Here is a 57,671-nt window from a genome sequence, read left to right as displayed (position 1 = left end):
ATGTGGGGGTGTGAGATGTGCAGATTGAAATTATAAATAAGAAGCCGCATAAAAAAAAGGCTTGGTTGCTTGGCGTACTGCCTTTGCTGCTGTTAGCAGGCATGATTTCAGTTATCGCTACATGGGGTACAGGTGTAGAAGAGCAGCAAGCAGCTCCAATAGAGGTGCTGAATATTGAACGAATTGTTCTCACGGATGATGGATTTGAAGTTCGTATTCTTAATTCTGGACCAAAGGAGCTAACCGTAGCTCAAGTCGTGGTAGATGGCGCTTTTTGGAATGCAACCTATTCTCCTAGTCCAACGCTTGAACGCTTTGACAGCTCGACGGTTTATATACCATATCCTTGGGTTGAGGGAGATCCCCATGAAATTAAGCTTATAACGACGAACGGATTGATTTTTACAGGGGAAGTCGCTGCTGCAATGAAGACACCGGCCGCTGATACGAATCGATTCCTGCAATATTCACTCATAGGCTTTTATGTTGGTGTTGTTCCAGTGGGACTTGGGCTGCTGTGGTATCCCTTTATGCGTCGATTTTCATCAAAAGGCATACAAGCGGTTATGGCGTTTACAGTTGGTCTTTTATTTTTCCTAGCGATCGATACGATCCAAGAGGGAATTGAGCTAGGGGCGGAAGCGCCTGGCGTATTCCAAGGGACAGGACTCGTTTGGTTCGGAGCGGCATTAAGCTTCCTATTCCTGCTTGCAATGGATCAGACTAAATCCAAAAAAACATTAAATACAGATGTCGCTGGAAAGCAGGTATCGTTCAAAATAGCCAGTGGCATCGGTCTTCATAATCTCGGCGAAGGTCTCGCAATTGGGGCTGCCTTCGCTGCGGGGGAAGCAGCGCTTGGATCATTCCTTATTATTGGTTTTACGCTGCATAACATTACGGAAGGGATTGGCATCGCTGCGCCGCTCTTGCAAGCAAAGCCGACACTAAAGACTTTTTTGGCACTAGCAGTATTAGGCGGGGGACCCGCTATTATAGGAACGTGGATCGGCGGTTTCGTCTTTAATCAAACATTAGCAGCATTGTTCTTTGGTATTGGAGCAGGTGCCATTGTTCAAGTGATTTTTGTCATTTCGAAAATGATTGTAAGAGATGCTAAAGTAGCTGCTGCCCCAACCGTTTCATGGCTTAATTTCACAAGCTTGGCTCTTGGTATTTTGGTGATGTATGTAACGGCTTTATTAGTTAACTTCTAGAACCTAATAGGAATGAGGAGATTGAAATGCCAATGAATATAGGTGTCGCAGGGGTTATCTTACTTGTCATTTTAGGATTATTGCTCTTTGGACCATCCAAGCTGCCGCAGCTTGGGCGAGCGATTGGAACGACATTGTCAGAGTTCAGAAGGGGAGCAAAGGGACTCATAGACCCCGATGAGAAACAGGATCAGACATCAAATAAATAAACAAGCGAAGAGCCGTTAGGATACACCTAACGGCTCTTTTTTACTAGTGCTACAATTTAAATTAACCAAGACGCTTCTTTCGTTCAATCAATATCGTAAGACTAACAAGTGTAACAAATATGGTGGCTCCCATATCGGAGAGAATAGCAATCCATAGGGTGAGCCATCCGGGGATGGTCAGCAAGAGCGCGATTACTTTCAATCCGAGCGAGACGATAATGTTGAAACGAATGACACGATTGACCTTTTTGGCTATGGAAACCGCTTCAGGAAGCTTGCCCAAATGATCCTGCATCAGAACGATATCTGCCGTCTCAATTGCACTATCAGTGCCTTTCCCCATCGCAATACCGAGCTGTGCTGATGCTAGAGCAGGGGCGTCATTAATTCCGTCACCAATCATAGCTACATGATGACTAGCAGACAGTTCTTTAATCCGCTTCACTTTATCCTCTGGAAGCAGATTTCCGTAAAATTCAGAAACGCCAACGGCTGAAGCTACTTTCTCAGCTGTCTTCTGATGGTCTCCAGTCAGCATGATCGTGCGTGTAATTCCAAGCTTGTGCAATGACGCAATAACATAGCGGCTTTCTTCGCGAATTTCGTCTGCAATGCCGAACATGCCTAGTACTTACTGCTCGTCTGCTGCTAATACGAGGGTCAGACCGTCATTTTTTAATTGGTCAATTCTGAATTGTATAGCCTCGGGAATCGTAATATGGGCGATGCTTTTTTCATTTCCAAGCCAGTAAGTTTGACCATTCACCTTCGCTTTAATGCCGCGGCCGGTTATCGTTTGAATTTCATCTGGTTCAGGTACAGCGATGTTTCTGTCCGTTATTTCTTTCATAACCGCTCTTGCCAGCGGGTGAGAGGATAACTTTTCGATGGCTCCAGCAATTTGGAAAAACCGTTCTTCGTCATATGCCTCAAGCTCAGCAACATGTGGTTCACCTTTGGTTAAAGTCCCCGTTTTGTCAAAAGCAAGCGTGTCGATCTTGCCAAGCTGCTCCAGAAACACGCCGCCTTTGACCAATACGCCGTTGCGTGCGTTTCTAGTAATTCCCGCAACAATTGCAATGGGAGAAGAAAGGATTAGCGCACAAGGACAACCTACAATTAATACAGATAACCCTTGATATAGCCAAGTCGTCCAATCTCCTTGAAATAGGAGCGGAGGGAGAAGTGTAACAAGAGCTGCAACAATCATAATGAGCGGCGTATAATATTTGGCGAATTTATTAATAAAAAGCTCAGTTGGTGTTTTCGTCTCCTGCGCTTCTTGAACGAGATGGAGTATTTTTGCCAAGGAAGAATCTTTGTATGCTTTATCAATTCGAACAAGCAGTAGTCCTTCATTATTAATGCTGCCGCCATAAACGGGCTCGCCGGACTCTTTCTCGACCGGAAGTGATTCACCTGTAATGGCCGCCTCATTCACCGAGCTTTTCCCCTCTGAGACGGTTCCGTCTGAAGGAATCTTATCGCCTGGCTTTATTTTCACTAAATCTCCTGCTTGAAGAGAAGCAATGGGAACAATGACCTCTTGGCCATTTTCCAGCTTTAAAGCTTCTTTTGGGGCAACTTGAAATAAGGCTTCCATAGAACGTCGTGCTTTTTCCATCCCGTAACCTTCGAGCAGCTCATTAAGTCCAAACAAGATAGCAACGAGAGTAGCTTCTCTCCATTCGCCAATGGACACAGCACCGACTAAAGCAATGGTCATTAACGTATCGATATTGAATTTAAGCTTAAATAGGTTTTTGAGTCCTCTAAAAAATGTGGTGTAACCGCTAATAATCGTTGCAACTAAATATAAAAGAATGACAGCTTGTTTATCGAGCACACCATCAAGCAGTAATGCGCCTGCATAGATTATTCCAGATGTGATTAGCATCTTAAGCATCCTCGAATTGCCTTCGGAATGACTATGATCATGTTCACCATGGTTGTGGTTACTGTGGTCATCCCCGGTATTGGTCTCCGCGCTTGTATCAATGTAGGCATTGTCTGATTTTAAAATTTTGTTAACTGCATTCATAGATATTTGTGGATCAACCGTTAATTTACCGGAGTTATAGCTAAGCTTTGCATCTGCTCCATGCTCCAATTGTTGAATTTCTTCCTCTATTCTGAGGGCGCACCCACCGCATGAAAGCCCCTTTATTCGATATTCGTTCATAAAGCCCCTTCTTTCATTTGAATATATGAGTAATTATTCATATGATATGCAATTCCAACATTTATGTCAAACGTATTTTCTCCATTCAGCCACATAAATTATGCAAATCCACCATTCAAATAAACAGAACATAAACGATGAGTCGTAAAAGTTTATCTACATGTAATAACACGTTTCGGTTCCCGTTAGATTCGATGTTTATACTCTAGTACGTGAAGAGCACGAGAAAAACGATGATGCCGCAAAAGGAGGAAGTTGTATTGATCGCTATTTGGAAAAAAGAGTTTGTCCAATCGTTTCGCAGTGTATTTTCACTGATTACGATTGCTATTTTTATTGCTGTATCTTATTATTTGTCGGATTTTGTATCAAGCAGCACTGCCATAACCGGACTACAGCTTTCTGAGGAAGGATACGTAAGCGGGCTTGTGTTCCTTATTTACATTATGGGGTTTTTGTTTATATTCTCCCTATCTCACGATATCGTTAATCGGGAGACGGAAAGCAGAACTATTCGTTTCTTGGTAACGAAAACATCCCGGTCATCTATTATTTTTGGAAAGCTGCTCGGCATATTCTCGTACTGGTTTGTCTGTTTAGCTGCCTCCTTCGTTATCATTACAATCTTTTCCCATCAATTTTATTACAAAACGTTTGGCAGTTTGTTCGTTATGCTTGCATACATGGTTGCCTTGTGCGTTCTGATGTCCTGCCTCATACCTAAAAGATCCATGTCGATGTTTGCAGGGTTAATTCTTAGTTTCGCTATTCCTATATTTGGTATTTGGGGCATGTTCTCGGAGAAGCTTTGGCTCAAGACGATTAAATACGTAACCCCTTACCACTATATGCTCAACGGCGAAACATGGGGATGGATTATCGTATTGCTGTTTGCCGCGGCTATGGTAGGGATGGCGATCATCTGTTTGAATAGGAGGGATTTATAATGGTTGTCATCGAAACGAATAACCTGAGGAAGTCTTATCAAAATCACGAAGTGGTTCGCGGAATTAATTTAAATATTAACGAAGGCGAAATTTTCGGTTTCCTTGGAAGAAATGGCGCAGGAAAAACGACTTTCATCAATATGCTTACAGGAATTGTCCTCCCTTCCAGTGGGCAATTTCGTATTCTCGGCATTCCGAACAAGCAGTTGGATCGGGTCAAGCATAAAGTGGGGGTACTTCCTGATTATACTGAATTTTACTCAAATGATACCGCTCTTGAACATCTACGTTTTTTTGCCAGTTTACAAAAACAGGAAGTTTCGAGACAGCAATGTCTTGATTTATTGGAGCAGGTTGGATTAAAAGAAGCGGTACATGTAAAAACCAAAAAATTCTCATTCGGAATGAAGAAAAAGCTAGGTGTAGCTCAAGCCGTCATTGGAAATCCGAAACTGATCTTTCTTGATGAGCCTACCTCTGGAATGGATCCGGAATCCGCTTTGGAGATACAGCAATTTATCCGGTTTTTGGCTAGTCAAAACCAAACGATATTCATGACGTCCCATAACCTGAATGAAGTAGAGAAACTGTGCAGTCGAGTTGCCATTATGAAGAAAGGTATCATTTCAGGACTTGGAACAGTGGAACAGCTGCAAAAGCAATTTCAGACCAGTATTGAAGTCACGATTAGGCTATTGCCTAAAAGCGACATTTCATACATCAAAGCGCGCGATGAGATTCAAGCCTCGAATAGTATAAAAAGCTGGAGTCAGCATCATCTTTCTGCTGAAGTCCGAGATGAATCTGATATCGCAGTAATATTACATCACTTATGCTCGAATGGTATCGATGTATTCGGAATTCAAACCAATAATCCTTCGTTAGAAGACATTTTCATGCACGATTAATATGGTCGACGTATAAACCGAAATCACCATAGAGAGGCTTCTCATGAGTTCACTGAACTTATGGGTAGCCTTTTTTTGCATAGACGAGAGGTTTTATATGTTTTTGAAGTAGATAGCATGACGTAAACGCAGATTGCTTAACATAATTAAATTATTTCCTAAGAAATAATGAAAACGCATACATGTCATTTTTGATTTTTTCACTTCCCCCTATATTAGGAGCTAATATTACAGCCTTAAAGTGATTGGTAAAACTTGCGCCTAGCGGTATTAGTGGGTTTTTTGGGACAAAAACGACACATATTTAACGTTATCAGAATAGTCGAGGTAATTTGATAATTGGTGTTTCCTCATTAGAGTATGCGCTTTCACGCGATACTGAAAATGACATATTTACGATCGTTCTAGTTATCGGCTATCGTTGGAAATGTAAGCGATAGCATTTCTTGAATCCGATGACGGAGCACGATGCTAAAGCAAAAATAAAGAAACCGGGAAGTGGTGATGCTATGCAGGAGGCAAAAGGCATTTTAACGGGCAGCGTACTTCCGAAACCGGATAAGTTGAAGAGTAGAGGCTGGAAAAGAGTACTTCAAAATTGGGAGCTTTATTTATTCATTGCACCCGCGTTTTTCTACTTTCTTATCTTCTCTTATGGTCCGATGTACGGCATTCAAATTGCGTTCAAGAACTTCGTACCTACAAAAGGAATATTTGACAGCCCTTGGGTCGGGTTCGATCATTTTGTCCGATTTTTTAATTCCTATTACTTTTGGGACTTGATTTGGAACACATTAAGTATTAGTTTGTATGAACTGGCTATCGGATTTCCGATACCGATTATACTTGCACTGGCGTTCAATGAATTGAAAGGCGGGTTCTTTAAAAAGGCAGCTCAAACTGTTACTTATGCACCGCATTTCATTTCAGTCGTCGTTATGGCGGGGATGATCATTACGTTCTTGTCACCATCTTCGGGGATTGTCACCCACTTTATCGAATGGCTGGGGTTTGACGCACCTGATTTTTTGACGGATCCGAAGTGGTTTAAAACGATGTATGTGTTCTCGGGTGTATGGCAAAGCGCAGGCTGGGGTACTATCATTTATTTGGCAGCGCTTTCGGGAGTGGATCCAGGCTTGCATGAGGCTGCGATTATTGATGGAGCTTCACGATTCAAACGAGTTCTCCATATCAACATTCCGACGATTGTTCCTACGATGACTATTTTGCTAATTCTAAATATGGGAAGTTTGCTTGGGGTTGGATTTGAGAAAATATTGTTGCTGCAAAACTCGCTGAATATGGAATCATCGGATGTCATCTCGACTTTCGTATACCGCGCGGGGCTTGTGGATGCCCAGTACAGCTTCTCGACAGCAATCGGTTTGTTCAATTCTGTTATTAATGCATTAATTTTAGTAGTTGTGAATCAGATTGTACGACGTACGAATGAAAATAGCTTGTGGTAAAAGAAAGGAGGATAACCGATGATTTCCGCTGTTAAAGAGTCTAAACGGGATAAACTATTTCTTATGTGCAACTATATCTTTGTATTATTGGCTTTCATTATTGTAGCCTACCCTGTCCTTTATATGATTAGCGCCTCGATAAGCGATCCTAAGCTAGTTGGTTCAGGTGAAATGTGGCTGCTGCCGAAAGGCATAACATTTGAAGGCTATCAAAGGGTATTCCAAAACTCAAGTATATGGACAGGATACGGTAATACGATCCTCTACACAGTAATAGGTACATCGATCAATTTATTGGTTACGCTTCCGGCGGCTTATGCTCTTAGCCGTAAAGACTTTATGGGTCGCAACTTTTTTATGGGAATGTTTATGGTGACTATGTTCTTTGGCGGGGGCCTCGTACCTACCTATTTGCTCATCAAAGAATTAGGAATGATCAATACGATTTGGGCAATTGTGATTCCTTCGGCTGCTTCGATCTGGAACATTATCGTAGCCCGTACGTTCTTCCAATCTTCGATTCCGAAAGAGCTGCAAGAGGCTGCACAGATCGACGGGTGTACAAACCTGCGGCTGTTTATGAAAATCATTTTACCATTGTCCATGCCGATTATTGCAGTTATGGCTTTATTCTACGGTGTTGGCAACTGGAACAGCTATTTCTCGGCACTCATCTATTTAAACGATGCAGCGAAATACCCTTTGCAGCTTGTGCTGCGCCAGATTCTTGTTCTGCAGGAGATGTCTGCTCAGGGCGGGGGCGTTATGGACGCTTCAACAGCGTCAGCTCTCAATAACAAGGCTGAAATCGCTGCACTGGTCAAATACGCTGTTATTATTGTAGCAACAGGACCGATTATCGCTGTTTATCCGTTTCTTCAGCGTTATTTTGTACAAGGTGTCATGATTGGTTCTGTTAAGGGCTGATTTTGCTCATAAATAATTGATAAATGGGAGAGGGATCTTAGATGAAAAAACTACAAAAAGCATCATCACTGTTGTTGAGCACGACACTCCTTATGTCACTATTAGCAGCTTGTGGTTCACCGAACAATGAGGGGAAAACGAATGGCAGCAATGCCGGTTCGGAAACGTCCGCATCCAAAACGGCTGATGGGGTTAATAAAGAAGGTTTTCCGGTTGTCAGTAAACCGGTTACATTGACGATGATGTCACAGGATGTTGGTGTAGCGGATTGGAATAAAATGTCTGTTTTGCAAGAGATGGAGAAATTGACGGGCATTAAGCTTGAATTCCAGAACGCTCCGGTTGATAGCTTTGCAACGAAGAAAAACCTTGTATTTGCGAGCGGCGATTTGCCAGATATGTTCTATGCAGCGGATCTAAAACCTGCAGAACAAGTGACTTATGGATCTCAAGGCGTCCTTATTCCTCTTGAAAAATATATTGATGAAGGTTATGCGCCTAACATCAAAAAGATTTTTGATGAGAATCCGGACATCCGCAAGTCGTTCACTACACCAGACGGTCATATTTATGCGCTGCCGAACGTCGATTTATCAGCAGTTTGGTACCGCGGTCCGATGTGGTATAACGGAAAGTTCTTGAAATCACTTGGAGCAACAGAGCCTAAGACGACCGAAGAACTGTATAGCTATTTGAAGCGTGTTAAGGATGAAGATGCGAATGGAAATGGGAAGAAGGATGAAATCCCGTTAACCTCCGTTAAACTAAACGATTTGCGGATGTATTTCCTCGGTTTCTGGGGCATTTATGATGAGGTCATTTATGCGGATAAGGATGGCAAAGTACACTACACGCCGCAGGAAGAAGGCTACAAAGGATATTTAACATTCCTCAACCGTCTGTGGTCTGAAGAGTTGCTGGATCATGAGACATTCTCGCAAACAGATGAGCAGAAGAAGGCGAAGGGGAAAAACAATCAAGTTGCTGTATTTAACGACTATTTCCCTTACTTCACGCTAGGCGGCGAACCAAGCGAGGACAATCCATTGATGACGCCGGTACAAAGTGAAATTGCAGGTTCTCCTGTTTATGGCAAGCATCCTGGTATTTCTGCGAACGGCACCTTTGCCATCACAAGCAGCAATCCGGCTCCAGAAGCAACGATGCGTTGGGTAGATTACCTATACAGCTATGAAGGCTCTACCTTGTTCAATCAAGGTCCTGAGAACCTTCTGTGGAAATACAGAAACAAGGAAACACATGAAAAGGAATGGCTTCCTGTTCCAGGCGGCATCGATCGTGAAGAATACCGCGGAACGATGACACCAAACTATGGTATTCTTACGCCGGGTGTGAACTCAAGTGATGTTTACGTAGGCCTTCGGAGCGAATTCGACCTATGGATCGATAAGCAAAATGCAGAAAAGCTAACGCCAATCGCGAAAGCTCCTTTTGGGAATGTTTACTTGACGAATGAAGAGCAAACCGAGGCTTCCGCATTGTTATCGGATCTGAACACATATGTTCAACAGATGGAAGCGAAGTTTGTAACAGGTCAGGAGCCTTTGGCGAATTGGGACAAGTATGAAGCTCAAATTAAAAAAATGGGCGGCGATCGTATCGTTGAGCTATATCAAAGCGCATACGACAGATAGAACAGAGTCTAATAAATGAGCCGAGAATGAAGCAAGAAGACAAGCAAAACCCGGTCATGCGAGAGTATGACCGGGTGTTTGTCTATCGTTTGTTATTCATCATCGAGTTCGGATAACGATTCGATCTGTCCATTCTCCCAGAATTGCTTCCGGTATTGACCGGGCGTAAATCCGGTTTCCTTCTTAAATTTGCGAATAAAGTTAGGTGTATCCAAATAACCAACTTGAATAATGATGTCTTTGAGCGGTGCGTTCGTCGTTTTTAAATGATGCTGCACCTCTTCCATTCTTTTCTGCCATATATACTGGATGAAGCCGAGTCCCATCTTTTCCTTGAATGACCGGCTTACATGCGATGGCGAAATGGCAAACTCAAAGGCTATCGTCTCTAGACTGAGCGTATTGTCAGTAAAGTGGTCATCAATGAAGGCTACGATCTGATCAATTTGAGATTGTTCTTCTTTCTGATTGTTGCGCTCCACTTGATTGCAAATCCGCGAGGCGAGATTCAGGAAGCTGGTCTCCATTTCCTCCAGGGATTGCGTATAAATCATATTAGGAGCAATTTCTAGTAACAAATTATGAATGCCGAGCTCCGATGCTGTTTTCAACATCGTATTCAAAATGTCAAAGCATATGCAGCGCTTCAGTAAAGCGGACAGTTCGGACGATTGCAGGCTCCGAAGGGACGGACTGATCAGCTGCGCAGCCACGTCATAGCTCCCAAGCTTCAAACTTTGAGAGAGCTTCATCAATGAATTGTCCGGAATCCAGAATGTGTGATCCGGTGTATAGTGCAGCTTCTCGAAATAAGTGATCGTGTCCTGGCCGCTAGCTGCTCGCAGTTCGAAAGCGGAGCAGGCTTCTATAAAAGATTGATTTAGCTGGTTGGGGCTTGAATAGCATGTCCCAACACCAATCGTAGGAGTGGCATCAAACGTCTCTAACAGGTTGCAGCGTACCGCTTCGACAATGTGCCTGATAGACGTGAATTCCTCATCGGTTGTATTCATGTTGAAGCTGATAATGAGCGCATGCTGATCGAGCTGCGGGAGCTCTACGCCATAGGCATGAGCAGCCAGCTCCGGGAATTCAATCTGGGAAAGCAGATCGATCATTTCTTGCCGTTCGTGTCGCTCGTCCTGCGTATCCTCCATTTCGCCCCAGTCGATCACGATAACAAAGTGATGGGTTCGGTCGAAACGAAGATCGAAAGCTTCTTGAAGCTCAGGCGTAAGACTTTGAGCATTCCCGAATTTGAGCAGCATGGAAAGAAAGTGATTGCGGGCGTACGGCTCCTGAAGATCTACACGCGAGCTGTAATCCTGCAGCGCTGTTCGAATTCGATCAAGTTCATTGCCAGTTGCGGTAAAGTTGTCCTCAGCATGCTTTGGTTTGAATTTAGAATTTGCGAACTCTACTAGCGTAGAGATCGGCTGATATTGCATTCTTGCCAGCAAGAGAGCAATTGCTGCACCGACTATAACGACGATGATGAATAACATGATGATGAAGCTTTGGACATGTACAACGCTGCTGAAAAATTGTGAGCTTGGCATTACCGTCACATACGTCCAGCCGTTGTTCTCTGAGGTTACGGATACGATGGAATGCGGCTTACCATTTAATACTTTATCGTGAATGCCGGGCTTGAGGCCGAATAACGAAGCCGCATCCGCACTCGATAAGGCTTCACCTTGTCGATTGTCTACAAGAATTTGACCTTGGTTATCGAGAATATAAGTTAACCCTTGATATTTGCCCAAAACGGAATCGATTAAACTCGTAAGCTCGGATTCTTTAATCAGATACATCACCGTTCCGTGAGGATTAGGATTATTTGGTGTGATAGGAACAAGATAAGCGAGCATGGATTCTTGCAAATAAGTGTTGCGAACAACGGATTCGGCTGGACGCATTGTTGGAAATTTAACGTTATTTAAGTCTTGGAAAACGCTTTCCTTATTCCAATTGGAGAACTTGAAGCTATCATCAAATACGTCAAGACTGGATAGACCTTTCGCAGAGTAAATATTGTTATCCTTGTGGAAATATAAGAACATTTCGCTAATGATCGAGCTAGTCGCTTTATATTGATCCAATGCTTGAATAGCCTCTCCGCTATAGAAAGAATCGTGAACACGAAATGGCGTAAGCCTTGTATCATAGGAGATACGGGAAGCGATATCACTTAACTCCTTCATTCGGCCGTCAATAATGACTTTGGTTTGCGTTAATTGATTGAGACGGGATTGTTCGATTTCCGAACGTAGATTGCTGACCGCGTTTTGATAAATAAATAGAGTCATAAGAATTAATGGGATAAGTAAAATGAACAAGTACGACCAAATATATTTTAGAAAAAGTTTGGACTTGAAGTAGTTTCGTTTCATTTATTCTGCCCCCTAATTATTCACCATGCCATTTCATAGATTCTTATCATAACAACAAATTTAAAGTTTGGACATAGTGTGGAAAAAGTCGTCAAAGGTCCATATATCGATAGACCTATTATGTTGGAGGTATACCATGAGCGAATTAAATGGAACTGAAGAACAAGAACAAGTAGTGGAACAAGGGGTTCACAACTATAGCAGTGAGGAGCAGTGGGTCAAGCCCGAAGATCCTCTATTGCTGGAACGTTTGGAATGGTTCAAGGATCAGAAGTTGGGTCTTATGATGCACTGGGGACCTTATTCTCAGTTAGGCGTAGTTGAATCGTGGGCACTTAGTGACAAGGATGAGGAATGGTCGCGAGACGGTATTGATTGGGATATTGACGCGGAGGAATTGAAACGGCAGTACTTTGGACTAAACAAGACATTTAATCCGCTCCGGTTTCAGCCTGAGTTATGGGCAGACCTTGCTGCGGACAATGGATTTAAGTATCTAAACTTCACAACCAAGCATCATGACGGCTTCTGTATGTGGGACACTCACACGACTGACTACCGCATTACGGGTCCAGACTGTGCCTTCCATACTCATAAGAATGCTGATATTTGCAAGCAGCTGTTTGATGCGTTTCGCAAGAGAGGGTTAGCCATCTCTGCTTATTTCTCGAAAGCCGATTGGCACACGCCTTATTATTGGACACCGGGGATGGAGCGCGGGACGTTTACGTCGCGGGGACCATCTTATGATCCGAAGCAATATCCTCATCTATGGGAGCAATTCGTACAATTCACCCATACGCAAATTATGGAGTTGATGACGAAATATGGCCGTATCGATATGCTGTGGCTCGACGCAGGATGGGTTAACGATTACCGTGACCAAAACATTAGATTAGGCGAGGTCGTTGAGAAGGCGCGTGAAATCCAGCCTTGGCTGCTGTCAGCTGATCGTACCGTCGGCGGACCGTATGAAAATGTGATTACGCCTGAGCAGACATTGCCGGAACGTCCGCTTAACGTGCCATGGGAGAGCTGTATAACGATGGGAACTTCATTCTCCTTCCGTTATGAGGATAAATATAAGTCTGTTCGGCAACTGATTCACTTGCTCGTTGAAATTGTTGCGAAAGGCGGCAATTTAGCTCTGAATGTCGGCCCGCAGCCTGACGGCAGACTGTCGGAAACGGCCATAACACGTATTAAAGGGATGGGCGAATGGCTGAAGGTTTACGGCGAGGGAATTTATGGAACGCGGATTTGTGAGCCATTTTCCGAAGGGAATTTTCAGTTTACGAGAAAAGGCGATACGATCTATGCTTTCAACTTGTACAAGGACGAGCAAGAAATCGTGACAGAGGAACTGTATGTTCCTGTTCAGCATTCCTTCAGTCAAATAGATCTCATTGGCGTGCAGGACAACCTATGTTATCGTAAGGTTGAGGATGGAATTATTGTCCAAATACCAGAAAGTGAGCGTTCAGTTCAAGCGCCGATTGCACACGTATTCCGAGTAAAGTAATCAAAGAGGAGCTGTGAATAATGCAAGAGTGGTTCAAGGAAGCGAAGCTTGGTATTTTTATACATTATGGAATTTATGCGGTGGATGGAGTGGCCGAATCATGGTCCTTCTATAACGGGAGAATGTCCTATGACGCTTACATGAAACAATTGGATGGTTTTACGGCTTCCAAATTTGATGCGGACAAATGGGCAGATTTGATTCAGAAATCCGGGGCAAAGTACTCGGTCCTTACGACCAAGCACCATGACGGTGTAGCTTTGTGGGACACACAATACAGCGATTTAAACGTAGTGAAGAAGACTCCTGTGAAGCGGGATTTGATAAAAGAATATGCAGAAGCCATTACAAAAAGAGGGATTCGCCTTGGGATGTATTATTCCCTTATCGATTGGTCGCATCCTGATTATCCGAGCGTGTATGCAGACGGTAAGGTACCTGACGATTTGAGCAATGTGAACAAATATTCGAGCCCTGTTGACGGTGTACAGGATGAAGAGAAATGGAAGGCATTTCTGCAGTTTAACGATGATCAATTGAAGGAGATATTGACGAACTATGGGAAGGTTGATCTGCTCTGGTTCGATGGTGATTGGGAACGTAGCGCTGAGCAGTGGAATTTACCAGCGTTCAAGCAGTACCTTCAATCGTTCAACCCAGATATTATCATTAACTCGCGTCTGCAAGGTCATGGAGATTACAAAACGCCGGAGCAAGGCATACCGATTACTCGGCCGGAAGGACCTTGGGAATTCTGTACGACAATCAATAGCTCGTGGGGATATGTTGGTACGGATAACAAGTATAAATCATTAAACCAGATTATTAGAATGTTCTGTGACTGTATTACCTTGGGAGGCAATATGCTGCTTGATATCGGGCCTATGGAAGACGGGACGATTGATAAGAGACAAGAACATATTTTACTAGGACTGGGCGAATGGATTCGAGCGCATGAAGAAGCGGTGTTTGGAACAGAGGAAGGCATTATGACCCGTTATTATTTAGGGGGCAGCACCATCTCGAAGGATAAGAAGACGTTATACCTGTTTGTATACGACGATCCGAAAGAAAATGTGTGCCTGAAAGGCTTATGTAATCCTATTAAAAAAATTACGGTGCTTCACTCCGGCAAAGAGCTTTCGCATGAGATTCATGGCGGGGTGCCGTGGTTCAACATTCCAGGAACAACATGGATTCATATGACTGCGGAAGATACACATGCTGAGGTTACTGTACTTAAGCTTGAATTTGACGAAGAGCTGGATATGTACGGCGGTTCCGGTGCGGTCGTTACACACAACTAGCTTCACAGTATAATTCCGAAGGAGGAATAAACGATGAAAATTGGATTGAGCTCTTATAGCTTGCTAAACGCGCTTAAATCAGGAGAAATGAGCATTCTTGATGCTATTCGCTGGATTGCAGAAAACGGCGGAGAGCATATGGAAATTGTCCCATACGGATATACGCTGTTGGATAATCCAGAGCTTACGGATGCTGTCCGCGAGACTGCAAAGGAAGCTGGCATTGCGTTGTCCAACTACTCGATGCCGGCAAATTTCGTACAGGATACGGAGGAGCTGTTCGACGAGGAAGTTGCGCGAGTTAAGAAGCACGTTGATCTTGTACACCGACTCGGCATGAATCATATGAGGCACGATGTCACCGCTTTTACGATTCCACAAGAAAAGATGACGATCCAGTGGTTCGAGGAGAATCTGCATCTTATGGTGAGGGGCAGTCAGCAAATAGCCGACTATGCCTCTCAATACGGTATTACGACGACGATTGAGAATCACGGCTTCAGCGTACAATCGAGCGACCGTGTACAACGTGTTCTGCATGCGGTTGATCGTCCGAATTTCAAGACGACGTTAGATATCGGCAACTTTATGTGCGTAGATGAAAATTCAATTATCGGCGTCAAGAAGAATCTGCCTTATGCTTCGCTTATTCATTTCAAGGACTTTTATTTCCGCCCGTATGATCAGCATCCGGGTGATGGAGATTGGTTTTTAACCTCGAATGGGAACTATTTGCGCGGAGCGATCGTTGGACACGGGGATATTGAAATCCGAAAAATCGTTAGGCTTATCAAGGAATCCGGTTATGACGGATATATCACTATTGAATTTGAAGGCATGGAAGAATGCAAATCTGCCTCACGAATCGCGATGGACAATTTGCGCCGCTTTTGGGATGAATGTTCATTGTAAGCGAGTTTCATAGATAAATACGAATGGGTGGAGGCAATAACATGAGTTTAAGCGGATTACCGGAGCCTAAGATCGAATATGCACCAAAACATTATATATGCCGACGCGCAACGGATACGCTCGTTCTCGACGGGCGTGTCGATAAGCCGTTCTGGGCTGCAGCGGATTGGACGGAAGATTTTGTCGATATTGAAGGCGATCTTCGTCCAAAACCTGCGAAGCAGACCCGTGTGAAAATGCTGTGGGATGATAACTATTTTTATTTTGCGGCGGAATTAATAGAAGATCAGATATGGGCGACGTTGACGGAACGGGACTCGGTTATTTTTTATGACAATGATTTTGAGATTTTCATTGATCCGGATGGGGATTCCCATAACTATTATGAGTTCGAAATTAATGCTTTAAACACGGTGTGGGATCTGCTGCTAGTTAAGCCTTACCGAGATGGGGGCCCGCCAGTGAACGGCTGGGATATTAGCGGACTTCAGACGGCGGTGCATATTGACGGTGAGCTGAATCAACCAGGAGCATCGAATAAGAAGTGGAGTATTGAGGTGGCGATGCCGTGGAGCAGCTTGCGTGAATGCGCGTCTGAAGGAAGAGCGCCGATTGAGGGCGATTTTTGGAGGGTGAACTTCTCTCGCGTCGAATGGCGCGTAGAGGTGCAGGATGGAGAATACCGCAAGATCATCAATCCGGACACCGGCAAAGCCTATCCCGAGGATAACTGGGTCTGGTCGCCAATGGGACTTATTAATATGCATTATCCTGAGCTTTGGGGTTATGTGGTGTTTGCTGAAGGAGACGCGGCACAATCGTTCGAGCTGCCGCCGGATGAACGCATCAAGTGGGAGCTTCGCAAGCTTTATTATCGTGAACGTAATTACTTCGCCGCTCATGGTGAATTTACAAGCGATGCGGAATCGTTAATGGATGACGAGGAGCAATGGATTATCGCTCCTATAATTGAGACGACCCGCTCCTTATTTCAAATAACAACGCCGTCAACGGATGGAAAGTCCAGCTATTGTATTAGAGAAGACGGCAAACTATGGAAGGAGTGAGCAGGAATGACCATACAGACCTCTGTATTCTCATTGGATCATGGAGCGATGGAGCTTATTGAGCGTAAGTTTCGTGAGAAGCAGCAGATCGCCAAAGCTAGAGCGAATGAGTTGTTTCATGTTTTTGAGCAGGAGCTGACGGAAGAAGAAATTTGGGCGCTCAAATATTTATTTGCCTATATGCCGGTGAACGATATGGCTGATTATGACGGCTCCTTATTTCTGAGCCATGTGCGCCAAACATTGAGTATTCGGAAGAAGATGCCTTGGGGAGAGAAGGTTCCCGATCACCTATTTCTGCATTTTGTACTTCCGTACCGAGTGAACACGGAGGATATCGAAGACTCCCGCGGTATTTTGCATCGTGAATTGGCGGATCGTACCGCTCCTTTGTCAATGGCAGATGCGATTCTAGAGACGAATTACTGGTGCCATGAGAAAGCCAACTACATCGGAAGTGATTTGCGTACGGTCTCGCCGCTCACAATGATTCGAAATGCGCGGGGCCGCTGTGGTGAAGAATCGACACTGGCGGTTGCTGCGCTTCGCAGTATTGGCATTCCTGCTCGCCAAGTGTATACGCCGCGATGGGCGCATTGTGATGATAACCATGCGTGGGTGGAAGCTTGGGCTGACGGAACGTGGCACTATATCGGTGCTTGCGAGCCGGAAGCGCGCCTTGATCAAGGCTGGTTCAGTCCGCCTGCTAGGCGGGCAATGCTGATCAACACGCGGATCTTCGCTAATTATTCAGGACCTGAGGATATTACACTCACCGATGAATGGTTTACAGAAATTAATTTGCTGGAAGGCTATGCGCCTACGCGGAGCATTACCGTTGTTGTTAAGGATGAGCAAAGCCGAGCGGTTAGCGGAGCAGAGGTTTATTTTGAGCTGTACAACATGGCTGAATTTTATCCGATTGCAATACTGCCGACGAACGAACAAGGCGAGGCCTCGTTTAAGACAGGTTTCGGAGATTTGTTGATCCGTGCTGTAAAGGATGGAAGATGGGGAGAGAAGAAGATCACGGTTGCTGATGAAGAGCATATTGAACTTGTTCTAAGTCAAACACAGCAATGTGAAGGTATCTCTGACTTTGACATGGTTCCTCCGCCGGAACGTAACGGTGAAGCTGCTGAACAGCTTTCCGAGGATAAGCTTGCCCAGCACAATTGTCGTCTTGAGGAAGGAACGACTATCCGAAGCAATTATGAACATACTTTTCTGACCGAAGATCAAGCAGCAGAGCTTGCACGGGCTGCTGGTCTCCCTGTCGAACGGGTATGGGAGGTGCTGCGTAAGGCGCGCGGAAACAGCCGCGAGATCGCAGCCTTCCTGCAGGAACGTACTGCGGAATACGGAGAGTGGCCGCTTCGGTTACTGGAGAGCTTGAATGAGAAGGATTTGGTAGATTCATTCCGTCCTGTGCTTGATGATCATTTAATCGGCTCTTTGTCACAGCGCGGAGTACTTTCCGAAGAGATATTCGTCCGCTATATTTTATGTCCGCGTATATTGTTTGAAATGATCGTACCGTATAAGCAATTTTTCCAAGAGGCTTTCTCCGAGGAGGAAATGAGAAGTTTCAGGGCAGATCCAGTTGAGCTTGCCCGCAAAATCGATTCGGAGTGGAGTATATGGGATGATCTCCCTAATCTGAAGGGCAAGGGCAACCCGATAGGCACTTTCAGAATTAAGAAGGGAGACCGAGTTTCTCTAGATATTATGTTCGTGGCGATCTGTCGAAGTCTAGGCATTCCGGCGCGGCTGCACCCAAGCGAGCAGAAACCACAATTTATGGTGAACGAAAGCTGGCAGGATGCGCCTTTCATAGAGGAAGCGGTGCTTGAGGCGAAGAAGAATGAAAATGGTACACTGCGATTGCTTCGGGATAACGAGACATCTACAGAAGCTCCTGCCGCCTCATATGCTGAGAATTTTACATTCGCTAGGCTTGAGAATGGAATCTACAAAACTCTGATCTATCCAAATGGGAAATCGGACGTATACGATGAACCATTCGAGATCGAGCAAGGCTCTTACCGATTGACTACGGGCATTCGTCTAAAGGACGGAACCGTATGCGTGCGCTTTGCTTATTTCACAGTTCAAACAGGAGAACAAACGGAAATCCCATTGACATTCCGTGAGGCGACGCTTGATATTCCTGTAATTGGGTCGATTGACGGCAGCCATACGCTTACGATGTTGGATGGTTCTGATCAGTCGATTGGAGAGCTTGTTGGAAGTAGCGGGGCAATGATTGCTTGGATGGAACCAGAACGTGAGCCAACTAAACATTTGATCCGTGAGTTCAGCGAGCTTGCCGAGCCATTGACAGAACTCGGTGCTCCGATCATTCTCGTTGTCGGTGATTCCGAATGGGCTGCATCGTTTGATCCTTCTCGTTATCCGAAGCTGCCGTCATGCACACAGTTTGTACGAGATGCCTCATATGCTGCGCTCCCAGACTTTATATCAAAGCCGCCAGCTAGTGAAGCAGGTTTCCCGCATCTTTTTGTGCTGGACGATCAGAACCAAATTCGTTATACATCATCAGGTTACAAGATTGGAACGGGGAAAGAAGCTTTACACATATTAACGAGCCTAAGGCAGCAGCCTGCGAAACGGAGAGATACGTAATGACTAATCGAAAATATATTGTGGCCGGCTATGCAGCCGATTCAAAGCTACCGGAAATGACACAGGAAGATTTGATGAAATTAACCCATCTGAATGTTGCCTTCGGCCATGTTCGCAATGATGAAATCAACACGGACCATTTGACAAATATCGACCATCTTCGGAGGATCAAGCACGCTTTTCCTCATCTTACGATCATATTGTCCGTTGGGGGATGGAGCGCAGGCGGGTTCTCTGAAGCAGCGTCTACTGAAGAGGGAAGAAGCCGCATGGCTGCTTCGGCTGTTCAAATTCTAACTGACTATCCGTTCGACGGAATCGATCTCGACTGGGAGTATCCTTGTTATGGTGAAGCAGAGATTGCGTCTAGTCCTGACGATAAGACAAACTTTACTTTGCTGCTCAAAACGATGCGCGAAGCAATCGACCGTAAAGGCGCGATTGACGGACGACATTATCTGCTTACCATTGCGGCTGGCGCGGATCAATATTATGTAGACGGAACGGAAATGGATCAAGTCCAGCAGTACTTGGATTTCGTTCAACTCATGACCTACGATATGCGCGGGGGCTTTCAAGTTTTGACGGGTCACCATACGAATTTGTATACACCGACCGGTGATTTGTTCCGGATCAGTACAGAAGCCTCTGTTAACCTATTCATTCGTGCTGGCGTACCGAAGGAGAAAATTGTAATCGGCGCGGCATTCTATTCACGGATATGGAATAATGTCCCGAATCGCAATAATGGGCTTCACCAAATGGCTGGAAGCACCGGCGGGTATGGACCTGATTTCACGACATTAGCAGCGGAATACATTGATAAGAACAATTATGTTAGACATTGGGACGACGAAGCCAAGGCGCCGTTCCTCTTTAACGGAACCAGCTTCATCTCTTATGAGGATGAGCAATCGCTACAGCATAAATGCGATTACGTCAAAGAGAATGAGCTTGGCGGCGTGATGTTCTGGGAATACAGCTGCGATGAGACTCATCGCTTGCTCGGTGCGATTTATGAGGGACTGAAGGAATAGGTTGTTTAGGAAGACAGAGACAGAGACAGAGACAGAGACAGAGACAGGGATACCTCGATGCTGAGACGCGTAACAGGTCATTTGGCGGTGGATATGTTGTAATAGGTCTATTTTCTAGACTTATATTTGTGAAATGGTGCAGTTTGGTGAAAATAGATCTATATTCTAGATCTATTTTTGCTGGAGTATCGCGTAGCAGGTCATTTGGCGGTGGATACGTTGTATTAGGTCTATTTTCTAGACTTAATTATGTGAAATGGGGCAGTTTGGTGGAAATAGATCTATATTCTAGATCTATTTTTGCTGGAGTATCGCGAAGCGGGTCATTTTGCTGGAATGTTTCGAAGGCAACTTAGCTCTCTGTAATAGCAGCATGCGCGGCTTTGATTAAAATTTACGATTAATGGACAATCTCTTCATACGGCACGAATAGCAAAAAGACCCTTCACAAATTCATTTGAACTCGTGAAGGGTCTTAACTTTGAGGTTATTAGCTCCTGTCCTACTGGTTGCTTTTGGATTGCTGCTGCCTAAGTTCTGCGTTTTTGGCGGCGAGCTGCTTGGCTGAAGCAGCCTGTGAAGCATCGATTCTTGCTACCTCATCGTTTAATTTCGTGATTTGCGTCATTTTGCTGCTTAAATCACTGGGAGAGGAGCTTAGTTTACTGCTTTTTTGCAGCTGTTTTATTTTGGCCAAAGCCTTTTCCCGTTTACTCTTATCGTTAATGTTTTGCTTCTGAATGTCAGCTATTTCTCTTTTTAATCGGCTAATTATTGATGTAGTGAAGCTAATCGACATAGGGCACCTCATAATCGTATAGTGTTGCTTTGCCCATTTTACTATAAATAGCTTGTTTAAGCGAGAAAGAAAGGCCCGGAAGAATGACACCTTAAGCAAGATGTCTCCTCCGGACCACGGTTCATGTTAACAGTAAGGCTGCTTCTTGTTACCTATCAGGCTCTTGCTTTTGCTCAGACTGGTTCGTTCCTCTCGTACGGAATGCCGGTCCGACAAATCGTCCCATTAGCATAAATAATGGCGAGGTTTCGAGTTCCACTAGGTTGAGCATCTCTGCCCAGTTGAAAATGACCAGAAAAGGGAGCAGTCCAATTGCAAGTATGCCGAATACAAGTCCGATAGTGACATTGCGAATTATTTTGATAAGTGACATGCACTCATCTCCAATCCTGCGAATTTCCTCACTTTTACAGTATGCGGCCAACCGCAGTACCATTCAACTTTTCCATACTCCTATTCTAAAAATCGGGGCCTCAGAGCAAAGGTCAGGCAGCCTACTTGTGTCCGCAAATCATCGTGAAGTATTATTATACGTTGTAACACCGATCATTTTCATCGATCAATTCTGATCATGCATGGGAAAGGAGCTTATTTTGAAGGCCAGAAGCTTGTATAACAACTATGTCAAAAATAATCTTTTTATGAAAATGATTTTGTTATTTTCACTAATCACAACCGCAACAATCGTATCTTTTTCCTATTTTATGTTTAACATCACGTCGGAATCGATCATTCGAAATGAGCTGCAAAATCAGAAAAAAGCGATGGACAGCGTAAATAGCTATATGACTTCCAAGTATGAATCCGTGCAAACGATAATGCGGGACGTATACAGTAATGAAGCGTCAGCTCTACAGCTTTCTTACTTTTTACAAAATCCATTTCAGGATTACATCAATTATCAGTTGGACCAAAATTCCAATATGGATAATATTGGCATGTTAAAGGGGCTCGATTATTTCGAAAATAAGCTGGACAGCGATCCTGATATGGAGAATCTGATGCTGTACAGCTCGGCGAAGCAGTTTTTGTTCGCATATAAGCAGGGACATATGAGCCGATTAGTTTCGACTAACGCCTCTCGCTCTTATGTACCGGATGCGATGGCATTGGAGAATAATAATATGACTGTACCTAATGTTTGGGTGCGTCATGCAATTGGACAGTATGAGCCTAATCTGTACGCTATACGGGTATCAATTACAGAAAAAAACACATTACAAAACATAGGACAGCTGCTCGTTTATTTCAATTCGGATCGCATTCAGCAAGTGTTAGAGAGCTATGAGGATCAACTAAAAGGTTACATTCTCGTATTAGGTCCGTCAGGCGAAGTAATGTTCGACTCTTCAAACCGCTATTATGGCACCCGATATCCCTATAAAGATAAGATTGAATCACTATTTGATACAGCAATGCTTGAGCAGGAGTCGTATGTGACGACGCTTACTCACAATCAAGCGGGCTATATGGTGGTAGGCGTGGCGCCGAAAGCTGAGGTTGCTGCCGCGTATCAAGGGGTAAAGCATACCTTTATATTGATTACCGCAATTTGTATCATTGTGATGCTGCTTGTGCCTATTTTGTTTGTCGTAAATTTTGCGAAACGAACGAACAAAATAATTCGTTTCATGCGTAAGGTGGAAAACGGTGATTTGTCGGCACGTATCCAAGATGACAAGGAGGACGAGCTTGGACAAATTTCTAGAAGCTTTAACGACATGCTGGGTGAGCTGACTCGTCATATCGACCGTGTATATAAAGCGGAGATTAAGCAAAAGCATACGGAGCTTGCTGCTCTGCAAGCTAGGGTCAATCCTCACTTTCTTTACAACACGTTGGAAGTGATCCGTATGCGGGCGGTGTCCCAGGGTGCAAAGGATGTAGGCGAAATGATTTACAGTTTGTCGGTTCTATTCAAAAGCTTTGTGCAGCCAAAAGATGAAAATACGCTCAAGGATGAGCTTGAGACGTCTCGACTTTATTTGGAGCTGTTTCGTATTCGTTATAAGGACAGGCTATCTTATGAAATTGTTTGCGCCGAAAGCTTAACCTTGAAAAAAATTATGAGCATGGCGCTTCAGCCAATTATCGAAAATTACGTTGTGCACGGTCTTCAGTCCCGCAGAACGGATAATCATATCAAGATCAGTGTTATGGAGACAGAGGGGCGGGTGCGCATTCAAGTGGAGGATAACGGTATCGGAATCGAACCTAAACGACTGGAGTTGATTCGTCATACGCTTGATTCTGTAGAGGAAGTTGGCGATTCCTTTGGTCTGCGCAGTGTGCATGAGAGACTAAGGCTGCTCTATGGCAGTGATTATGGTCTAGAAATTAAAAGTACGTTAGGTGTTGGGACGATCATAACGATTGAATTTCCAATTGAGGAAGAGGTACAGCATGTATAGAGTATTCATAGTCGATGATGAGCCCTTCATCATCGAGGGATTGTTCGATATTATTGATTGGTCAGCTTACGGCCTTGAAATCGTAGGCTCCGCAGAAAATGGCCAAGACGCGCTAGAAGCGCTTAAGGAATCGTCGGTGGACATCTTGTTAACAGACATTTCCATGCCGATTATGGATGGTCTAACCTTGATTCGTAATGCGAGACACTTTCGACCTGATTTGAAGGTTATCATTTTGAGCGGCTACAATGAATTCGACTACATTAAGACAGGCTTGAAGCTTGGAGTAGAAAATTATTTGCTGAAACCGATTAATATCGACGAGCTGCAGGAAACGCTTGTCAACACGATCGACAAGCTGAATACGACAAGACCCGACCGATTATTTAGTGATTATGATATTCGTATTCTTAGGGATAATATATTGTATCGGTGGTTAACTGGACGTATCGCGCCAAACGAGCTGAGTGAACGGACAGATATGCTGGACATTCGGCTTGATGCACCGTATTTAGTAACGGCCGTTCTTCGAACGGAGAGTCAGTTTGAGCCGTCTTACGAAGCAGCGCAGCGGCTCGCCGTCCAAGATTCATCGATGCTGCCATTTGTGGACATTGATGGCGATCTCGTTATCGTATTTATGCTGGAGGATCCCATTGCAGGCAAAGAGAAGGCGATGAGTGTACTTGGCAATATGCAAAAACGGCTCGCTCCGAGTCCCATTCGAATTTCGCTGGGAAGCGTGAGGGCGATGGGGGAGGATGCTCCTCTGAGCTATGCTCATGCGAAGAAGGCACAGGAATATTTTTTACTGTTTGATGAGCCTGAGATATTGGATTATGGCTTGATTACGGAGAAGAATGGCTTAGAGAATAAAGCGATTCAAACGCTTGACTGGTCCTCTTACTCGAAGCTGATTAAAGCGAAGGATCTGGAAAGCCTTCAAGCAGCCATTGATGCAGAGTTTGAGCTTTATCAGACGTTGGAGGGGGTTACACCGGAGTCCATTCAAAGCATGGCAATTGAGATGATGATCCGTTTCAAGATGGAGCTCAAAGAAATTAAGCAAGCAGATCAGCCTGATTTGTTCAAGGCTGGTTTTGTGCAGATTATGCAAGCCGATACGATTGAAGGCTTGGCGTCAGTCGTCAAGGAAGCAGCAACATTAACCGTAGATTCACTTATGCGCGATGTGAAGAGTCCAATTATTCAGCAGCTGCTGGGCTATGTGCATGAAAACTACGCGCAAGCGTTATCGCTCAAATCGCTCAGTCAGCAATACAACATCCACCCTGTCTACCTCGGACAATTGTTTCAGAAGGAAACGCAAGAAACCTTTACTGAATACATCAATAAGTACCGAATTGGAAAGGCTAAGGAAATGCTGAAAGAAACACAATTAAAGGTACAGGAGATTGCAATGCAGGTGGGGTACTGGGAAACTGGATATTTCTACAAACAATTCAAAAAATACGTAGGAATTTCCCCGACTGATTATAAAGGACTGCACTGATTAAAGACTAAGCCGTCTTTTTTCTTTAATTTGTACACCATACCTTTAATTTGTTCTCTATTTGAAAACCGTTACATCCGTTATTTTTAAGTAAGCCCTTGAGACGCAACGAGAGAAAGGGTTAAGCAAAAAGAAAGCGTATGCTTACTCAACAGCAAACACGATACGGGGAGGATTTACAATGAGCAAGAAGAAAAGAAGCTTTACAACAGCACTAACGCTGCTGCTGGTTATGTCAATTGTGCTTAGCGCTTGCGGAGGCGGCAAAAAAGAAGGCGAAGGCACTGCTGAGAAACCGGTAGAGCTGCTCTGGTATACGATTGGTACACCTCAAAAAGATGTGGACAAGGTTATGGCGGAAGTAAGTAAATATACAGCTGAAAAAATCGGCGTTACGGTCAAAATGAGCATGATTGATTGGGGCGATTACACGCAAAAGCTGCAAGTGATGACAGCTTCCGGTGAAGCAGTAGACATCATGTTTACATCTTCATGGGCGTTCGATTACGTTCAAAACGCTAGAAAAGGCGCATTCATGCAAATTGATGATTTGCTGAAATCGCATGGACAAGGTATTGTCGATACGCTTGATCCGGCATTCCTTGAAGGCTCCAAGATTGATGGCCATAACTACGGTATCCCGGCTAACAAAGAGCTGCCTGCTCAAGAAGTATGGCGCTTCAATAAGCAGTATGTAGATAAGTACAAGTTTGATATTTCAAAAGTGAGCACACTCGAAAGTCTTGAGCCGATGCTAAAAACGATCAAAGAAAACGAGCCGGGTGTTTATCCTTTCGCTGTTGATAAAAACCAAATGCCTTACGTACCTTACGATTATGTGATCGAGAAGCTTCCAATGGCTGTTTCTCTTGATACGAAGGACTACAAACTTGTTAACGTTCTAGATACACCAGAACTGAAACAAGCTTTGAACACGATGCACAAATATTACAAAGCGGGCTACATTCCTACAGAAGCAGCTACAATGGATTCGATGACAGATGTTCAAACGACTGGTAAATGGTTCTCAGATCGTGCAACAACTCAGCCTTTCGCTGATAACCTATGGTCTGCAAGCTATGGCTACCCAGTTGTTTCAACTCCAGCAAGCGATGCGCTTATTTACAACTGGTCTGTTATGGGCTCGATGCAAGCAATTTCGGCTAACTCAAAATATCCGGAAAAAGCAATGGAATTCCTTAACTTGCTTAACACAGATCCTGTGCTCCGCAACATGATTGATTCCGGTATCGAGGGCGTTCACTACAAGAAAGTAAGCGACACCGTAATGGAAAACCTTGATGAAGCAAAAAATTATGATATGCCAACTTTCTCTCTAGGTAACGTAATGCTAACGTACTTGAATCCAACAGATCCTGCTGACAAGTGGGAAGAATTCAAGAAGTTTAACGATGCAGGAAAAGAAGCGCCTCTTCTTGGCTTCAACTTCGATCCTTCGAAGGTAACGACTGAAATTGCATCCGTACAAAACGTAAGAGAAGAATTTTGGGCGCCGCTAATGACAGGTACAGTTGATCCTGAGACTTATATCAAAAAAGCAAATGAAAAATTTAAAGCAGCAGGCCTTGATAAAATCATGGCTGAAGCACAACGCCAGCTTGACGAGTGGAAAGCGGCAAACAAGTAAGCATGCGGGGGGAGGTATGAAGAGGAATGCTTAGCATTCCATTCATACCTTCTCTCATTAATCTGACTACGGAGAGGTGATCACGTGGGAGCCATAGGACGGTTTTTTAAAGATATTAATAAAAATAAAGCAATGTTGATTATGGTGCTGCCAGCAACAGCTTGGTTCATCTTCTTCTCCTATTTACCGATGGCTGGTATGGTTATTGCGTTTAAGGAATACCGCTATAGTCGTGATGGGTTTCTTGCCAGCATTATGGAGAGCAAGTGGGTAGGTCTGGAAAACTTTAAATTTCTATTCAGTACAAATGATGCATACATCATTACACGTAACACGGTCGTCTATAACATATTTTTCATCGTGCTCGGGCTAATTATTGCCGTTGCGATGGCTATTATGCTTGCTGAAATTACGAACAAAAAATTAGCGAAAGTTTATCAAACGGGTATGTTTTTACCTTATTTCCTATCATGGGTAATCGTTGGCTATTTCGTGTTCAGCTTCTTGAGCTTGGACAAAGGCGTTGTAAACCAAGTGTTGGTTTGGTTCGGAATCGATCCGATCAACTGGTACTCCGATCCAACGTATTGGCCGATTATTATCGTCCTCGTGTTTCTTTGGAAATCAGTAGGCTACAACAGTGTCATCTATTTGGCAGCCATCATGGGTATTGATAAGTCACTTTACGAAGCGGCAATGATCGATGGCGCTAACAAATGGCAGCAAATTCGCAACATCACGATTCCGATGCTTACACCTCTCATTACAATATTGACGCTGCTAGCGATCGGTAAAATCTTTTATGCGGATTTCGGGCTCTTCTATCAAGTGCCAAGGGATTCTGGAACGCTGTACAGCGTAACGAACGTAATCGACACTTATGTATATCGCGGCTTAAAATCAACTGGTGAAATCGGCATGAGTACGGCAGCAGGCTTGTATCAGTCGCTCATCGGATTCGTACTCGTTATTACATCGAATGGAATTGTTCGTAAATTCAATAAAGACAATGCATTGTTCTAGTAAGCAGGTTGCTGGAACAAGCATTGCGGAGGGAGAATAATCGCTATGTCCGCTCAAACGACGAAAACTCGCGATTTTCATAAGCTGACGCCTATTTGGAATATTTTATTCCATGCTACAGCTGGTATTTTCGCTTTACTTTGTGTATTTCCTTTCTTATTCGTCACTGTCATCTCGTTTACGGATGAGGCGACGCTTGCCAAGAACGGCTATTCGCTGTTTCCTGAAAAATGGAGCGTAGATGCTTACACCTATTTATTCAAAGCAGGAGATCAATTGCTTCGTTCCTATGGGGTAACGATCGCAGTTACGGTTATTGGTACAGTTATTGGTGTTGTGTGTACGGCGCTTTTCGCTTATGCAATCTCACGTAAAAGCTTTAAATATCGTGGTTTCTTCTCATTTTTCGCCTTTTTTACGATGCTATTTAACGGTGGTCTTGTGCCGTCTTATATAGTTGTCACACAGCTGCTTGGACTGAAAGATTCCATTTGGGCACTCATATTGCCCCTTGCAGTTAACGCTTTTTACATTATGATCCTTAGAACATTCTTTTCGACAATGGTGCCAGATGCTATTATAGAATCAGGCAAAATCGATGGTGCAGGAGAGTTTGGCACCTTCTTCAAGCTAGTGCTGCCTTTATCACTGCCGGGCCTCGCTACCATTGGTTTATTTAGTACGCTAGGCTATTGGAACGATTGGTTTAATGCCTTGCTGTATATTAACACGCCGGATTTAGTGCCGCTTCAGTCGATGCTGATGCGGATCGAAAATAGTATGCAATTCATAATGCAAAATTCTCAAAATGCATCGATCAGCACAGGTCTGCTGCAGTCGATGCCGCAGGATACGTCACGTATGGCGATGGTTGTGCTAGCTACCGGTCCTATCGTATTCGCTTATCCGTTCTTCCAAAGATATTTCATTCAAGGCTTGACGGTTGGTGCCGTTAAGGAGTAATTACAAATCATTTTTCCTAAAGGAGCTTATACGATGGAGCAATTTAGATTACCGAAAATTCCGATGCCTGAGCTGACACTGCCACAGGCAATTCAAGACGTATTGAAGGAAGCGGAGCAGAAGCTGGCGCACCGCCCGAAGCTGCTTCAATTGTTTAAAAATTGTTTTCCTAATACACTTGAAACGACAACGAAGCTGATGGAAGATGGCACTACCTTTGTCATTACAGGTGATATTCCAGCGATGTGGCTGCGTGACTCCGTCGAGCAAGTGATGCACTATGTCCCTTTTGCGAAGAATGATAAAGATTTGCAAAGAATCCTTAGCGGTTTAATCAAACGCCATATTGCATATATTCAAATCGATCCTTATGCGAATGCATTCAACGAGTCGGATAATGACTGGCACTGGAATACAACAGATGAGACGGACATGTCTCCATGGGTATGGGAGCGCAAGTTCGAGCTGGATTCCATTTGTTTCTCGATGCGCTTAGCCCACGCTTATTGGAAGGAAACGGAGCAGACGGATATTTTCGATTCCGGCTTCAAGGCAGCAATGCGCCGCGTTTTAGAGCTTTGGAAGACAGAACAGCGTCATTTTGAGCAATCGCCTTACCGTTTTACTCGCGATAACGGTATTCCAACAGATTCACTGCGTAATTCTGGACTAGGTATGCCTGTGAACTATACTGGTATGATTTGGTCAGGCTTCCGTCCAAGCGATGACGCTTGTGATTTCCATTACAATATTCCTGATAATATGTTTGCGGTTGTTACGCTTCGTCAAATGGAAGAAATAGCGGAATGGGTATTCCGTGACATGGACTTCCTTAAAGAGCTGAAGCAGCTTGAAGACGACGTTAACCATGGCATTCAGCTTTACGGTATTTATCAGCATCCGGAATTTGGGCCAATCTATGCATACGAAACAGATGGCTTCGGCAACTTCTGCCTCATGGATGATGCAGGCACACCAGGATTGATATCGATCCCTTATCTTGGTTATGTAAGTGCGGATGATCCGATTTATGTGAATACGAGAAAATTTGCTTTAAGTAAACATAATCCTTTCTATTATGAAGGAACAGCAGCGAAAGGTATTGGCAGCCCGCATACACCGCCAGACTACATCTGGCATATGGCATTGTCGATGCAAGGCATTACGGCAACAAGCCGTGAAGAAAAGCTAGAATTAATCGCTATGCTAGAGGCAACGGATGCGGATACTGGCTACATGCACGAAGGCTTCCATGCGGATGATCCGACTCAGTTTACGCGCAAATGGTTTGCGTGGTCGAACAGCTTGTTCTCACAGCTTGTCTATCAGGCGATGAAGGATGATATTCTATGAGCATGAACACTATCATTTTTTATGATCCATCGTTTCCGCTCCATTCGCGTCTAAGCTCGGAAACCGAGGGGCAGCTCGTTCAAATGGGCAACGTTGTTCGTGCGAATGGTCTAGGAATGGCGCTTGCTGCTGCAGAAGGCGGAAGCTTCGTAAATATGCATGCGCCTTATTTCCCTAAGGAAGCATGGTCTGACATTCTGGACTACTTAAAGCGCGGCGGCGGCTTGATCAGCATTGGAGGAGCACCGTTCAAAATTCCAGTGGTGACAAATGAAGCTGGCGTTTGGGAGCCTGAATCAGAGCAAACGGCTTATCACCGCGAGCTTCATATTCACGAGATATTACCTGTAGACGCAGCACCGATCGTAAGCTTGTCTGCAATGGAGGATCTCCCGCTGCTGCAAGGCAAAGAATCACTATTTGAAGTTTCAAACACTTGGAATATGGTTCCGCATGTGACTAAAACCAGCGATTTGCCGCATCAGATGGGTTCGGCAGGACCGATGGATGCACAATTGTTCCCGCTTCTGAAGGGTGTTTCAATCGAAGGAAGAGAAGTAGCAGCTCCTATCGTACTATGGGAAAACTCAAAGGGTATGTTTGCAGGGGCGCGCTGGTTGTTCGTCAATCAGCCGCTAAAGGATAAATTTTGGCAAGGCGGCGGAGCTGAAGTGCTTCGCAGCTGGACGGAATTTTGCTCCGCAGGCGTAACCGAACTATGGCTTAAGCCAAACTATGCATCCTACGAGCCGGGTGAAAGAGCGATGCTGACGCTGCAAATGCAGCAGCTAGGCCGTTCTGCTGCTGCAACTGCCTCATCAGCATCGAGCTGGAGCTTCATGATTATGATCCAGCATGAGAGCGAGCCAGAACAACAGTGGACTAGCACGATCAAAGCGGAAGCGGCAAAGCAGCAGCTTATTGTCCGCATTCCGGTACCTCTTACAATTGTCAGCGGTTATTACAAGGTAGATTGTATAGCTGAGTCATCTGATGGAGAAAAACGCATTCTTCGCCAAGGCTTCTGGGGCTTTGACGAAAAGCTGCTATCAGAGGGAAGTCCCGTTACAAGCGAACGCGACTATTTCATGAAAGACGGCAGGCCGATGCCAGTTGTCGGAATGACTTATATGACTTCGGACGTTGCGCGTAAGTTTTTATTTTTGCCAAACGCATCGGTATGGGATCGTGATATGGCTCAGATGCGCAAAGCGGGCATCAACTGGATCAGAACCGGCATTTGGACAGCTTATCGAAATATTATGCAGGTTGACGGTCATGCATCGGAAGAGGCGCTTCGCTCAATTGATGCGTTTCTGCTAACAGCCAAGCGGCATGATTTGCAAATAACGTTTACTTTCTTCTCGTTTACTCCGGAAACATGGGAAGGTCAGAATCCTTATCTCGACCCACGGAGTGTTGAGGCACAAAAACGGTTTATCCGGTCGATCATTTCGCGTCACAAGCAATCGAAGCATGTGGACTGGGATTTAATTAATGAGCCTTCGATGTTTGATCCACCGCGCATTTTTTCTGATGGTCCAAGATCGTCCCGCGATCCATTCGAACAGGCGGCATATGCAGCTTGGCTGAAGGAGCGTCACGGTTCTGTGGAGAAGCTTCAGAAGCTGTGGAACATGACTCCGGAGCAATTGCCGAGCTTTGAAGCGGCAACTGTGCCTGAACCAGAGGAAATCAACTTCGACGTTCAAGATATGCATCAAGGCAAGAAGGGGACGCGCTGGCTTGATTATGTATTGTTCTCTATGGATATGCATAATCGTTGGGCACAGCAGCTGTACCAGACAATAAAGGAAGAATGTCCTGATCATATGGTTACAGTCGGGCAGGATGAAGCGCTTGGTGCACAAAGACCTTCTCCGTTCTTCTACGGCGAGGCGGTCGATTATACAACCGTCCATTCATGGTGGTTGAATGATCATTTGGTGTGGGACAGCATCTTCGCTAAGACTGCTGACAAGCCGAACTTAGTGCAGGAAACAGGCATCATGTACGTAGAAACGCCGGAAGGACGCGCGAAACGTTCAGAAGCAGAACTGCGGAACATCCTTGAGCGCAAGTATGCCTATGCCTTCGCAACAGGCGGAGCAGGTGCGGTTCAATGGATATGGAACACGAATTTCTATATGGATAATGCGAATGAGTCACATATTGGCGCGCTTCGCGCGGATGGCACTGAGAAGCCTGAGGCAGATGTATCTTATGATTTCGGACGGTTTATGAATGAAATAAGAGATCTATTCAAAGGACGGGAGCTTGAGGATACTGCAGTTATATTCCCTTATTCCAATGATTTTTCCAATCGTAAGCTCGCGTTTGATGCGACAACGAAAGCAACTCGCGTGCTTGCTTATGAGTTGAATAAACCATTCCGCGGAGCTTCGGAATATCACTTGGACGAGCTGGAAGCAAATCCTGTTAAACTCGTTATTGTACCAAGTGCTCATAACTTAGATGATGCGGCATTGAGTCAGCTGCTAGGATATATTGAAAGAACAGGAGCGACTTTGCTGCTCACGGGTCCAACAAGCCTAGATGCTTACTGGCGTCCAGTTGAGCGTCATTCTGAGCTATTCGGTTCAAGAGAGCTTGTCAATGTACGCCGTGAGGAGCTGCTTCACATCGGTGATCGCATGCTGCCTGTTTCATATGGCAATCGGAGAATTGCTCAAGTATGGAAGGAAGCACAAAAAGGATCTGCTTCGGCTGCTGCTGATCAGCTCATCGAGCTATCGCACGGCAAAGGTAAAATTCTTTGGTGTCCACTGCCAGTAGAGCTCAACGATCGTATCGAACCAATCGCGGCGATCTATGAATATGCGCTTGCATACGCAGGCTGCAGCGTGGAGCTGAACTTTGTTAAAGGCGGTCAATTACCAGGTGTATACGGACGCAAGCTGACATTCCAAGACGGAGCATTGTTCACATTCGTATCGGAGTTCGGCTTGGATGCTGATATTGAGGTGAAGGACCCTGTGACAGGCGTTTCCTACGCATTTGTGCTGGAGAAGGAGCGTTCTGTGCTCTTTGCAGTGGATAACCATGGTCAGCTGCTGTCTGTTTACCGTCCTGATCAGGTGAATGTTACTGTCATTCCTGCAAACAACGATTAACAAGAAGAGGTGTTCAAAGATGAAAGATAAACGAACAGCCCATATCATCTCACATACCCATTGGGATCGTGAATGGTATTTGCCATATGAGAAACACCATGTACTGCTTGTAAAATTAATGGATACCCTTCTTCATACACTAGATACGGATCCAAACTTTAAAAGTTTTTATTTGGATGGTCAAACGATCATATTGGAAGATTACTTACAGGTTCGCCCAGAGAATAGGGAGCGCCTTGAACGTTATATTAAAGAAGGCCGTATTCCAATCGGACCTTGGTACATTTTGCAGGATGCCTTCTTGACGAGCAGTGAAGCGAATCTTCGTAATTTGCAAATCGGGCATCAAGATGCAAGCCGTTACGGTACGATTGCTAAAGTAGGTTATTTCCCAGATACGTTCGGCAACATTGGTCAAGCTCCACAAATCTTGCGTCAAGCAGGCATCGATAATGCGGTATTTGGCAGAGGCGTAAAGCCGACTGGCTTTAATAACACCGTTGCGGATTCTGAGTATGAGTCATCCTTCTCTGAGCTGCTCTGGGAAGGCCCGGACGGTTCACGCGTACTTGGCATACTATTCGCGAACTGGTACTGCAACGGCATGGAAGTGCCTACGGATGAAGCTAGCGCCAAAGAATATTGGGAGCGCAAGCTAGCGGAGGCAGAGAAATATGCAGCTACTGAACAGCTTCTATTTATGAACGGATGCGATCACCAACCGATTCAGCAGGATTTATCCGCTGCACTAGAAACGGCAAGTAAGCTCTTCCCTGACACAGAGTTTATTCACTCTAACTTTGCAGACTATTTGGCAGCTGTGAACGAATCACTAACTCGCGAGCTGTCTGTCGTGAAGGGTGAGCTTCGCAGTCAACGGACAGATGGCTGGTCAACGCTAGTGAATACTGCATCTGCACGGGTGTATTTGAAGCAAATGAACCAGCTTGGTCAAGCGATGCTGGAGAAGGTAGCAGAGCCGCTTGCTGCGCTAGCTTATTCACTTGGTCACGAATACCCGCATCACTTGTTTACTTATGCTTGGAAGACGTTGATGCAGAACCATCCACATGACAGCATTTGCGGATGCAGCGTGGACGAGGTTCACCGCGAGATGGTTACTCGCTTCGATAAGAGCCGCCATGTTGCGGAAGCGATTATTGACGATAGCAAAGCAGCGATTGCTGATGCTGTAGACACTTCTATATTTGAACAATACGGCGAAGATGCACTTCCGTTTATCGTGTTCAATACGACCGGTTGGAATCGCAGCGGAGTTGTTGAAGTCGAGCTGGACATCGCTCGTATTTACTACCGTGACGGCTTGTCACTTGATGAGATGAACAAAAAAATGTACGGTATCGATGTAACGGGAAGAACGCTTGTTGACCGCAACGGCGCAGCGATCGCTCACACAGCTGTCGATATGGGACTTCAATTCGGCTATGATCTGCCGGATGATAAGTTCCGTCAGCCGTACATGAGCCGCAAAGTAAAGCTGACATTCGAAGCAGCGGAAGTTGCATCGCTAGGTGTAGCAGCATATGGCTATGTACGGAACGCGAAAGCGGAATTGCAGCCTTCTGAATCGCTGGTTGCTGGAGAGCTTGCGCTTGAGAACGAATGGCTTCGCCTAGATATTGAAAGCGACGGTTCGTTTAACCTTACAGATAAACGCAGCGGTCAAATTTATCGCGATCTTGGCGTTTACGAGAACACAGGCGATATCGGAAATGAATACATGTATAAGCAGCCAAATGGCGAGCAAACATTGACGACGAAAGGGCTGCCTGCCACTATTCGTTTGATCGAGAATACGCCGTATCGCGCGGCATTCGAAATTGTGCATGAATGGGCAGTTCCTGCTTCAGCAGAGCCTTATTTCGAAGTGGAGAAGCTAGAGGCTGTTTATTTCCCAGAACGGAAGTCGCAGCGCACGGAAACGACAGTTCCGCTAACGATCCGGACTGAAATTGCAATTAGCCGCAATGGCGAAGGTGTGGAATGGAAATCCTCCTTCAATAACAAGGCGAAGGATCACCGGGTTCGCGTATTGTTCCCAACTGATCTTGCGACAGCAGTTCATCAAGCGGACGCCATCTTTGAGGTTGCGACGCGTGATAACGAGCCAGCAGCAGAATGGATCAATCCTAGCAACGCACAGCATCAGCAGGCGTTTGTTGATGTGAGCGGCGAGCATGCTGGTATGACAGTTGCAAACCTTGGCCTTAATGAATACGAAGTATTGCGCGATGGACGTAATTCCATTGCCATCACATTGCTTCGTGCGGTTGCCGAGCTTGGCGACTGGGGCGTGTTCCCTACACCGGAAGCACAATGTTTGGGCGAGCAAAGCTTCAGCCTGACCATCCTTCCGCATAATGGTGACGGAGTAGAATCTGGTGCATATGCAGCGGCATATCAGTTCCAAGTGCCTTGGACAGTTAGTCAGACAGGCATTCATTCCGGCAAGCTTGCTCCAAACGGCGCATTATTCGCTTGGGACGGCAGCGGACTGGCATTCTCTTCGCTTAAGATTAACGAGCAATCCGGTGACTTTATGCTTAGATGGTATAATATGAAGTCTTCGGAGACAGAGCTGAAGCTTTCAGAAGCAGCAGCTGTATCACTAGGACAAGTATATAAGAGTAATGTGCTTGAGCATGAAGTCGAACCTCTTGCAGTAAATGGACAATCGTTCCTGCAAGCGCCTGTTGGACCATGTGAGATTTTGACCATAGGTATTAAGCATTAAGCATTCCTAAATAATGAAGAAGCCCTTTGCAATGGATAACTATGCAGAGGGCTTCTTGTTATATTGGACTAGTTAGTTAACAAATAATGAGATCAAGGAATCTCGCGTATTGTGGCTAACAGAGACAATCGCAGGCATGCTATAATAGGTATATTCGCGTAACATAAAAAGACAGAATCAGGGTCTCCTCGCAGCGGAGGGGCCCTTTTTTATTGAAAATACGGGTTATATACCTGGCAGGAGGGGAATAAAGTGGCAAAAGGACCAAAAAGGCCGACTAGAGATGAGTTTGAACTCGAGGAGATAGGTGAGAGGCTAGTAGAGGCGAAGCAAGAAGGATCGGAGCTGCTGCTAACGATTTGGGCAGCTGAGCAAGTGAGAGGCGTAATTACGGTGCTAGATTCCAGAACAAAGTTGGTTCATGTGACGCATATGGGCAGCGTAACGAAAGTACCTTTCATGGATATTATGAAGATAGAAAGCCCATATTAAGGTAAATTAATAGTCATGAGGGAGGATTTACATACATGTATCCGACATCGCAGCAATTAGAAAATTACGCAGCGCTGGTAGTAAAGGTTGGCGTCAATGTGCAGCAAGGACAGACGGTTGTTGTCATGGCACCTATTACAGCGGCTCCGCTGGTACGACGCATTGCATCTAAGGCTTATGAGGCAGGCGCAAAAAATGTGCATGTGGAATATAACGATGAGGAACTGTCTCTCATTAAATACAAGCAAGCGCCTGAGGAAGCATTCTCAGAGTATCCAATGTTCCGAGCTAAAGGTTGGGAAGAGTTTGTGGAAAATGGTGCGGCGTTTATTACCATCTATTCCCCAAACCCTGATCTGCTTAACGACGTAGATCCGAAGCGTGTAGCGACCGCTTCAAAAACAGCTTCAACTGCACTTAGCAGCTATCGTAGCTCACTGATGAATCATACGAATGCTTGGTCGCTCGTATCGTATGCAACACCTGAATGGGCAGCAAAAGTATTCCCGGATCTCTCGCAAGAAGAAGCTGTTCAGAAGCTTTGGGAGCGAATTATCGATGCTACGCGCATTGGTTTGGATGATCCTATTCAAGCGTGGAAAGCGCATAATGCCAAGCTGCTTCAAATGGTTGAGGTGCTAAATAGCAAACGTTACAAGCAGCTCCAGTACGAAGCGCCAGGTACGAGTCTTACAGTGGAACTGCCGGAAGGACATATTTGGTTAGGCGGTTCCAAAGCTAACGCGAAAGGAATTTACTTTAATCCGAATATGCCAACCGAAGAAGTATTTACGATGCCGAATCGAGATGGTGTGAACGGCACCGTTCGCAGCACCAAACCTTTAAATTACAACGGTCAAGTAATCAATGGGTTCTCCCTAACTTTTAAGGATGGCAAAGTCGTTGATCATTCGGCTGAGCAGGGCTATGAGGCGTTGTCGAATTTGTTGAACACGGATGAGGGAGCGAGACATTTAGGTGAAGTTGCTTTAGTTCCGCACGATTCACCGATTTCAAATTCTAATGTAACCTTCTTTAATACACTCTATGATGAGAATGCGTCTTGCCATCTTGCACTGGGTCAAGCGTATCCGGTCAATATTAAGGGCGGCACACAAATGTCACCGGAGGAGCTTCTCGCGCATGGTGCGAACCGAAGCCTTACTCATGAAGACTTCATGATCGGCTCGCCCGATATGAATATTGACGGTGTGACGCAGGATGGCACTCGTGAGCCTATCTTCCGCAATGGAAACTGGGCGATTTAATTATATTGACCTTGTGTCGTACACGAAAAAAGCTCTTATTCCGCAGCAAAAGCTGTAGAATAGGAGCTTTTTAACTGAAATGAACAAATTAAAAATAAAACTTCTGCATTTCCGCTGGAACGCCATTTCGTCTAAGCAGCTCCTCAATCGTTTCGCTGGCAGCAGGAGAATCGCCGGATATCAGCAGTTTTACTGCAAATTTACTCGCTTGTCGCTCATACTTTCCAACATTAAAAAACGATTGCTCATCCAGCCAAAAACGGTTGAACCCAGGATGTAAACGGTCATGTCCGAGCTCATGTGCGCATACGAAGCGGCGCCAATTATCCGGAAGCGATTCGTGAATGACAATAAACCGGCGGCGCAGTTTTTTGAAATAAAGGCCGCGTGTGCCTTCTCCGAGATCAGCGTACCGGATATGGATGCCAAGGCCCTCCGCGATGATGAATGGATCGTTGGTTTTGAATTTCCGTACGAGCTTTAAAATCAACTTATCCATAGCATCACCTACCCTTTGGCATCATCAGGAGCATCGTTAGTCGGTTCGGTCTTTTTTTTGTGCTTATTCATCTGCTTAGCTTCCCAGAACAATCCTGTAAGCACATCCATCACGCGCTGACGATCGCTCTGACTTAGCGGTACGCCGTCAAACATAATTTCCCCGTCTTCCTCTAACAGCTTCTTGAAGTCACGCTTATCTTTATACGTAGCCCAGTCGGGTATCGTTGCCGAGGCCGCATCGCGACCAAGCAAATAGTCGGTTGTCGTTTGTAAAATATCGGCCATTTTTTGCAAATCCTCACTTGTTGGTGTTACTCGGTCATTCTCAATATGACCAAAGTTGGATCGACCCATTTCAAGCTTTGCGGCGACATCCTGCTGTGTTAATCCGCGCTCAACCCTTAGTTGTTTAATTCGTGCTCCTAATGACATTATAAATACCCTCCAATTTTAAAAAGTGGTATTTTAAATACTTGACGGTAATTAAAATACCAAATACAATGAGATTCATCAGACGAACACGTAAGAAAATCGATATTCAATTAATTATCGCTATTTTAACTACTTAAAAGTAAGTATATTTTTGATTCGGAGTATTGTCAATACCGTGGTGAGCGGTGGGCGAGGATACCGAGCGTCCCTTTTGTTTTATCTAAATTAGGGGGTGGGTGTGATGTAGGCGCTAGCGGGTTTACCTTTTGCCGCTGCCACTATTCAACTTGATTAGGAGGTATGTATCTCATGCACAAACAACTTTTATTCCATTATTTTATAGAGGGAAAACTCACCGTAACTATGATAGGGGCTTTTTTAAAAACGGTAATAGACGGTATGTATGGACAAGGCAGATTGATACTCATTGCAGTTCTATTAGCAGTCATCTTGTTGGATTGGATTACTGGTATTGCCGCATCGAAAAAAAATAATACTTTCTCATCAGATTATGGGATGTTAGGGTGGCTCCGCACTTTATTTCTTATGGCTTTGCCTATTCTAGCCAATCTGCTAGATTCGATGCTTAGTATGCCGGGATTATTCTTTTATACTATTACGCTAGGAATTATATATCACACTTGGCAGTCATTGACCGCTAATGCCTACAGGGCGGGCTGGGGAAAATGGATTCCCAAAATAGTAATCGAGCAAATTGATAATGAGCTGAAAGCGAAGGTGACACAAGCGACAATGAGGGGCGTAAGCCTAGAAAAAAGAAGCGAAAGTAGATTCATTGCCGATGATGAATCAACATCGAATGAAAGGGAGTGAAATGCAGAGACAAGGGACTATATATGTATTTTTAGGCATCTGCTCATTTCCTGCAAAAGCCCATACACTTTTGACCCTGAGTCATAGGATACTGTGTAAGTTATCAAAAAGGAGATGAACAAATGAGCTATGGAGTAGCAGGGGTAGCAGGGGCTAATGTTGGTCCTGGAAACTGTGGACCATCGTACCCAGTGGGCGGCGTAGGCTGCGGCGGATTCTCGAGCATTGGATTTATTCTTGTCCTCTTTATCCTACTTGTTATTATTTCTCGCGCAACTTGGTAGGCTTTAAACCATAGCGAGCCGATAAGTCGGTCAAAGCGTTTTTCCACTAACTGAAAATATAATAACATCCCCATGAGCCTGAGCCACGGGGATGTTATAGTTTAACGTTATAGACAAGCTTGCAAAGAAGCTTATTCCATAATGGATCGCGCGACTAGAATAAGGTCGAGAAGATCGATAACGTCATCATTATTGACGTTTGCTTTCTTGATTTGCTCCCAATCTGCAGATTCCTTGTTTTTACCGTAATGAAGAACGATGAGCGCTAAATCTGAAATGCTGACTTTTCCATCTTGGTTTTGATCGGCAGGGTTGGTCACTTCTTTAGGCGATACTTGGATATTCAATGAATGCGAAGCTGCTTGTACTTCACTTTCACCATCTGACAGCAAGATCTTTTCTGCAGTCACCTTACCCGTAACGATACTTTCCGTTTCCTTCGCTTTAAAGGTTAGCTCAACAACTTGATTACTGCCGGTAACCGCGTGTTCTACCCCTTCACTAGCAAGAATGAGCCGTAGTTTCCCTTTGTCGTCATGAACACTATTTACAATTTGAACTTTATTAAGCAGTGAACGGCTTTCTACATATTCAAGCACATTCGGATCATAGGAAAATGAGATATCTTGTGCATAGACACTGTCTGATACACTGTTTAAGCCTAGCTTAATCGTAAACGTAGATCCAGAATTGACAGACGTATTCCCTTCCAAGACAGCAGCTGGGCCAGACGACTCTTCACCCTCTTCTTTTACCGATGAAGTAAAGTTAGGCAAAGACTCTTTTCCTTGTGCACTCGCGATCATTGCTTGATGAAGCGCTGCGGACGCAGTGTTATTTTGAGACTGTGTTACTAAACGTATAATAGGCTGATCTGGTGCGATGGCAGAATCAGCCGAGAGGATGATTCTTGTTTTTCCATTTGCGCTCTCATTCCGTAATACGGTAACGCCGGCTTGCAGCGGATTAATGGTTTGGATAGTCAAATCACCAGTCTCGAGTTCGATATCGATGGCTTTGGCATCCGTGCTAAGATGATTGACTGCCAGCTCATAGCCCTTTAATTCTTTTGAAGAGATGTCTACAATTTTTGTTAATTGAAGATTAGGGGCATCTGCTTTGTTCTGATCCTTCTGAGGGACGAACATGCCATCAATGGTCTTGGAATCCCCAATCGGCGAATCGACCTCGAGTGCAGCTAATATCGTTGCAGCGATATCCTTCGTTGTTCCTCCTTGCAGCAGCTTCTCCTTGCCCACATCCGTTGCAACCGTTCTTCCGTTCGCTGCGATAAATACGGTTTTGGCCAGTGGGGAGTCTTGTCCGTGTGCAGTAGCACTGCCTAGTGTATGATCTGCCTTTTCAGTACCTCCGCCATGATCGGCTGTCATTAGAATAAGTGTATCGTCCAGCAGATTTTTGCTGCTGAGCGAGTCATAGATGGTTTTTACGAGATTATCTGTTTCCATCAGCTTTGCGTAATATTGCTTCGTATAGAAACCGAGGGAGTGTCCGACGCCATCTACATCATCCAATTGGAAAAAAATAAGGGATGCATCGTAGGCTCTGCCGTCTGCCGCATATTGAGCGAAAGCATTTACGTTTGCTTTATCGCCTGCGGAGTAACCTTCAGCTCCGACGGAAGGTTCAATATGACCCTTAATGATGTTGGACCATGTCGTGAATGCTGCAAGTTTCGTTTCTGGAAATTGTTGACGCAATTTTTTGAATACCGAAGGATATGGTGACGTCTCACTGTAGATATTCGTTGCGCTAATTGTATTATCAATTTGATGCTTGCTATAGTCGACACCATTGATCATGGCACCCCAGTTAGGAGAAGAGACGGTGGGCAGCGTCGTTGTAACGGAATAGGAGGCAGCACCCTTCTCAATGATGCCGCGCAGTGCAGGCAGATTTAGGCGGTCGCCGACAGTTTCCTTCACGGAGTTTGGCGTTTCCCAGTAAGGCGCATCCTTCGATACGGAGATGCCGGCACCGTCGATGCCGATTACGACAACTCGTTTATAAGGCATATATTTTGCTTTGTCAGCAATGGATGTCAGCTCTTGAGTGGACTTCCCTTGAGCCAAGGCAACATCACCGATCGTAATGTGGCTGTCTTTATTGATATCCTCTGCTGCCTTAGTATGAATTTGAACGGTTTGCGCAGGCGTGTTTAACGTTTCCTTTACGTATTTGTTTGCGCCCGTGTAGAACTCAGCAGAAGTCACCTGAATCGTGCCCTGTCCACTCACATCTTTCGCAAAAAAGTAAACATCGGACAATGTAGATGCCACAAATTCCAACGGATTGGTTTTGTTATAGACGCTTCCTGCGGGGAGCTCCAGCTTAACGATGCCCGGAGTTGAAGTATCAACTTTGGTTGCCTTTGTCGCACGAGAGAATGTGAATTTGCTGCTGTCATATGCAATTTCTACACTCGCGCTGTCAATCGCACTGGTCATGGTAGGAGTGCGAAGGTCGAGCATTTGCTTGAACTCAGTACCTGGAGCGGTATCCGTTGCTCCGACGAATTTTAAAGTGCCATTGAATTTATCGCCTACCACAATCGGGGGAGCGCTATTGTAAATATCTGTAACCTCTTCGGCAGTAATAGGACGATTCAAAATGAGCACATCATCAAGCTGCGCTTCAAGTGCGGCGGAATAATTTCCTGTGCCGTCATTGCCGAGCATCGTCGAAAGACCAGAATCGATCGTTCCCGTACGGCCGACTATGCTGATTGCGCTTGCGATATTATTAAATTTGGTTCCGTTGGAAGTAGTGACTGAAACAGGCACACCATCTTTGTAAAAATCAACGCGTCCAATGGTGCGGTCATGCGAGATGACGATATGGTGCCAGCTTCCGTTAGCAACGTTAGGAATGTCGGCATCAATACGAGTACCGCCAGCGGTGTTGAAATTCCATCTTAATTTTTTATCCGAATGAAGAGAAAGGTTGTAACCGACGTTACTGCCGCTGTTCCAATTTTTGTTGGATAGAATAGAAGGATCGGAATCTACACCTGAAGATTTGACCCAGAAGGAGAAGCTGAAGCTCTTATCTGTTCCGAATTGCAGCTGTGAGGGCTTGCCTAGATTGATATATTGTTTATTTGTATTAGTAGAGCTTAGAGAGAGCGCCTGCCCAATTCTACCAGGAATATAAGTAGGAGTACCAACGACGGTAGATGCGAGATTGCTGGCAGAGCTGTCTGCAGCATTATTTTCAAAGCTGAATTTAGCATGAAGATCGGCGTCAACAACAGCTGCAAAGGCCTTCTCGCTAAGCGGTACGAATCCACCTGACGCTGTTATTAATGTAGCTGCTGCGAGTGTGGATACGAATGCTTTTTTTATCGTCTTATTCATGAATAATAACCTCCTGTTTTTTGAATGAGTGTTTCGAATCATTGTTCAAGATCGGTGGATTACTCGTATGGCATTAGCGCCATAATCCTACATCCTTCCCACACTTAGATTAAAAACAAAATAAATAATGTCTTTAAATAATGTGATTAATTGTTTTTATGTGTTTTTGATTCTTCTTTATCATAAGCCTGTGTTGTTAATCAGGTGTAATCGCAATATGAAGAATTTACAAAAAAAGAGGCCGCACCCCGTCATATTGATAAGGTGTGACCTCTATTTGCTGTATTACTAGAGAGGAAGCAGCGCTTCAATATCTCTCAATGATTGAATTTCAAAAGTTGGGCGAGCGGCTTCAATGGGCAAAGATTGTTTTGATCGATTGAGCCATGCACTTGCCATTCCGGTTCGACTCGCTCCCAAAATGTCGGTAAATAAATTGTCCCCGACCATTAAGCATTGCTCCGGCTTTAGCCCTTCGAGGCTCATACAGTGCTCGAATATAAGTGGGGAAGGTTTGCCGCAGCCTACTTCACCCGAAATAACGATGTGAGGAAAATAATCAGATAATCCGTCGATGCCGTAAAGCTTCTCTTTCTGCAAATCAGGAGTCCCGTTCGTGAGCAGCATTAGCGGGTATTTCGCAGACAATGCTGCAAGCACTTCAAATGTTTCTTCATATACATAAGGACGCTTGCGCCGCTCGGCTGGAAACTGTTCTGCGAGCTGGGCAGCAAGCTTTTCATTATGGATACCTATCTCCTTTAGTCCATTCGTCCATACACTTTTACGGAAAACTGGTGCGAGCTCTCGCATCTGATGGAGCTCTGGCGCAGCTCCATCATCAAAACGCGCCCACATGGCTTCCATCGCAGTTACTTCTATATTCGCTAAGTAGGGGTAGCATTCCAGCTCGCTAAATAAAGAATGTGCCGCTTGAATAACGGATTTCTTTAGAAGCTTCAACGGAGAGCCTATTTCTTGCTCCGCTGCCTCGCATGTTGCATCAAGCGCCTCGTCTGTACTTTTTTCATCCCAGATCAGCGTGTTATCCAAATCGAAAATGATCGTTGTCATAAGTTGGAATCAGTCCTTTGTTTGGTTTGATATGAGTAATTAAGAAACAGAAAAATAAGGTGTTGCGCTTCAATAATTGTATTTTACGGATTAAAAACAATTAAAACAATGACAAAACAATTAAACACACAATCTTTACTTGTACTTGACAATCCGTTAACAAATCTATTTTAAACTACAAATAGGTTAACGAAGCAAGTGTTTTAACTTAATAATATCGTTCTTGAATGAATAATACGAGGCACAAGGAGAATGAGTATGAAAAATGAAGGGTTGGCGATTAATGGTATTCGCAAGGCATTTGGCAGCTTTCAAGCGCTCCATGATGTCAGCGTTCATATTCCAAAAGGTAAGTTTACATGCCTATTAGGCCCAAGCGGCTGCGGTAAGACAACCTTGCTGCGAATTATTGCAGGTCTTGAACAGACGGACGCAGGCACTGTCATTCTTGATGGCAACGACATTACGATGCAGCATACATCCAAACGCAACATTGGGATTGTCTTTCAATCGTATGCGCTGTTTCCAAACCTAAGCGTTAGCGACAATATTGGCTACGGGCTCAAGGGAAAGCAACCGAAACGTCAGATTGAAGCACGTGTCAATGAGATGCTTGAGCTTATTGGGCTAACAGAAATAAGAGACAGGTATCCGGCTCAGCTTTCAGGAGGACAGCAGCAGCGCGTCGCTCTCGCAAGAGCAGTCGCTTTATCACCTGACATTCTGTTACTGGATGAGCCGCTATCCGCGCTGGATGCGAAGGTACGAGAGAAGCTGCGTGAACAGCTTTGCGAGCTGCAAGAGCGGCTTGGCATTACAACAGTAATGGTTACGCATGATCAGGAGGAAGCGCTGACGATGGCGGATCAAATCGTCGTTATGGATCATGGACGAGTGGTTCAAATCGGTACGCCGCAAGAGGTTTACGATAAGCCCAATACCCCTTTTGTTGCTGATTTTATCGGGGCTATTAATTTCTTCCCAGTCGGATCTACGAGTCTTAAGGGGAACAATCCGAACGACCTGCTTGCCATCAGACCGGAACATATCCAAATTGATGATCGGCAGCATGCAGAAGCAGGAACAAACGATAACGGGATTAGCGGATTTGTACAGCATGTGGAATTTCGAGGCGCCTTCTATCGTGTAAGCTTGCAGCTCGCTAACGAATCTGGGAAATTCTCGGACGTAAACGTAACAGTAGACATCTCAGCGCAAACAGCTAACCGTTTTGAATGGTCGCGTAACAAGCTGCTTCATCTGCATTTGCCACAGGAGCGTATGCTTCATTATCCGACGGCAGTCGCTGGGATCGCAGGGGAGTAGAGGATGAAATTGAAAACAAATCAAGCTTTGCCCTTGCAATGGTTGAGAAGAAGCAAACGAGGCGCATCAGAGAACAACTGGCTAATCAAGCTGATGCTCATTATCGTCCTTCTAGCCCTTATTACGGTCATCGTGTTACCGCTGCTATCGATGTTTAAGCTGGCATTCATGGATTCGGACGGAAATTTGGTTGGACTGACTAATTTTGCAACCTATTTGCAGTCAAAGTCCCTTATTCAATCGATCCTGAACACAATTACCGTATCAACAGCAACGACAGCGATTGCTGTGCCGCTTGCCTTTGGGCTGGCCTATGTATTAACTCGTACGAATATTAAAGGCAAGTCCTTCTTCAAAGCGCTTGCTATACTTCCATTGTTTGCACCAACGATGATGCACGGGCTCTCTCTGACTTATTTATTTGGTCATCAAGGTCTCATTTCAACCGGATTGTTCGGTCTGTTGCCGTTCGAATGGCGTATTCCGCTCTATGGCAAAACGGGCATCATTATTTCGGAGGTCATCTATACGTTTCCGCAGGCGTTTCTTATTTTGTGCGCAGGCCTTGCCGTCAGCGATTATCGCTTATATGAGGCGGCCGAATCGATGGGGGCAAGCGCTCTTAGAAAAATGCTCACAGTAACGCTGCCGTCAGTCAAATACGCGCTGCTTAGTGCAGTCGTCATTTGTTTTACGCTCAGCTTCACTGATTTTGGAGCCCCGAAGGTCGTAGGCGGACAGTATAACGTGCTGGCTACAGATATTTTCAAACAGGTTGTCGGTCAGCAAAATATGTCTATGGGAGCAGTGGTCGGCATCGTGCTGACGATTCCCGCCATTATCGCCTTCGTCGTTGATCGAATTGTGACGAGGAAGCAGCAAGCTTATGTCACATCGAAGTCCGTTCCTTATTTTGTGAAAAATAATCGGCTGCGTAATGTTTTCGCCTATGCTTATGCCGCTATTTTGTCAGCCTTGATTTTACTCTTAATGGGAGCGGTCTTACTGGCCTCAGTTGTGAAGAAATGGCCGTATGACATGTCATTTACTTGGAGCAATTTTGACTTCTCCAACGCTGCGGCAGGCGGCTTTGATCCGTTCTGGAACAGCATTGAGATGGCGGCATGGACAGCGGTTATTGGGACGATTGTAACCTTTATGTTTGCTTATTTAATCGAAAATGGACGCGTCTATCGTCCGGTTAGACAAGCCGCTTATTTCTTATCCATTTTGCCGCTGGCGCTGCCGGGACTCGTCATAGGATTATCTTATATTTATTTCTTTAATCATCCGTCGAATCCGTTTCATTTCGTATACGGGACGATGATCATACTTGTTTTGGCGAATGTCGTACATTTCTACTCCGTCCCCTTTATGACGGCAACAGCTACTTTGAAAATGCTCGACAAAGAGTTTGATAACGTCTCGGAGTCAATGAATGTCTCAAAGCTGCGTACGTTCGCTCGTATCACGGTGCCATTATCGTTGCCAGCTATATTAGAAATGGCAGTCTACTTTTTTGTAAATGCCATGGTTACGGTATCCGCACTAGTTTTCTTGTATGCTTCTGATTTACGAATTGCCTCGGTGTCCATCGTTAGTATGGATGACGCCGGTGATACAGCTGCGGCAGCTGCAATGTCCGTACTTGTAGTACTCCTTAACGTCGTCGTTCGGTTTCTATATGAAGCCGGAACGTCGAGGCTGCGCCGCAAAATGTCGGCATGGCAGAAGCGATAGCACAAAAAAACAATATAAACGATGGAGGTTATTATTCATGATAAAAACAGTGATTTTGGATTGGGCAGGTACAGTGGTTGATTTTGGAAGTTTCGCACCGGTTGAAGCGTTTCGCCGCTTATTCGAAGAAAGAGGTGTTGAAGCTTCGTTCAAGGCGATTCGTAAGCCGATGGGTCGGATGAAGAAGGACCATTTGCGTGACATTTGCTCCGATCCTGACGTATCAGCCGCATGGCAAGCAAAGTTTGGCATTGCGCCAAACGAGAGTGATATTGATGAAATGTATGAAAAATTTGAGCCGATGCTGTTCTCTATACTTCACCAATACGCAACGCCCGTGCCGGGAGCGCTTGCTCTTATCGAGAGGCTGCGTGAGCAAGGCATCAAGATTGGAACGACGACAGGCTATACGCGTCCTATGATGGATATTATTGCTCCAGAAGCGGCGAAGCAAGGTTATTCGCCTGACAGTACAGTTACACCTGATGAAGCAGCAGAAGGCCGCCCGTATCCATGGATGATTTTTCGCAACGCAGAGAAGCTCGGCACTTATCCAATGAGTCATATCGTCAAATGCGGCGATACCGAAGCGGATATGAGAGAAGGCCGCAATGCTGGCGTATGGTCTGTAGGAGTTATTTTTGGCGGAAATGAAGTTGGTCTGACACTAGCAGAAACGGAATCATTAACGGCGAGTGAGAAGGAGAAAATTTTTGTTGAAGTATCGGATCGCTTAATGCAAGCGGGAGCTCATTTTATCATTCGTGAAATTGGTGAGTTGGATGGTGTAATTTCACATATTAATGAACGTTTACAAGCGGGGGATCGTCCATGAAATCAAATAATGAAGTTGTATCGCTAACTGAAAATCCATATTTGCTGCTCACGCCGGGACCGCTCACGACGACTCGAAGCGTGAAGGAAGCGATGATGAAGGATTGGTGTACGTGGGACGATCAATATAATCAGCTTGTCGCTTCGATAAGGGAGCGGATCGTGAAGCTCGCTGCACCAGGGGCGACGGAACAATATACGGCAGTATTAATGCAGGGCAGCGGGACGTTTAGTGTGGAAGCGACAATTGGCACAGCTCTTCCGAAGCAAGGCGGTAAGCTGGCAATTGCCGTAAATGGAGCATATGGAGAGCGAATGGTTCAAATTGCCGAAGTGCTGGGCATTTCAGTTACCGCCATTGCGTTCGACGAGCGCAATCCCATCGATCCTGAGGTACTTGCGCAAGCGCTTCGGGATGATCCTAAGATTACGCATGTTGCCGTCGTACATTGTGAAACGACGACGGGTATTCTTAACCCGTTAAAGCAAATAGCCGAAGTAGTAAATCGTTCCAATGTTACGTTCATTGTTGACGCGATGAGCAGCTTTGGCGGTGTAGCACTGGATATGCATGAGCTGGGCATTGATTTTCTCGTAAGCAGCAGCAACAAGTGTATTCAAGGGGTACCTGGATTTGGCTTCGTCGTCGCAAGGCGCGATGTCATTGCAAATTGCAAAGGCCATGCGCGCTCCTTGTCGCTTGATCTGTATGACCAATGGGATATGATGGAGCGTTCCAATAGCAAATGGCGTTTTACGTCGCCAACTCATGTGGTGCGGGCATTCGATCAGGCACTGAAGGAGCTGGAGCTTGAAGGCGGAATCGCTGCTCGGGAAGCTCGTTATAGCAGCAATCAACAGGTTATCACGGATGGAATGGAGGCTGCTGGTTTCAGTGCTTTGCTGCCTCGCGAGTGGCAATCTCCTATTATTACAGCCTTTCGATACCCGGCGGCTAACTTTTCATTTGAATCATTTTACGCAAGCTTGAAGAAGGAAGGATTTGTACTATATCCCGGGAAGCTGACCTCAGAGCCGACTTTCCGAATTGGCAGCATCGGTGATGTCCATCCAGCTGATATGGAACGGTTGGTTCATGTGATCAAGAACATTTATTCGACAGTAGACAAAGTACAATAGGAGAGTGAAGAGGATGAAAGTATTTTGCCTAGGCGGCGCAGGTCGAATTTGTATGGAAGCGGTGCTTGACCTTGTTCAGTATTCCTCATTTGAGGTCATTACGATAGGTGATTTCAATCTGGAAGCAGCTCAGCAGCTTGCGGCTTCATTGAATGATGAACGTGTACAGGCTGTCAAAGTGAATGTGCTTGATCATGAGGCAACCGTAGAACAGCTTCGCGGTTATGACATTGTAATGGATGGAACAACAATTACGTTAAACGGCTTGTCTACAGCCTGCATCGCAGAAGCTGGCTGCCACGGCATTAACTTGAACGGCTTTGGTGAAGAGGATGCCAGTCATGATGTATTTGTCCGTAACGGCAAAATGTGTTTGCCTGGCTTCGGGATGACGCCCGGTGTAACGCAGATGATGGCGATGCATGCAGCTAATCAGTTGAAGGAAGTGCATGAGGTGCGGGTCAGCCATGGCTCGTACCGTCCGATTGCTTTCTCCAAATCGATTGCGGAAACGACTGTTTATGAGTATGATCCTAAGCTTCCGGGACGTGTAGTTTACGAGAAAGGGCAATTCATTCAGGTTGAGCCTTTCGCTCGTCCACGTGAGATTGAGCTCCCAGAGCCATACGGCAAATCGATTCAATACATTATTCCGCATGCAGAAACACGTACGCTGGCAAAGGCGCTTGCGAGCAAAGATGTCCAGTTAATTGAAGTGCGCGGAACATGGCCACAGCAAAATATGAAGCTAGTTCATGCGTTATATGACTATGGGTTTATGCGCAATGATCGCATTACCATTGCAGGGCAAGAAATCGGCATTATGGATGCGATTGGACAATATTTATTCGAGTCGCAGGAAGGTCATGAAACGGAGCTGTACGGCTACTCTCTACACATTGAAGTAACAGGCATATCAGCTCAGACCGGAGAAGCATGCAGACATACACTCACGCATACGCATCCGGCGTCGGACGGCTCCGTTGAAGGCTGGGAGAAATTGCGTGCTTATACTAGAAATGTAGGAATACCGCTCGCGATTGCGACGGAGCTTATTGCGAGCGGTCAAACGCTGTGCAAGGATCAGACAGGAATCGTAACACCGGAAGAAGCCTTTGAACCTCGTGTAATATTTGAGCAGCTGAGCAAACGCGGCATTCTCATTCATGAAAAGATTGAGAGTTTAGTTGAAGTAGGCTAGAATACGATTAATAATCAAAAAAGTAGACAAAGCTGAAGACGAAGGGGAAATAGAGATGTCGCTAGCCGGAGAAGAGCGGAAGCAGATCATCATTAATATGCTGCAGCTAAAAGGAAAGGTTCGTACGCCTGAGCTCGTACAGGCGCTCGATGTATCATCGGAAACGATCCGTCGTTATTTGGAGGAGCTCGAAGATGAACTAAAGCTCAAACGAGTGTACGGCGGCGCCGTTAAGATTAATGTGGAGCGGGAAGAGCCTGCCTATGTTCGTCGCGAAGTGCAGCAAGCGGAAGAGAAGAGAAGGATTGGACGCGTTGCGTCTTCTCTTATTCAGGACAAAGACGTTGTGGTCATTGATGATGGAACTACGACGCTGCAAATGATTGATTCGCTTGCCTATAAGAAGCAGCTAACGGTTCTTGTTACATCCGTTTATACTCTGAACTTGCTGATTGGCTACAAAAACCGCAATATTTTTGATGGTGAAATCGTACTTATCGGTGGTCGTATTAATCCGAAGCATTATCGGACATCCGGTACGCTTGCAATGGAGTTTATGTCTAATTTCAATGTGGATAAGGCGTTTATCGTCGCAGACGGTCTACAGATTGATAGCGGCATAACGAGCTACGAGGATGAGCGCGGCGTGTTGGCAAGATCATTTATGAAGCAAGCCAAACAAACCATCGTGTTAGCAGACTATACGAAGATTGGCACGAGCCATTTCTATAAAATTGCCGACTTCAAAGAGATTGATATGATTATTAGTGACGTTGCACCTCCAGCATCTTGGCGTTCCAAGCTGGACGAACAGGACGTGCACTGGATCGTAGCGGAATAAAGCTAGAGCTAACGCAGGAACCTTAAAGTCTATAAACGACTTTAAGGTTCTTTTTTTTTTGTATGCGGCCAATGAATTAATTAATAGTCAAAGGAATAACACAAATATAAAGCCGAATCCAAAAACAAAACAATTTGTTTACTTGTATTTTACAGTGCGTTAAACAAACAAGCATATAGTAGAACTAGAGAAGAAGAACAACCAAAGGGAGAGAAAACAATGAAAAGAAGCTGGTTTCTACTTGTGAGCATGATAGTTATCGTTACGGTTTTATCCGCCTGCGGAGGTAACGGAGGATCGAGCAATAAAGGAAATAATAAGTCAGGCAATTCTTCAGAGCAAGCAGAAACGTCGATTGATATGGATAGCAAGGAGCTTACCATCTATACCGCGCTTGAGGATGATCTCATTAAAGAGTATTTGAAAACATACTATGAAAAATATCCGGACATCAAATTAAATATCGTTCGTGATTCAACAGGCATTATTACAGCTAAGCTGCTTGCCGAGAAAGACAATCCGCAAGCTGACGTTGTGTGGGGCGTTGCAGCAACGAGCTTGCTCGTACTGGATCAAAACAGCATGCTGGAGCCTTATTCTCCTGCTGGGGTAGAGCGGATTCTAGCTGAGTTCAAAGATAACAGAAGCCCGGAGCACTGGGTAGGAATCGATGCTTGGGAGACGGCTATTATTGCCAACACGGTTGAGCTGGAGAAAAAAGGATTGGCAGTGCCGCAGTCGTATGAGGATTTGGCTAAGCCTGAATACAAAGGTCTTATCACGATGCCTAACCCAGCGTCCTCTGGAACAGGTTTCCTAACGGTATCTGGCTTGCAGCAGCTGCTTGGAGCAGATCAATCATGGGAATACATGGACAAACTTCATGAGAATATCGGTATTTATACACATTCAGGTTCGAAGCCTGCAAAAATGGCCGGTACTGGCGAATACCCAATCGGAATCTCATTTGGTTACCGCGGTATTAAAGAGAAAAACGACGGTTCCCCAGTTGAAGTCGTATTCCCTACTGAAGGCTCCGGCTGGGATGTTGAGGCGAATGCGTTGATCAAGAAACCAAACATGAAGAAGGCAGCACAGACGTTTTTGGACTGGGCAATTACAGATGATGCGATGGCTGAATATAGCAAAAACTATCCGATCGTAGCTGTGAAGAGTGACACTAACGTCATTCCAGATGGCTATACTAAAAATCCGATTGAGCAATTGATTAAATATGACCTTCAAGAAGCGGCAAAAGAGCGCGACAGCATTCTAAAAGAGTGGAGCAATCGTTACGACAGCAAGAGTGAGCCAAAATCATAATTTAAGTTAACGCAAAAAGGCTGACAGGCGCTATATTAGCTGCTGTCAGCTTTTTGTCTAATAGGAACAAAATAAAGGAGGAAATGATATGTTGTTTAGGCTAAAGAAGATTAAGACTCTCTTACTTGTAATTACGATGTTGTGCGGAGCTATAATGCTGCCGGCTAATTATGTCGCTGCTGCTAATGCAGCCTTGTCTTTAACGGTGAGTCAGATGAATGCGGTGGTTGGACAAGAAATAATAGTAAGCGTAAAGGGAGAACAATTAAGCGATTTATATGGTTTTGAATTGAAGCTAAAATACAATAAAGCACAGCTTAAATTCAAAGAGGCTGCCGCCGGATGGAAGGGGATGCCTATTTCTCCCATCGATAAGGACGGAGTGATTACATTCGCTCATACGAAGATAGGAACCAAGGAGAAAGGTGTCAGCGGGTCGGCAACCATCGCAACGTTCACGTTTGAAGGAGTGTCGAATGGAAAAGCTGGGCTTGAGCTTGTGGAAGCGAAGCTGGTCGACAGCCAGGTGAAGGCGGTTCAGTTGAAAAACGCTGCAAAACTAGTCTTTCTCGTAAGCTCTTCTACGCAGGTAACCTTTAGTGACATAAAGGGCCACTGGGCTGAGGCTAATATTAGCAGGGCTGCTTCCCTTGGGATGATCACAGGTTATGAAAATGGTCAGTTTCAACCGAATGGTTGGGTTTCCCGTGCACAATTTGCTGTTATGCTTGGCCGCGCATTGGAGCTCACCCCTAAGCAAGCAAAGGAAATTGATTTTAAAGATAAGAAGCAGTTTCCTGCTTGGGCACAGGAATTTATTGCTGAGGCAGTGAAAGCTGACGTGATAAGCGGGTATGATGACGGTACATTCCGTCCAAACCGTCTCATTACAAGAGCGGAAATGGTAACCATGATGATGCGCTCATCTGGCTTGCCATTAGATGGGGGTGCGGCCGTTCGTTTTGCTGATGCGGCAAAAATACCTGTATGGGCTAAGCCGTCTGTAGCGACAGCTGCGCTGCATGACCTCATAAAAGGAAGAAACGGAAATCGCTTTGAACCGCAGGAAAAGGCAACTCGCGCCGAAGCTGTAACGTTAATTTTGTCATTGATTGATAAGTAAGGTGTGGGCTTTCTAGAAAAATGAGCATGAGCACATTTTGTTCAATCGCCTATACCCTTTCTGTACAAAATCATAGGATACTGTACCTTAAGAAAAAGGAGATGAACAAATGAGCTATGGCGTAGCAGGGGTTGGTGCAGGAAACTGCGGACCTTCTTATCCAGTTGCAGGGGTTAGTAATTGTGGAGTTGGAGGCTGGGGCACAGGGATTGGGGTTATATTAGTCCTTTTCATTCTGCTTGTAATTATTGCCCGTTCTTTGTGCTGGTAGTCAACAAAGCTTGCTTGTAACTCGGTAACACATCGTTTCCACTAATTTCAAATAGCGTTTAAACCCCCAAGTGCCTGAGCCTTGGGGGTTTTGCATATCGAATGTTATTCACGAACCTCTGCAATCAGCTCGATTTCAACTGGTGTATGGAATGGCAGGTCGCTTGTACCGATAGCCGAACGGGCATGACGGCCGTTCTCGCCAAATACGTCAATCAACAGATCAGATGCTCCGTTGAGTACGTAAGGCTGGTCGCCGAAGCCTGGAGCGCTATTGATGAAGCCTAAAATTTTGACGATTTTGACGACACGATCTAGATCGCCAAGATGAGCCTTCATAGCGGCAAGCAAATTGATAACGACTTGGCGAGCTGCTTCTTGTCCTTGCTCAATCGTAAGCTCGGCGCCGATTTTGCCTTCATACATAAGAACGCCGTCGATGCGGCAGTCAAATCCTGAAGTGTAAATGAGGTTGCCTGTTTGATTGACCGGAATGTAAGAAAATTTAGGCTTAGTCGTTTCTGGTAAAGTAATTCCAAGCTCAGCAAGACGTTTTTCGATAATAGACATGAATAAAACAGCTCCTTGTTAATGAATTGTGTAATGCGGTTTAACTAGTGCGTGCAGCAATGCTGCGCACGGATGAGCTGCCCTTTGCGCTTATGCGTGTGTGTACCGTACGAAAGTGTGAGCTGACCAGCTACAATGACATGCGAAATGCCTGACGGATATTGACGCGGTGCTTCGAAGGTAGCTGTATCTTGAATAACAGCCGGGTCGAACACGGTAATATCGGCGGCATAACCTGGCACAAGCAGTCCTCTTTTGCCAAGCTTAAAGCGCTGTACTGGAAATGAGGTTAGCTTGCGCACCGCTTGCTCAAGCGACAGCACTTTGTCCTCCCGCACATATTTGGCGAACACGCGCGGGAAAGTGCCGTAGGTACGCGGATGTGGCTTGCCAATCTCGCAGTTCAAGCTGTCTGATGCGATCAGCGACTTTTCATAGCCGATGACCTGCTTCACATCATCATCCGACATGTGAAAGTAGACGATGGCGATCTGACCATTCTCCTCAAGAAGAAGATCCATCATGCAATCAACGGGATGTTGTCCGCGGAGCTCTGCAACCTCGGCAATGGACTTGCCTTCGAGCGTTTTGTTCGTGTCCGTCTGGATCGATGAAATAATAATGCTTGACCAGCCTGTAGAGCATACGAGATTATCCCATGTTTCCTGCTCGCGACTGAGCTCCTCTTTGATTCGGAGGCGCAGCGCTTTATCGCGAAATGCTTCAAGCGTCGCTTCGATACCGCCCTCAAGTACCCACGGAGGAAGGACGGTCGTTAATGTGGTGGAGCCTGCTGCATAGGGATACACATCGACCGTAACGTCCATGCCGCGCGCTCTGGCCGCTTCAACAAGCTCCAGTGCGTCAAGCGCTTTGCCCCAATTGGCGCGGCCTGCTGCCTTCAAATGACTGATATGCAGCGAGATGCCGACCCGTTCAGCGATCCAAATGACCTCTGCAACGGACGGCAGCAAGTTATTGCCTTCACCGCGAATATGGGTGGAGAGCAGTCCGTTGTACTTAGGCAGCACGCTGCAAAGCTCCACTAACTCTTCACGGGAGGTATAGCTGCCAGGCGCATACAATAAGCCGATGGACAAGCCGATTGCGCCTGCACGCATCCCTTCCTCGAGCAGAGTTTTCATTCGTTCGATTTCGATTTTTGAAGCGGGACGGTTCTCGAAGCCCATAACAGCGATTCGCAGCGCGCCATGCGCAACATAGGTAGCAATGTGCTCTGAAGGATTGGAACGGCCAACAAAATCCATATATTGACCGACTGTTTCCCACGGCCAAGTCCAGCTTGTGCTGCCGAGCACTGGCTGCACATACGTTTGGAGCAAACTGGCCTTATCGCGAACGAATGGAGCAGGTGCGAGACCGCAGTTGCCGACAACCTCAGTCGTTACCCCTTGCTGCAGCTTAATTTCACTGAAAGGATGATCAATAATCATAAGATCAGAGTGACAATGTCCATCGATGAAGCCAGGAGAAATGACCTTGCGTCCAACATCGATAATTTGATCTGCCTCTTGTTCAATTTGGCCAATCGCAACAATGAGGCCATCCTTTACGCCGACATCACCGTTATACCAAGGATTACCGCTGCCATCGACGATTTTACCGTTTTTCAAAATAAGATCGAGCATGCTGTAAGCCTCCTGCTTCCCGTTATTCGAGCATTCCCCGTGCCGCTACAGTCGTTTTGCGCAGCTGCTTGGTGGAATCCTTGATGTAGACAAAGTTATGCAAATTAACCGTGCTGCATATGTGGTTTGGTATGACATGGATGATATCACCGACTTGATAGGCAGAATCCGGGTGTACACGAATCATGCCGTGCTCTTCATTCATTCGTGCAAGTACCGCATCGGGATCTCCGATGATATGGCCGAAGCCCTTGAGGAACAAAGGAGCATTGCCTGGCTGTACATCGGTTGCGAACGTTTTGCTGCCGCCATCAATAATGATTAAGTCTTCTGAAGGACGGCTGATGACAGTAGTCATCACAACGCCAGCGCAATCTTGCAGCTCGCATGTTCCAAATGCAGTCTGCATCCGATCTTGATAGATGTAAGTGCCGGGACGCACCTCAGTGACGCCCTCTACTTCAGCAGCAAACAGCGCAGTGGGGGAGGAGCCGACGCTTACGTCTTCAATTGCGATGCCTGCACTTCTTAAAGCTAATGCTGTACCTGCCATTAGCTGACCTTCTTCGTGACCGGCAGCTTTGAGATCGAGTGTGGATGCACCGCCAACCATAGCGCCTCTATAGGTGAAAATACCGCTCAGCTTAATGCCGTCAAGCGCTGTAATTTGCTTCGCAAGCTGCACGGCTTTGTCGATTGAAACTCCCGTACGTCTAAGTCCAGTCTCTATTTCAAGCCGAACCTCAAGCTCAGCGCCTTCACGAACGGCAGTCTCAGAAATCCGCTTTGCTCCCTCTAAACTATCGACACCAATGATTAATCGAATGCCAGATAAGCTTAACCGAGCTGCACGCTCAAGCTTTGATTTAGCAACTAACGGATGCGCTACGAAAATATCGCGAATGCCGCCGCTCGCCATCACTTCAGCCTCCGAAATTTTCGCAACGGTGATGCCGCTCGCGCCAGCAGCGATTTGCCTAGCGGCCATTTCCGGGAGCTTATGTGTTTTTGCATGGGGACGCAGCTTAACGCCACGCTGTTCCACTGCCGCTGCCATAGCAGCGATGTTGTGATCAACAACGTCGCTGTCGATGACAACACATGGGGTTTCCAGTTCATAAACCTCATCTTGGAATACGTTCAACCTATCACTCATTCACTTGCTCCTTCTTCGTTATCCGCTTTGGATTCCTCCAAATAGCTGTATAACGTAAATTTTGAAATGCTCAAATAGCTGCAAACCTTCTCGCCTGACTTTTTGATGAGAAAAGCGCCCTTTTGATCAAGCAATTGTATGATTTTGATTTTATCCTCTTTAGTCATGGCAGCTGGAGGCTTGCCAATCGTGTCCTGCGCTTCCTGTATGAGCGTATCGAGCAAGTCGTTCACGTT

Annotated in this window: 45 protein-coding genes and 1 pseudogene (1 of these 46 only partly in view); 34 read left to right on the top strand and 12 right to left on the bottom strand. The window is 45.3% G+C overall.

Going from position 1 to position 57,671, the window contains the following annotated elements:
- Positions 1–17: 17 nt before the first annotated feature.
- Complete coding sequence (locus tag AC0YN6_RS23890) at positions 18–1,217, top strand: ZIP family metal transporter (RefSeq protein WP_475749900.1); 1,200 nt, start codon at positions 18–20, stop codon at positions 1,215–1,217.
- Positions 1,218–1,243: 26 nt separating this feature from the next.
- On the top strand, positions 1,244–1,426 hold the full coding sequence (locus AC0YN6_RS23885) for a twin-arginine translocase TatA/TatE family subunit (protein ID WP_475749899.1): 183 nt from the start codon (positions 1,244–1,246) through the stop codon (positions 1,424–1,426).
- Between the two features lie 61 nt (positions 1,427–1,487).
- On the opposite strand, the pseudogene AC0YN6_RS23880 reads toward AC0YN6_RS23885, so the two are convergent.
- Positions 1,488–3,608, bottom strand: a pseudogene (locus tag AC0YN6_RS23880) (heavy metal translocating P-type ATPase).
- A gap of 260 nt (positions 3,609–3,868) precedes the next feature.
- On the opposite strand from AC0YN6_RS23880, the gene AC0YN6_RS23875 reads away from it, so the two are divergent.
- The 5 genes from AC0YN6_RS23875 to AC0YN6_RS23855 all read left to right on the top strand — a co-directional run bounded on the left by AC0YN6_RS23875 (position 3,869) and on the right by AC0YN6_RS23855 (position 9,517).
- Positions 3,869–4,555 (top strand): ABC transporter permease, encoded by a 687-nt coding sequence (locus AC0YN6_RS23875; RefSeq protein WP_475749898.1) that lies wholly within the window; start codon positions 3,869–3,871, stop codon positions 4,553–4,555.
- Positions 4,555–5,463: an ABC transporter ATP-binding protein gene (locus AC0YN6_RS23870; RefSeq protein ID WP_475749896.1), complete on the top strand. Its 909-nt coding sequence runs from the start codon at positions 4,555–4,557 to the stop codon at positions 5,461–5,463. The genes AC0YN6_RS23875 and AC0YN6_RS23870 overlap by 1 nt, the downstream gene beginning before the upstream one ends.
- 509 nt (positions 5,464–5,972) lie before the next feature.
- Entirely contained in the window at positions 5,973–6,935 is a 963-nt protein-coding gene (locus tag AC0YN6_RS23865) for an ABC transporter permease (protein ID WP_475749921.1), read from the top strand.
- 18 nt (positions 6,936–6,953) lie between these two features.
- Entirely contained in the window at positions 6,954–7,862 is a 909-nt protein-coding gene (locus AC0YN6_RS23860) for a carbohydrate ABC transporter permease (RefSeq protein WP_475749894.1), read from the top strand.
- A gap of 41 nt (positions 7,863–7,903) precedes the next feature.
- Complete coding sequence (locus AC0YN6_RS23855) at positions 7,904–9,517, top strand: extracellular solute-binding protein (protein ID WP_475749892.1); 1,614 nt, start codon at positions 7,904–7,906, stop codon at positions 9,515–9,517.
- A gap of 92 nt (positions 9,518–9,609) precedes the next feature.
- Here AC0YN6_RS23855 and AC0YN6_RS23850 read toward each other — a convergent pair whose 3' ends face one another.
- The gene (locus AC0YN6_RS23850) at positions 9,610–11,910 is read right to left on the bottom strand and encodes an AraC family transcriptional regulator (RefSeq protein WP_475749891.1); all 2,301 of its coding nucleotides are present in this window, start codon (positions 11,908–11,910) and stop codon (positions 9,610–9,612) included.
- A 136-nt stretch (positions 11,911–12,046) separates the two neighbouring features.
- Here AC0YN6_RS23850 and AC0YN6_RS23845 point away from each other — a divergent pair, with 136 nt between their 5' ends.
- The 6 genes from AC0YN6_RS23845 to AC0YN6_RS23820 are packed head-to-tail and all read left to right on the top strand — an operon-like array spanning position 12,047 to position 20,401.
- A complete protein-coding gene (locus tag AC0YN6_RS23845) occupies positions 12,047–13,432 on the top strand; it encodes an alpha-L-fucosidase (protein ID WP_475749889.1) in 1,386 nt (461 codons plus the stop codon).
- A gap of 20 nt (positions 13,433–13,452) precedes the next feature.
- Complete coding sequence (locus tag AC0YN6_RS23840) at positions 13,453–14,739, top strand: alpha-L-fucosidase (RefSeq protein ID WP_475749888.1); 1,287 nt, start codon at positions 13,453–13,455, stop codon at positions 14,737–14,739.
- Between the two features lie 33 nt (positions 14,740–14,772).
- Entirely contained in the window at positions 14,773–15,651 is an 879-nt protein-coding gene (locus AC0YN6_RS23835; protein WP_475749886.1) for a sugar phosphate isomerase/epimerase family protein, read from the top strand.
- A 41-nt stretch (positions 15,652–15,692) separates the two neighbouring features.
- Positions 15,693–16,718 (top strand): carbohydrate-binding family 9-like protein, encoded by a 1,026-nt coding sequence (locus AC0YN6_RS23830; protein ID WP_475749884.1) that lies wholly within the window; start codon positions 15,693–15,695, stop codon positions 16,716–16,718.
- Between the two features lie 6 nt (positions 16,719–16,724).
- Complete coding sequence (locus AC0YN6_RS23825) at positions 16,725–19,364, top strand: transglutaminase domain-containing protein (protein WP_475749883.1); 2,640 nt, start codon at positions 16,725–16,727, stop codon at positions 19,362–19,364.
- Complete coding sequence (locus AC0YN6_RS23820; RefSeq protein WP_475749881.1) at positions 19,364–20,401, top strand: glycoside hydrolase family 18 protein; 1,038 nt, start codon at positions 19,364–19,366, stop codon at positions 20,399–20,401. The genes AC0YN6_RS23825 and AC0YN6_RS23820 overlap by 1 nt, the downstream gene beginning before the upstream one ends.
- A gap of 502 nt (positions 20,402–20,903) precedes the next feature.
- On the opposite strand, the gene AC0YN6_RS23815 is transcribed toward AC0YN6_RS23820, so the two are convergent.
- Together AC0YN6_RS23815 and AC0YN6_RS23810 are read right to left on the bottom strand one after the other, a co-directional pair.
- Positions 20,904–21,200, bottom strand: a complete 297-nt coding sequence (locus tag AC0YN6_RS23815) for a hypothetical protein (protein WP_475749879.1) — start codon at positions 21,198–21,200, stop codon at positions 20,904–20,906.
- Between the two features lie 148 nt (positions 21,201–21,348).
- Positions 21,349–21,573, bottom strand: a complete 225-nt coding sequence (locus tag AC0YN6_RS23810) for a hypothetical protein (RefSeq protein WP_475749877.1) — start codon at positions 21,571–21,573, stop codon at positions 21,349–21,351.
- A gap of 220 nt (positions 21,574–21,793) precedes the next feature.
- Between AC0YN6_RS23810 and AC0YN6_RS23805 the strand changes: the two genes are divergently transcribed.
- The 10 genes from AC0YN6_RS23805 (at position 21,794) to AC0YN6_RS23760 (ending at position 37,760) form a co-directional block, all read left to right on the top strand.
- Complete coding sequence (locus tag AC0YN6_RS23805) at positions 21,794–23,611, top strand: sensor histidine kinase (protein WP_475749875.1); 1,818 nt, start codon at positions 21,794–21,796, stop codon at positions 23,609–23,611.
- A complete protein-coding gene (locus tag AC0YN6_RS23800; protein WP_475749873.1) occupies positions 23,604–25,124 on the top strand; it encodes a response regulator in 1,521 nt (506 codons plus the stop codon). The genes AC0YN6_RS23805 and AC0YN6_RS23800 overlap by 8 nt, the downstream gene beginning before the upstream one ends.
- A gap of 181 nt (positions 25,125–25,305) precedes the next feature.
- Positions 25,306–26,772 (top strand): ABC transporter substrate-binding protein, encoded by a 1,467-nt coding sequence (locus tag AC0YN6_RS23795; protein WP_475749871.1) that lies wholly within the window; start codon positions 25,306–25,308, stop codon positions 26,770–26,772.
- A gap of 84 nt (positions 26,773–26,856) precedes the next feature.
- Positions 26,857–27,795: an ABC transporter permease gene (locus tag AC0YN6_RS23790; protein ID WP_475749870.1), complete on the top strand. Its 939-nt coding sequence runs from the start codon at positions 26,857–26,859 to the stop codon at positions 27,793–27,795.
- Positions 27,796–27,840: 45 nt separating this feature from the next.
- Positions 27,841–28,758 (top strand): carbohydrate ABC transporter permease, encoded by a 918-nt coding sequence (locus AC0YN6_RS23785; protein WP_475749869.1) that lies wholly within the window; start codon positions 27,841–27,843, stop codon positions 28,756–28,758.
- Between the two features lie 33 nt (positions 28,759–28,791).
- Positions 28,792–30,111: a glycoside hydrolase family 125 protein gene (locus AC0YN6_RS23780; RefSeq protein ID WP_475749868.1), complete on the top strand. Its 1,320-nt coding sequence runs from the start codon at positions 28,792–28,794 to the stop codon at positions 30,109–30,111.
- Positions 30,108–33,245 carry a beta-galactosidase gene (locus tag AC0YN6_RS23775; RefSeq protein WP_475749867.1) on the top strand — a complete coding sequence of 1,046 codons (3,138 nt, stop codon included), beginning with the start codon at positions 30,108–30,110 and terminating at the stop codon, positions 33,243–33,245. Before AC0YN6_RS23780 ends, AC0YN6_RS23775 begins: the two co-directional genes overlap by 4 nt.
- Positions 33,246–33,264: 19 nt before the next feature.
- The gene (locus tag AC0YN6_RS23770; RefSeq protein ID WP_475749866.1) at positions 33,265–36,000 is read left to right on the top strand and encodes an alpha-mannosidase; all 2,736 of its coding nucleotides are present in this window, start codon (positions 33,265–33,267) and stop codon (positions 35,998–36,000) included.
- 252 nt (positions 36,001–36,252) lie between these two features.
- Positions 36,253–36,492 (top strand): YolD-like family protein, encoded by a 240-nt coding sequence (locus tag AC0YN6_RS23765; protein ID WP_475749865.1) that lies wholly within the window; start codon positions 36,253–36,255, stop codon positions 36,490–36,492.
- 35 nt (positions 36,493–36,527) lie between these two features.
- The gene (locus AC0YN6_RS23760; protein WP_475749864.1) at positions 36,528–37,760 is read left to right on the top strand and encodes an aminopeptidase; all 1,233 of its coding nucleotides are present in this window, start codon (positions 36,528–36,530) and stop codon (positions 37,758–37,760) included.
- 88 nt (positions 37,761–37,848) lie between these two features.
- Here AC0YN6_RS23760 and AC0YN6_RS23755 read toward each other — a convergent pair whose 3' ends face one another.
- Both AC0YN6_RS23755 and AC0YN6_RS23750 read right to left on the bottom strand, forming a co-directional pair.
- Positions 37,849–38,259 carry an ImmA/IrrE family metallo-endopeptidase gene (locus AC0YN6_RS23755; RefSeq protein WP_475749863.1) on the bottom strand — a complete coding sequence of 137 codons (411 nt, stop codon included), beginning with the start codon at positions 38,257–38,259 and terminating at the stop codon, positions 37,849–37,851.
- 8 nt (positions 38,260–38,267) lie between these two features.
- Positions 38,268–38,693, bottom strand: coding sequence for a helix-turn-helix domain-containing protein (locus tag AC0YN6_RS23750; protein WP_475749862.1), 426 nt, complete (start codon positions 38,691–38,693; stop codon positions 38,268–38,270).
- Between the two features lie 309 nt (positions 38,694–39,002).
- On the opposite strand from AC0YN6_RS23750, the gene AC0YN6_RS23745 reads away from it, so the two are divergent.
- Both AC0YN6_RS23745 and AC0YN6_RS23740 read left to right on the top strand, forming a co-directional pair.
- Positions 39,003–39,527, top strand: coding sequence for a phage holin family protein (locus AC0YN6_RS23745; RefSeq protein WP_475749861.1), 525 nt, complete (start codon positions 39,003–39,005; stop codon positions 39,525–39,527).
- 122 nt (positions 39,528–39,649) lie between these two features.
- A complete protein-coding gene (locus AC0YN6_RS23740; protein ID WP_475749860.1) occupies positions 39,650–39,811 on the top strand; it encodes a sporulation protein YjcZ in 162 nt (53 codons plus the stop codon).
- A gap of 131 nt (positions 39,812–39,942) precedes the next feature.
- Here the strand turns inward: AC0YN6_RS23740 and AC0YN6_RS23735 are convergent, their stop codons facing one another.
- A complete protein-coding gene (locus tag AC0YN6_RS23735) occupies positions 39,943–43,188 on the bottom strand; it encodes a LamG-like jellyroll fold domain-containing protein (RefSeq protein WP_475749859.1) in 3,246 nt (1,081 codons plus the stop codon).
- Positions 43,189–43,476: 288 nt separating this feature from the next.
- The gene (locus tag AC0YN6_RS23730; RefSeq protein WP_475749858.1) at positions 43,477–44,262 is read right to left on the bottom strand and encodes an HAD family hydrolase; all 786 of its coding nucleotides are present in this window, start codon (positions 44,260–44,262) and stop codon (positions 43,477–43,479) included.
- Positions 44,263–44,520: 258 nt separating this feature from the next.
- Between AC0YN6_RS23730 and AC0YN6_RS23725 the strand changes: the two genes are divergently transcribed.
- From AC0YN6_RS23725 to AC0YN6_RS23685, 9 genes are all read left to right on the top strand, one after another.
- Positions 44,521–45,588 (top strand): ATP-binding cassette domain-containing protein, encoded by a 1,068-nt coding sequence (locus tag AC0YN6_RS23725; protein ID WP_475749857.1) that lies wholly within the window; start codon positions 44,521–44,523, stop codon positions 45,586–45,588.
- 3 nt (positions 45,589–45,591) lie between these two features.
- The gene (locus AC0YN6_RS23720) at positions 45,592–47,328 is read left to right on the top strand and encodes a putative 2-aminoethylphosphonate ABC transporter permease subunit (protein ID WP_475749856.1); all 1,737 of its coding nucleotides are present in this window, start codon (positions 45,592–45,594) and stop codon (positions 47,326–47,328) included.
- A gap of 37 nt (positions 47,329–47,365) precedes the next feature.
- Positions 47,366–48,163: a phosphonoacetaldehyde hydrolase gene (phnX, locus tag AC0YN6_RS23715; RefSeq protein WP_475749855.1), complete on the top strand. Its 798-nt coding sequence runs from the start codon at positions 47,366–47,368 to the stop codon at positions 48,161–48,163.
- Positions 48,160–49,302, top strand: coding sequence for a 2-aminoethylphosphonate--pyruvate transaminase (gene phnW, locus AC0YN6_RS23710; protein WP_475749854.1), 1,143 nt, complete (start codon positions 48,160–48,162; stop codon positions 49,300–49,302). The genes phnX and phnW overlap by 4 nt, the downstream gene beginning before the upstream one ends.
- A 13-nt stretch (positions 49,303–49,315) precedes the next feature.
- On the top strand, positions 49,316–50,503 hold the full coding sequence (locus tag AC0YN6_RS23705; RefSeq protein WP_475749853.1) for a saccharopine dehydrogenase family protein: 1,188 nt from the start codon (positions 49,316–49,318) through the stop codon (positions 50,501–50,503).
- 55 nt (positions 50,504–50,558) lie between these two features.
- Positions 50,559–51,344, top strand: coding sequence for a DeoR/GlpR family DNA-binding transcription regulator (locus AC0YN6_RS23700; RefSeq protein WP_475749852.1), 786 nt, complete (start codon positions 50,559–50,561; stop codon positions 51,342–51,344).
- A 219-nt stretch (positions 51,345–51,563) separates the two neighbouring features.
- Entirely contained in the window at positions 51,564–52,667 is a 1,104-nt protein-coding gene (locus AC0YN6_RS23695; RefSeq protein WP_475749851.1) for a putative 2-aminoethylphosphonate ABC transporter substrate-binding protein, read from the top strand.
- 88 nt (positions 52,668–52,755) lie between these two features.
- Positions 52,756–53,790, top strand: a complete 1,035-nt coding sequence (locus tag AC0YN6_RS23690) for an S-layer homology domain-containing protein (RefSeq protein ID WP_475749850.1) — start codon at positions 52,756–52,758, stop codon at positions 53,788–53,790.
- Between the two features lie 109 nt (positions 53,791–53,899).
- Positions 53,900–54,061 (top strand): hypothetical protein, encoded by a 162-nt coding sequence (locus AC0YN6_RS23685; RefSeq protein ID WP_475749849.1) that lies wholly within the window; start codon positions 53,900–53,902, stop codon positions 54,059–54,061.
- A 104-nt stretch (positions 54,062–54,165) separates the two neighbouring features.
- Here the strand turns inward: AC0YN6_RS23685 and AC0YN6_RS23680 are convergent, their stop codons facing one another.
- The 4 genes in view from AC0YN6_RS23680 to AC0YN6_RS23665 are tightly spaced (at most 44 nt apart) and all read right to left on the bottom strand, a layout consistent with a single transcriptional unit that may run on beyond the window.
- Positions 54,166–54,630 (bottom strand): RidA family protein, encoded by a 465-nt coding sequence (locus AC0YN6_RS23680; protein ID WP_475749848.1) that lies wholly within the window; start codon positions 54,628–54,630, stop codon positions 54,166–54,168.
- A 44-nt stretch (positions 54,631–54,674) separates the two neighbouring features.
- A complete protein-coding gene (locus tag AC0YN6_RS23675; protein WP_475749847.1) occupies positions 54,675–56,279 on the bottom strand; it encodes an N-acyl-D-amino-acid deacylase family protein in 1,605 nt (534 codons plus the stop codon).
- Between the two features lie 22 nt (positions 56,280–56,301).
- Positions 56,302–57,435, bottom strand: a complete 1,134-nt coding sequence (locus AC0YN6_RS23670) for an alanine racemase (protein WP_475749846.1) — start codon at positions 57,433–57,435, stop codon at positions 56,302–56,304.
- A protein-coding gene (locus AC0YN6_RS23665) for a helix-turn-helix transcriptional regulator (protein ID WP_475749845.1) crosses the window boundary here: on the bottom strand, positions 57,432–57,671 show its 3' portion. It continues 417 nt past the right edge of the window; the window shows 240 of its 657 coding nt (coding positions 418–657); the start codon falls outside the window, past its right edge — the gene reads right to left on this strand; it ends in the stop codon at positions 57,432–57,434. The genes AC0YN6_RS23670 and AC0YN6_RS23665 overlap by 4 nt, the downstream gene beginning before the upstream one ends.

This window comes from Paenibacillus sp. J22P15 (assembly GCF_056269345.1).
Note: the sequence above shows the minus strand (reverse complement) of the source record. Positions and strands in the feature narration are given on the sequence as shown.

Excerpts from the sequence above, each read along its gene's own strand:
- AC0YN6_RS23885 (WP_475749899.1), top strand. The coding sequence starts at position 1,244 with ATGCCAATGAATATAGGTGTCGCAGGGGTTATCTTACTTGTCATTTTA.
- AC0YN6_RS23870 (WP_475749896.1), top strand. The coding sequence starts at position 4,555 with ATGGTTGTCATCGAAACGAATAACCTGAGGAAGTCTTATCAAAATCAC.
- AC0YN6_RS23865 (WP_475749921.1), top strand. The coding sequence starts at position 5,973 with ATGCAGGAGGCAAAAGGCATTTTAACGGGCAGCGTACTTCCGAAACCG.
- AC0YN6_RS23860 (WP_475749894.1), top strand. The coding sequence starts at position 6,954 with ATGATTTCCGCTGTTAAAGAGTCTAAACGGGATAAACTATTTCTTATG.
- AC0YN6_RS23855 (WP_475749892.1), top strand. The coding sequence starts at position 7,904 with ATGAAAAAACTACAAAAAGCATCATCACTGTTGTTGAGCACGACACTC.
- AC0YN6_RS23850 (WP_475749891.1), bottom strand. The coding sequence starts at position 11,910 with ATGAAACGAAACTACTTCAAGTCCAAACTTTTTCTAAAATATATTTGG.
- AC0YN6_RS23845 (WP_475749889.1), top strand. The coding sequence starts at position 12,047 with ATGAGCGAATTAAATGGAACTGAAGAACAAGAACAAGTAGTGGAACAA.
- AC0YN6_RS23840 (WP_475749888.1), top strand. The coding sequence starts at position 13,453 with ATGCAAGAGTGGTTCAAGGAAGCGAAGCTTGGTATTTTTATACATTAT.
- AC0YN6_RS23835 (WP_475749886.1), top strand. The coding sequence starts at position 14,773 with ATGAAAATTGGATTGAGCTCTTATAGCTTGCTAAACGCGCTTAAATCA.
- AC0YN6_RS23830 (WP_475749884.1), top strand. The coding sequence starts at position 15,693 with ATGAGTTTAAGCGGATTACCGGAGCCTAAGATCGAATATGCACCAAAA.
- AC0YN6_RS23825 (WP_475749883.1), top strand. The coding sequence starts at position 16,725 with ATGACCATACAGACCTCTGTATTCTCATTGGATCATGGAGCGATGGAG.
- AC0YN6_RS23820 (WP_475749881.1), top strand. The coding sequence starts at position 19,364 with ATGACTAATCGAAAATATATTGTGGCCGGCTATGCAGCCGATTCAAAG.
- AC0YN6_RS23815 (WP_475749879.1), bottom strand. The coding sequence starts at position 21,200 with ATGTCGATTAGCTTCACTACATCAATAATTAGCCGATTAAAAAGAGAA.
- AC0YN6_RS23810 (WP_475749877.1), bottom strand. The coding sequence starts at position 21,573 with ATGTCACTTATCAAAATAATTCGCAATGTCACTATCGGACTTGTATTC.
- AC0YN6_RS23800 (WP_475749873.1), top strand. The coding sequence starts at position 23,604 with ATGTATAGAGTATTCATAGTCGATGATGAGCCCTTCATCATCGAGGGA.
- AC0YN6_RS23795 (WP_475749871.1), top strand. The coding sequence starts at position 25,306 with ATGAGCAAGAAGAAAAGAAGCTTTACAACAGCACTAACGCTGCTGCTG.
- AC0YN6_RS23785 (WP_475749869.1), top strand. The coding sequence starts at position 27,841 with ATGTCCGCTCAAACGACGAAAACTCGCGATTTTCATAAGCTGACGCCT.
- AC0YN6_RS23780 (WP_475749868.1), top strand. The coding sequence starts at position 28,792 with ATGGAGCAATTTAGATTACCGAAAATTCCGATGCCTGAGCTGACACTG.
- AC0YN6_RS23775 (WP_475749867.1), top strand. The coding sequence starts at position 30,108 with ATGAGCATGAACACTATCATTTTTTATGATCCATCGTTTCCGCTCCAT.
- AC0YN6_RS23770 (WP_475749866.1), top strand. The coding sequence starts at position 33,265 with ATGAAAGATAAACGAACAGCCCATATCATCTCACATACCCATTGGGAT.
- AC0YN6_RS23760 (WP_475749864.1), top strand. The coding sequence starts at position 36,528 with ATGTATCCGACATCGCAGCAATTAGAAAATTACGCAGCGCTGGTAGTA.
- AC0YN6_RS23755 (WP_475749863.1), bottom strand. The coding sequence starts at position 38,259 with ATGGATAAGTTGATTTTAAAGCTCGTACGGAAATTCAAAACCAACGAT.
- AC0YN6_RS23750 (WP_475749862.1), bottom strand. The coding sequence starts at position 38,693 with ATGTCATTAGGAGCACGAATTAAACAACTAAGGGTTGAGCGCGGATTA.
- AC0YN6_RS23745 (WP_475749861.1), top strand. The coding sequence starts at position 39,003 with ATGCACAAACAACTTTTATTCCATTATTTTATAGAGGGAAAACTCACC.
- AC0YN6_RS23740 (WP_475749860.1), top strand. The coding sequence starts at position 39,650 with ATGAGCTATGGAGTAGCAGGGGTAGCAGGGGCTAATGTTGGTCCTGGA.
- AC0YN6_RS23735 (WP_475749859.1), bottom strand. The coding sequence starts at position 43,188 with ATGAATAAGACGATAAAAAAAGCATTCGTATCCACACTCGCAGCAGCT.
- AC0YN6_RS23730 (WP_475749858.1), bottom strand. The coding sequence starts at position 44,262 with ATGACAACGATCATTTTCGATTTGGATAACACGCTGATCTGGGATGAA.
- AC0YN6_RS23725 (WP_475749857.1), top strand. The coding sequence starts at position 44,521 with ATGAAAAATGAAGGGTTGGCGATTAATGGTATTCGCAAGGCATTTGGC.
- AC0YN6_RS23720 (WP_475749856.1), top strand. The coding sequence starts at position 45,592 with ATGAAATTGAAAACAAATCAAGCTTTGCCCTTGCAATGGTTGAGAAGA.
- phnX (WP_475749855.1), top strand. The coding sequence starts at position 47,366 with ATGATAAAAACAGTGATTTTGGATTGGGCAGGTACAGTGGTTGATTTT.
- phnW (WP_475749854.1), top strand. The coding sequence starts at position 48,160 with ATGAAATCAAATAATGAAGTTGTATCGCTAACTGAAAATCCATATTTG.
- AC0YN6_RS23705 (WP_475749853.1), top strand. The coding sequence starts at position 49,316 with ATGAAAGTATTTTGCCTAGGCGGCGCAGGTCGAATTTGTATGGAAGCG.
- AC0YN6_RS23700 (WP_475749852.1), top strand. The coding sequence starts at position 50,559 with ATGTCGCTAGCCGGAGAAGAGCGGAAGCAGATCATCATTAATATGCTG.
- AC0YN6_RS23695 (WP_475749851.1), top strand. The coding sequence starts at position 51,564 with ATGAAAAGAAGCTGGTTTCTACTTGTGAGCATGATAGTTATCGTTACG.
- AC0YN6_RS23690 (WP_475749850.1), top strand. The coding sequence starts at position 52,756 with ATGTTGTTTAGGCTAAAGAAGATTAAGACTCTCTTACTTGTAATTACG.
- AC0YN6_RS23685 (WP_475749849.1), top strand. The coding sequence starts at position 53,900 with ATGAGCTATGGCGTAGCAGGGGTTGGTGCAGGAAACTGCGGACCTTCT.
- AC0YN6_RS23680 (WP_475749848.1), bottom strand. The coding sequence starts at position 54,630 with ATGTCTATTATCGAAAAACGTCTTGCTGAGCTTGGAATTACTTTACCA.
- AC0YN6_RS23675 (WP_475749847.1), bottom strand. The coding sequence starts at position 56,279 with ATGCTCGATCTTATTTTGAAAAACGGTAAAATCGTCGATGGCAGCGGT.
- AC0YN6_RS23670 (WP_475749846.1), bottom strand. The coding sequence starts at position 57,435 with ATGAGTGATAGGTTGAACGTATTCCAAGATGAGGTTTATGAACTGGAA.